Below are 55,454 nucleotides of genomic sequence, written 5' to 3'. Positions count from 1 at the left end.
ATTGCCGACCGCTGGGGGCCGGAACGCATGATGACGCTGCTCTGTGCCCTGACCATCCTCGGCGCCGTGTTGCTGCCGCTGGTGATCGCCGCACCGCTGCCCCTGTGGGCCATGCTGTTCGTCTGGGGATCGGCGGCCTATGGGATCTACACCATCGCCCTGATGGAGCTTGGCCGCCGGTTTTCCGGCGCCATGCTGATCGCCGGCAACGCCGGTTTCGCGGTGATGTGGGGTGTGGGCGGCGCGCTCGGTCCGGCGCTTGCCGGCAGCGCCATGGATCTCTTCGGCCTGAACGGCCTGCCGCTTCTGCTCGGCGGCGTCTATACGCTGCTGCTGATCATTGCCCTTTACCGGCAACTCGTGCCAGAGCGGCAAGCAGCGCGATCAGCCACAAGCGACTGACCGCGCCTTGTTCGCCAGGGTCCTAGTTGTGACCGGCGGCCAGCGCGCCCTGTCGGCGCGGATCGGCGGCACCGGCCAGTCCACCCTCCACGCTCATCACCGATTGGGTCGAACCCATGGTCGGCTTCAGCGCGATGGTGTGCCCCTTGGCCCGCAGCAACGCCAGTGTATCGGGGGAAAACCCCTCCTCCACCCGCAGCTCATCGGGCAGCCACTGGTGATGCACCCGCGGTGCCGCGCTCGCCTCGGCGACATTCATGCCATGATCGACCACATTGAGGATCACCTGCAGCACGGTGGTGATGATCCGGCTGCCGCCCGGCGATCCGGTCGCCATCAACAATTCCCCATCCTTGAACACCAGGGTCGGGCTCATGGACGACAGCGGACGCTTGCGCGGCGCCACCGCATTGGCGTCGCCGCCGATCAACCCATAGGCATTCGGCACCCCCGGCTTGGCGGAAAAATCGTCCAGCTCATTGTTGAGGAGAACACCCGTGTCCCCGGCCATCAGGCCCGCGCCATAGGAAAAGTTCAGCGTGTAGGTGTTGGCGACCGCGTTGCCGTCGTCATCGACGATGGAATAATGGGTCGTCTGGTCGCTCTCATAGGGCACCGGGGCACCCGGCTTGATCTCCGTCGCCAGCGCCGCCCGGTCGGGCGAGAAATCGGCCATCCGCTCGCGGGCATAGGCCTTCGAGGTCAGGCCCTTGACCGGTACATCGACGAAATCCGGATCGCCGAGATACTCGGACCGATCCGCATAAGCCCGCTTCATCGCCTCGGCCATCACGTGCAGGGTCGCCGCCGAACCGGCGCCGGAGCCGGCAAGGTCATGATCCTCCAGCATGTTGAGGATCTCCACGATATGCACCCCACCGGAGGACGGCGGCGGCATCGAGGCGATGGTGTAGCCGCGATAGGTGCCGGTGACCGGCGCGCGCCAAACTGCCTTGTACTCGGCCAGATCGGCTAGGGTCATCGGACCGCCGGCCTCCTCAACCCGCGCGACGATCGCCTCGGCCACCGGCCCGCTGTAGAACCCCGAAGGCCCCTCGCTGGCGATCTTCTCCAGGGTCGCCGCCAGATGTGGCAGCTTCAACGTGTCCCCGGCTTCATAGAAGCTTCCGTCCGGCTTGTAATAGGCGGCAAGGCTCGCCGGATCCTTCGACAGGCGCGGATGCACCTGCTTGAGCGAGCCGGCCAGGTCGTCGGAAACGATGAACCCGTCGCGGGCCAGCGCGATCGCCGGGGCGATCAGCTCGGCGAAGGTGAAGGTACCGCTGCCGTATTTCTCATGGGCAGCGAACATGCCGGCGACGGTGCCCGGCACACCAACGGCAAAGCCGGAATAGCGCGACTTGTTGCTGTCCGCATTGCCATCGGCATCAAGGAACATGTCGCGGAACGCGCCTGCGGGTGCCAACTCGCGGTAGTCGAGCGCATGGGTTTCGCCGCTTTCGGCCAGATGCACCATCATGAAGCCACCGCCGCCGAGATTGCCTGCCCGGGGCAGCGTCACCGCCAGGGCGAAACCGACCGCAACCGCCGCATCGACCGCATTGCCGCCCCGGGCGAGAATGTCGCGACCGACCCCGCTGGCCAGCGCTTCCTGGCTCGACACCATGCCACCGCGCGCCACCACCGGATGGAACCGGTCGTCGCCGGACAGGATCGGCCCTGTCTGAACGCTCGCGCTCTGGGCCGCGACCGGCCCCATCGCCAGTCCGCAGACAAGCCCCGCCGCGAGCATGATGCGGGATATTCGCCGAAACGCCATCGAACAACCTCCTGAATGAAAACCTCTTCCCGAACGAGAAGGCCCTGTTGCCACGCGGGTTGAAACGCTACCATCTGACCCACGCGCAGACACGGAACGCTGGGAGCATAGCATCATGAAGCGCATGCGAAAGCAGGTTGCAACGATCACGGCACTTCTCGCTCTGGCAGGTCTTGCGGCGCAAACGGGCACGGCCCTGGCCGATGCCAAAGACGGCGCGCGCCTTGCCCGCCTCTGGTGCGCCGCCTGCCACGTGGTCGCCGATGACCAGGCTTCCGGCAGCGAGGCGGTGCCGCCCTTCGCCGAGATCGCCAACCGGCCGAATTTCGACCGCGACGGGCTGGCCGCCACCCTCTCCGGCCAGCATCCGATCATGCCCGACATGACCCTGTCGCGGCAGGAGATCGCTGATTTGTCCGCCTATATCGCCTCCCTCGCCCGCTAAGTGCCTTCCCTCCCGCAGCGAGAGGACGCGCACGAAAAAGGGGACCATGGCCGTGCCATGATCCCCTTCCACAACGTTACGGTTTGCGAACCGGTGATCGGCCCCGATCAGGCAGCCGCCTTCTTCGGCGCGATCAGCTGGCGATTGACCAGCACCTCGGCGATCTGCACCGTGTTCAGCGCCGCCCCCTTGCGCAGGTTGTCGGCCACGACCCAAAGGTTCAGGCCGTTTTCCACCGTGGCATCCTCACGGATACGGCTGACATAGGTCGCATCCTCACCAGCGCATTCATACGGGGTGACGTAACCGCCATCCTCGGTCTTGTCGACGACGAGAATGCCCGGCGCCTCGCGCAGGATGTCGCGGGCCTCATCGGCGGACAGCGGCTGGTCGAACTCGATGTTGACCGCTTCCGCATGACCGATGAACACCGGCACGCGCACGGCGGTGCAGGTGACCTTGATCGCCGGATCCAGCATCTTCTTGGTCTCGGCAAGCACCTTCCATTCTTCCTTGGTGTAGCCGTCTTCCATGAAGACATCGATATGCGGAATGACGTTGAAGGCGATCCGCTTGGTGAACTTCTCCGGCACAATCGGATCGTTGACGAACACCGAGCGCGTCTGGTTGAACAGCTCGTCCATCGCATCCTTGCCGCCGCCGGAGACCGACTGATAGGTCGAAACGACGATGCGCTTGATCTTCGCCGCATCATGCAGCGGCTTCAGCGCCACGACGAGCTGCGCGGTCGAGCAGTTCGGATTGGCGATGATGTTCTTCTTGGTGAAGCCGGCAATCGCATCCGCATTCACTTCCGGCACGATCAGCGGCACATCCGCGTCGTAGCGCCAGGCGGAGGAGTTGTCGATGACAACGCAGCCCTGCGCGGCGATCTTCGGCGACCACTCCTTCGACACTTCGCCGCCCGCCGACATCAGGCAGATATCGACATCGGAAAAGTCGTAGTGGTCGATCGCCTGACAGGCCAGCGTCTTGTCGCCGAAGGACACATCGACACCCTGGGATCGGCGCGAGGCAACCGCAACCACTTCCGAAGCGGGAAATCCGCGCTCGGCAAGAATATCGAGCATTTCGCGACCCACGTTGCCCGTGGCGCCGACAACAGCGACCTTGTAAGCCATAGAGTTCTTCCTCTCGTTCCGCTCCCCGCGAGCCGTGAGGAGCGCCTGTCGCGGTCCATCGGCTCTTCCGGACCCCCGTCGAACCGGGGGAGCGCGGTACGAGAGAGGCCGTCAGACGGTTTTGGTGGTCGTCGTGGTTTTGGTGGTCGTCGTGTCTTCGCCCGCGGTGGTCCCGGCCCAGGCGCATGCGAACAGGGCCGCGCGCGGCGCAGTCATGCAGGCACTGGAACCAAGGGTACGGCGATCAATCATCGCTCTTTCCGCGATTGAAGGGACACTAGGCGCCTTTCATGCGGGCAGCGACGATCAAAGTCAACAAATTCGATCACAAAAACAGCCGGCAGGCGCCCCGCGTCAATCGTCCTCCAAACGAAACCGCAACAAAAGGGTTCGCTGCAGGATCGACCGATTGTCATCCGAGACAAGTGTCACAACCGTATCGCCGGATGGCGAGCGGTGCACCGAAAGCCCTTCCATGTTGTCGATCTGCTCGTTGAACCCCGCCTCCAGCAGCACGGTTCCCACCACTTGCGCCCCGGGCACCAGCTCGGCGGCCGGCAACAGTCTGAACCGCATGCCGATGCCATGGCGCAGGGTGAACCGACGCTCCAGCAGCAAGAGATCGCCATCGGGCAGGAAGGCCGCGTCAGTGGCGTCGTAATCGTCCTGCCGCGTCAGGGTGAAGGTGCCGGGCCGGGGACCGCCGATAAGGAACCCGGGCATGTCGTCGGCGAAGGTCGGACCACGCTCGGCAATCACCACCAGCGTGCCCGTCAACGGGCCGGAATTGGCCGCGGCGACCGCTTCCATCCCCTTGTTGTGGCGCAGGGACTTGATGGCGGCCGGCAGCGGGATCTCCCGCCCGTGGTCCGCAAAATCGAGCGGATAGGGAAAGGCGAAGATCCCATGCCGACGCTCGGTCGACACCAGAAGCTCCGCCCCGGCATTGGTGCGGCGCAGGGTCAGCGCCTCGCTGTCGCCGCGCCCCAGCTCCATCAGGGTCTCGCCATCCGGCCCCAGCAGCGGGGCGACCCGCGCACCTTCCAGCGCCAGCAGCCGACCCGTGTCGTCCTGCTTCACGCGCGCCGACAGCCAAAGCCCGTTATCGGCCACCGCGATCAGGTCGCGCCCTTCGTCGGTGACGAGCAGACCGGACAGCCCGCCCATGTGCCGGTTCGGAGAAAGCAGTTCCAGCCCGCCGAGGAAGGTGAGTCGCCCGAACCGTGTCGCCTCCGGTCGGCCAATGCGGAAATGCTCGATGGGACGTGCGGTGACCGGCACCGCCTCGCCCTCCGGCCCGATGCCGGCCGCCGCCGCGCACCCCGCCGTCGCAAGCACCGCAAGGCAGGCAAGAACAGCGGCAAGCCGGCGCGCGAAGGGCATCTTCGCCACCGTCCGCTAGCCCCGGGACCGCATCCGGCCGCGACCGGTGGCCCGCGGCATCAGGGTCTGATCGTCGAACAGATTGGCAAGCTGATCGGTCATCGCGCCGGCCAGTTCCTCCGCGTCGATGATTGTCACCGCCCGCTGGTAGTAGCGTGTCACGTCATGGCCGATGCCGATGGCGATCAGTTCGACCGGCGACCGGGTCTCGATCTCCTCGATCACATAGCGCAGATGCCGCTCCAGATAATTGCCCGGATTGACCGACAGGGTGCAGTCATCCACCGGCGCGCCATCGGAGATCATCATCAGGATCTTGCGCTGTTCGGGCCGGCCGAGCAGACGCTTGTGCGCCCAGTCGAGCGCCTCGCCGTCGATGTTTTCCTTCAGCAGCCCCTCGCGCATCATCAAGCCGAGATTGCGCCGTGCCCGGCGCCAGGGCGCATCCGCCGACTTGTAGATAATATGGCGCAGATCGTTGAGCCGGCCCGGCTGGGCTGGTTTGCCGGCGGCAAGCCATGCCTCACGCGACTGACCGCCCTTCCACGCCCGGGTGGTGAAGCCGAGGATCTCCACCTTGACGCCGCACCGTTCCAGCGTGCGTGCCAGAATATCGGCACAGGTGGCGGCGACGGTGATCGGCCGGCCGCGCATCGAGCCGGAATTGTCGAGCAGCAAGGTAACCACGGTGTCGCGGAAATTGGTGTCGCTTTCCTGCTTGAAGGCCAGCGGCTGCATCGGGTCGGTCACCACCCGGGTCAGCCGGGCGGTGTCGAGCATCCCCTCTTCCAGATCAAAGCTCCAGGAGCGGTTCTGCTGAGCCAGAAGCTTGCGCTGCAGCCGGTTGGCGAGCCGCGCCACCGCCCCTTGCAGGTTCACCAACTGCTTGTCGAGATGTCCGCGCAACCGGTCCAGCTCCGCCGTGTCGCACAGCTCCTCGGCCGGAATCATCTCGTCGAACTGGGTGGTGAAGACCTTGTAGTCGGACACCGGCGGCTGATTGGAGAACGGCAACTCGCGGCGCTGGCTCTCGCCCGGCTCCTGCGCATCCGCCGCGTCATCTTCCTCGGCCATCTCCTGCAGATCGCCATCGAGCGCTTCGGTCTCGCCGGCCTCGGTTTCCTCGCCGGACAGCTCCACGTCCTGCGGCGCGCCTTCCTCCTCGCCGGTGTTTTCCTCACCTTCCGAAGCGGTTTCGCCGCGCTCGCCGTTGCCGTCCTGCTCGTTTTCCTCGCCCTCGGTATCCTCGCCTTCCTGGCCGAAATCCTCGTCCATTTCCAGCGAGGACAGCAGGTGACGGATCTGGCGCGCGAAACCGCCCTGGTTCTCCATCTGCCCGGACAGAAGATCGAGATCCTCGCCGGCCTTCTCCTCGATCCAGTCACGCCACTGGGCGATCATCGGCTCGGCGCTCTTGGGCGGCGCAAGGCCGGTCAGACGCTCGCGCACCATATGCGCGACCGCCTCTTCCAGCGGGGCATCCTCGCGGCTGGCCACATCCGCATAGGCCGCCTTGTGACACCGGTCCTCCAGCATCGCCGTGAGGTTGTCCGCCACACCGGGCATCCGGTTGGCGCCGACCGCCTCGCAGCGCGCCTGCTCCACCGCCTCGAAGATCGACCGCGCCATCTCGCCCTGGGGCGCCAGCTTGCGATGCACGGCCGGATCGTGACAGGCGAGCTTGAGCGCCATGGCGTCGCCAAGCCCGCGCGTCACCGCCACGTCTCCCTCGCTCAACCGCCGGGCCGGTTCCGGCATCCTGGCAGTGTGCCCGGACAGCGACGGCCGGTCGGAGGAGAACAGAACCTCAAGCTCCGGGTCGCCTGCAATGGCCCGCATGGTGTCGCCGACCGCCCGCTTCAGGGGTTCCACGGTCGGTTTGGTCTTTTCCGAAGGCGGATTGCGCATGGAAAGATGCCCCGTCAGCTCATCACCACGTTGGCGGCCGATTCAGGAAGATCCACCCCGAAGCAGCGCTGATAGAACTCGGCCACCAGGGTCCGCTCCATCTCGTCGCACTTGTTGAGGAAGGTCACGCGGAAGGCGAAGCCCAGATCGTCGAAGATCTCGGCATTCTCCGCCCAGGTGATCACCGTGCGCGGGCTCATCACCGTCGACAAATCGCCGTTGATGAAGGCATTGCGGGTCATGTCGGCAAGGCGCACCATGCGCGAGACCGTCTGCCGGCCTTCCTCGTTCTGGTAGTGCTTGGCCTTGGCCAGAACGATTTCCACCTCATTGTCATGGGGCAGATAGTTCAGCGTGGTGACGATCGACCAGCGGTCCATCTGGCCCTGGTTGATCTGCTGGGTGCCGTGATAGAGGCCGGAGGTATCGCCGAGACCGACGGTATTGGCCGTGGCGAACAGGCGGAAGGCGGGATGCGGACGGATCACCCGGTTCTGGTCGAGCAGCGTCAGCCGGCCGGACACTTCAAGCACGCGCTGGATCACGAACATCACGTCCGGACGGCCGGCATCATACTCGTCGAACACCAGCGCCACGTTGTTCTGCAGCGCCCAGGGCAGGATGCCATCGCGGAATTCGGTCACCTGATGGCCGTCGCGAATGACGATCGCGTCCTTGCCGACCAGATCGATCCGCGAGATGTGGCTGTCCAAGTTGATGCGCACGCACGGCCAGTTGAGGCGCGCGGCCACCTGCTCGATATGGGTCGACTTGCCGGTGCCGTGGTAGCCCGTCACCATCACGCGGCGGTTATGGGCGAAGCCAGCGAGGATCGCCAGGGTCGTCGGCCGGTCGAACAGATAGTCCGGGTCGAGATCCGGGGTCTGCTCGGTCGGCGCCGAATAGGCCGGAACGGTCAGGTCGGTATCGATGCCAAACACATCCCGGACGGAAACGCTGGTATCAGGCAGGGATTCGGCAGGCAGCATCATGTCAGTCATTTGTCCTCCGACGGCCCGTGCAGTCCGGGCTTCGGGCTTTGCGTTGACAGCAGGGCGCGCGGGCGCGCGGGGTGTGGATCGGCAAGAGACCCTAGAGCAAGATCCAGCCAAGTGAAAATGGTTTGTCGCCTTGGCGAAACAGCCAGCGCGCCCGATCCTTAGCGCCGCCACCCTCCCAGGCAGAAGCGGCAAGGCCACCACGCGCATGCGGTGTCATAGCGCATTCGCACAGCCGTGCAAATCGGCGTTTCGCCGCGCCCCCCGCGACCCTTTTCGACCGATCAGCAGAAATCGGCCTTCTTCAGCAGGGTGTAGGCCTGGATAATCTCCCGCAGCCGCTCCTCCGAAGACCGATCGCCGCCATTGGCATCCGGGTGATGCCGCTTGACCAGCAGCTTGTAGCGGGCCTTGATTTCCGCGCCGCGCACCTCATGCGCCAGCCCCAGCGTATCGAACGCCCGCGCCTCCAGCGCCTTCAGCTTGGGCCGGCGAGCGGCCGGCTTGCCGCGCCGGGCCTCGGCCCGGGCACGGGCTGCCGCGCGCGGGTCGATATCCGACCACGCCGCCTGCTGGCCGGCGGCCTTGGCGTTCACCCCCATCTTCCAGGTCGGCCGGTGGCCGGTCAGCGCATCGCGCTGGTAGGCGCGCGTCTCGTTGTCGTCCATCCCTGAGAAGTAATTATAGGACTTGTTGTAGGCGCGCACATGCTCAAGGCAGAAATAGTGGTAATCGCCATCGCGGTGCCGCCCCTTGGGTGCGCGATGGGTGCCGGCCTCCACGCACCCCTCCCACTCGCACACGCGATCGGTCACCGCCTCCTCCTCGGCGCGACCACGCTTCTTTTTGATGCGGATCCGGTCGAAAATGTCGGATGTCACGGTCATTCAGTCCATTGCAAAGGCACCAAACCGCCGGAGGCCAGGAGGGCCCTCCGTCGAGGCGGTCTGCATAAATAGGGGGTCCGCGCCCGTTTCGGCAAGGTCTTGACGCGCGCCAATTGCCTGGCGCATGAAGGACGCATGACCATGCGCGCACAGATCGAGACCCTGCTCGCCCAGAGCTTTTCGCCCGAACACCTTGAGGTGATCGACGAATCGGAAAAGCACCACGGCCACGCCGGCTGGCGCGAGGGTGGGGAAACCCATTTCCGGGTCCGCATCGTTGCCGATGCCTTCGCCGGAAAAAACCGCCTTGCCCGTCATCGCGCGGTCAACGCCTGCCTGAAAGGCCCGCTTGACGCGGGCGTGCACGCCCTGGCGATCGAGGCCCGCGCCCCGGGCGAAGCCGACCCGCGCGATGCCGCGCGCAGGGTCAACGGCCCCACCTGAGGCAAAACTCCTCCGAAGCCTGGCTCCTAGCCGGTCGCAGCGGCACTCGCCGCTACCGGACCTTTCGCCGCACCCGCGCCCTGCTGCGCTAGAGGCATGATGCGCAGCCGGGTGATGCGGTTCTTCTGCCGTCCGAGCACGGTGAAGCGGAAGCCATGGAAGGTGAAGGCCTGCCGCTCTTCCGGGATCATCCGCGCCTCGTGAATCACCAGGCCGGCGATGGTCGTTGCCTCGTCATCCGGCAGGCGCCAGTCGACCGCCCGGTTGAGATCGCGGATCGGCACCGACCCGTCGACGATGATCGAGCCATCGGGCTGCGGCTTGACGCCAGCCAGTTCCAGATCGTGCTCGTCGGAAATCTCGCCGACGATTTCCTCCAGAATATCCTCCAGCGTCACCAGCCCCATCACCTCGCCATACTCGTCGACGACCAGCGCGAAATGGGCCTTACGCTTGAGGAAGGCGTTGAGCTGGTCCTGCAGGCTGGTGGTGTCGGGCACGAACCAGGGCGGCGACACGATCTCGTCGATATCCAGACTGTCCGCATCGCCGCCGGCACTGGCCAGCGCCCGCAGCAGGTCCTTGGCATGCAGAACGCCGATGTAATTGTCGGTCTCCCGGCGCCACAGCGGCAACCGGGTATGCGGGCTCTGCAGCGCCTCGCTGACGATCTTCGCCGGCGGATCGTCCGCATTGAGCGCGTTCATGTCGGTGCGGTGCACCATCACATCCGAGACCTCAAGATCGGCCAGATCCAAGAGGCCGCCGATGCGGTCGCGTTCCGCCTTTACCAGCCCACCCTCCATGTGCTGGAGATCGACCGTGCCGCGCAACTCCTCATGCGCCGAGAGCGCATTAGCCCCGTCGCTGGCATTGACGCCGAACAGACGCAGCAGCGACCGCACGATCACCTCGACGCCCATCACCACCGGTCCGAACAGCACCACCACCGGCCGCACCAGCGGTGAGACGGCGATGGCGAAACGGTCGGGATCGGCGATCGCCCAGGTCTTCGGCAGCACTTCGGAAAAGATCAGGACCAGCATGGTCATCACCAGGGTGGCATAGACCACGCCGGCATCGCCAAACAGATTGAGCAGCACATTGGTCGCCAGGGCCGAGGCAAGAATATTGACCAGATTGTTGCCCAGCAGCAGCGCACCAATCAGCCGCTCACGCGCCTGGATCAGCGACGACACAACGCCGGCGCGCCTGTCGCCGTTCTTCTCGTAGTGCAGCATCCGCGCCCGCGACGCCGCCGTCAGCGCTGTCTCCGAGCCGGAAAAGAACCCGGACAAGGCCAAGAGCACGAGGATTGCCAGTATATAGAGCCAGAGGTTTGCATCACTCATCGGGCAGCACTCTCACGTTCCAGCTCCCGCGCCAGGAACTCCCGCACCCGCGCCGGATCGACACCGCGCTCCACGAAGGCCTCGCCGATGCCGCGCACGAGAACGAAGGTCAGCGCCCCACGGGACACTTTCTTGTCCTGGGCCATTATGTCGAGAAACGTCTCCGCCGGCGGCATCTGCCCGGGAATGTCGGCAAGGGTGGTCGGCAAGCCGACCGCCGTCAGATGGGTCTCCACCCGCGCCCCGTCCTCCGGCGAACACAACCCCAGCTCCACCGAGAAATCAAAGGCCATGCGCATGCCGATGGCCACGCCCTCGCCATGCACCAGCCGCGCGCCGTCATAGGCGACCACCGCCTCCATCGCATGGCCAAAGGTATGCCCGAGATTGAGCAGCGCCCGCCGTCCCGCCTCGCGCTCGTCATCGGCGACCACCGCCGCCTTTGCCCAGCAGGAGGCGGCCACCGCCTCTTCCCGCTCCGGACCGCCGGCGAACACCGCCGCGTGGTTGGCCTCCAGCCAGGAGAAGAACCCGGCATCGCCAAGCAGGCCGTATTTCGCCACCTCCGCATAGCCGGCACGGAATTCCCGCGGCGACAGGGTGTCGAGCACCGCGGTATCGGCAATGACCAGGCTGGGCTGATGAAACGCGCCGATCAGGTTCTTGCCGTGGCGCACGTTGATGCCGGTCTTGCCGCCGACGGAGGAATCCACCTGGGCCAGCAGGCTGGTGGGCAGTTGAACGAAGGGCATGCCCCGCCGCACGCTGGCGGCAACGAAACCGGCAAGGTCGCCGACGACACCGCCGCCGAGCGCGATCACCGCATCGCCGCGTTCCAGCTTGGCGTCGAGCACCCGCTCGCACACGGTCTGGAACATGGAAAAGCACTTGCTGGCCTCACCGGCGGGAATGGTGATCACCTCATGGCCGACCTCCGCCGCATCGAGGGACGCGCGCAGGGCCTCCAGATGCAGCCCCGCCACGGTCTCGTCGGTGACGATCGCCGCCCGGCTACCCGGCAGAACCTCGGCAATCCTGGCTCCCGCCTCGGCAAGCGCGCCCCGGCCAATGACGATCTCATAGCTGCGCGCGCCGAGATCGACCGGCACCCGCGTCAGGCCGCAGGCTTCAGCATCGGCGGCGTCGAGGGGAACATTGGCGACCATTGGAACTACCGATCCTTTCAAGAGTTTCAATCCTGTGCCGGCGGAAGGCCCAGATGCCCCTCCAGCGCGGCGACAATATCATTCATCACCGTCTCATGCGGCACATCGCGGGACCAGACCGCAAGATCGGCGAGCGCATAAACCGGTTCGCGCTCCTCCAAAAGCCGGCGCAGCACCCCTTCCGGGTCCGGATCCTGCAGCAAGGGACGGGTGCCCCTGCGGCGCACCCGCTGCATCACCACCTGCAACTCGGCACGCAGCCAGACGGAAATTCCCGCCTTGCGCACCTCCTCGCGGGTCTCCGCGTTCATGAAGGCGCCGCCCCCGGTGGCCAGCACCTGCGGCCCGCTCTTCAACAGCCGGGCGATCACCCGCTGCTCGCCCGCCCGGAAGTAAGCCTCGCCATGCTGGGCGAAAATCTCCGAGATGGTCTGGTTGGCGGCCGCCTCGATTTCGGTATCGGCATCGACGAACGGCAGGTCGATCGCCTGCGCCAGCCGGCGGCCGACACTCGACTTGCCACACCCCATGATACCGACCAGCACGATGGAGCGCGTGCCCAGCGCCGCCGTCAGACGCGCAACCCGATCCCGGTCCAGGACTTTCCTCACTGCGGACGTTTGCACCGCGCCTCTCCCTGAAACATCTGCCCCGCTTTGACCGTGTCGCGCCGGTGCTGTCAAGGTCAGCCCCCGGCCATCCCCCGTGGACATGGTGCTTGCCAGGGCGGATCGCCCTGTTTTTCTTGCATCGCCCGCCCGGTTTCGCCACATACTTGGGCAGCGACCGTGCGCCCCTCTGTCAGGCGGCGATACCGGACCACCATGGATCCTGAATGCCCACACTGTCCCGATTGCTGTTCGTTCTTGTGCTGCTTGGCGGCCTTGCCGTTGCCGCCGTCTATGGCCTGGCGACCTTTGTTGAGCCGTCCCAGCGCGATATCACCGTTCGCGTGCAGATGGATGGGTTCGGCCGCTAACATCGCTTGAGGGGAAAACCGGTGAGCGAACGGGAACAGGAGACCCGACGTGGCCGATAACAGCCGCCATCTGGAAACCTTTCTGGAAATGCTCTCCGCCGAACGGGGCGCGGCGGTGAACACGCTGGAAAGCTACCGGCGCGATCTTGAGGATTTCGCCGAGTTCGCCGGCGCCAATGGCACGACCCTCCTTGGCGCGAACACGGAGACGATCACCGCCTATCTCGGCGATCTGACCGCGCGCGGCTTTGCCGCCAGCTCGCAGGCCCGGCGCCTGTCGGCGCTGCGCCAGTTCTACAAGCACCTTTACGCCGATGGCCTGCGCGGGGACGATCCGACCCGCGCCGTGCTGGCGCCGAAAAAGCGCGCCACCCTGCCCAAGGTGCTCAGCGTTGAGGACGTGGACCTGTTGCTCAAGACCGCCGAGGCAGAGGCGCAAACTGGCGGAGAAACCCCGGCGGCGGCGCTGCGGACGCGACGCCTGCACACGCTGCTCGAAGTGCTTTATGCCACCGGCCTGCGCGTATCGGAACTCGTTTCCCTGCCCCTGTCGGCTGCCCTGCGCGACGAGCGCCTGATCACCGTCAGCGGCAAGGGCGGCAAGGAACGTGCGGTGCCGCTGAGCCCGGCCGCCCGCACGGCGATGCGCGCCTATGTGGCCGAACGCCAGGCTCTCGAGGGGGCGAAGTCGAAGGGCCAGATGGGCAGCCGCTGGCTGTTTCCCTCCCATGGCGAGAGCGGCCATTTCACCCGTCAGGCCTTCGCCCGCGACCTGAAGGCGCTGGCGGCGCGCGCCGGCCTCGACCCGAGCCTTCTCAGCCCGCATGTGCTGCGGCACGCCTTCGCCTCGCACCTCTTGCAGAACGGCGCCGATCTCAGGGTGGTGCAACAATTGCTGGGCCATGCGGATATTTCCACCACCCAGATCTACACCCATGTGCTCGATGAACGCCTGCGCGCGCTGGTCGAGGCGCATCACCCGCTGGCCGGCGGCACCTGACCGGCGCCGCCCGCCCTCAAGCTGATCATTTCGGCATCAGCGCCCAGTAATCGAAGTCGAGGATCACCGCCGGGTCATAGGCGCCATCCGCGCCGTTGCCGGGGAAATCGGCGCAGGGGCGATCCTTGGTGGCCAGAGTGCGCAGGCGCACTGCCCCCACATCGTCGCGCCCGGAAATATTGGAGGTTTCCAGCACCTCCGACCAGGCAAAGACCGTATCGCCGGCGAACAGCGGCGCCACATGGCGGCCTGCGTTGATGCCCGCGACATGGAAGGCATTGGCCAAACCGTTGAAGGATAGCGCCCGGGCCAGCGAAATCACATGGCCGCCATAGATCAGCCGGCGGCCGAACCGTCCCTGGCCTTCCGAATGCTGGTTGAAATGCACCTTCGCCGTGTTCTGGTAGAGCCGGGTGGCGATCTGGTGTTCCGCCTCCTCCACGGTCATGCCGTCCACATGGTCGATCCGCTCGCCGGCCACATAGTCGCCGAACCGGTGCGGCGCGCCCGACAGATCCGTGTCCCAGGCCGCATGGTCGATCAACGGGCAGGCATCGCCCAGGGCATCGGGTGAGATCGCATCCGGCAGGTCCGGCACCACCGGCATCGGCGCCGGCGCCGACGGGTCGCGCTTGCGCACCATCACCCAGCGCACATAGTCGAGCACCTCCGTGCCATCGTCCTTGTAGCCGGTGGAGCGCACATAGACGACACCGGTCTTGCCGTTGGAGTTTTCCTTCAGGCCAATGACCTCCGAAACAGCCGACAGGCTGTCGCCGGGATAGACAGGGGCCAGAAAGCGTCCGCCGGCATAGCCCAGATTGGCCACCGCGTTCAGCGAGATATCCGGCACCGTCTTGCCGAAAACGATGTGGAACACCAGAAGGTCGTCCACTGGCGCCGCCGGATAGTTCAGCGCGCGCGCGAACGCCGCGGAGGACTGAACGGCGAAACGCGATCCATAAAGCGCGGTGTAGAGCGCGCAGTCTCCCTCCGTGATCGTGCGCGGCGTCGCATGCCGGATCACCTGCCCAACGTAGAAATCCTCAAAGAAATTGCCCGGATTGGTCTTGCTCAACGCCTGTTCCTTCCCTCGCCAACGCCCGCCTGTTGGGGCCGGCCTTGCTTTCGCCGTGCCGCATTTGACCGTCTGTTTCACCGCAGCGCAATACGAACTTGGAACAATTCCGTGGCCCCCATCTGGACGTTGGCCTACCTTGACCTTACGTTCCGGCCATCAGCCACGGGGCCCAGGAGCCGGGCCCAGAATGGGGATTTCGCATGGCCAACGAACACTCCACCGACACCGAAACACCTTCGGACGGCGTCGATCCTTCCGGTTTTCCCGATCTCCTTCTGGACGGATACCGCAACTATCTGAACCAGGCGCACGCCCCGCACCGCCACAACTACGAAAAGCTCGCCCTTTACGGCCAGCAGCCTGAGGTGATGGTGGTGTCCTGCTGTGACAGCCGGGTCACCCCGGAGGGCATCTTCGGCGCCGGCCCCGGCGAATTGTTCGTGGTCCGCAATGTCGCCAATCTGGTACCGCCCTACGCGCCCGACGATGACTACCATTCCACCAGTGCGGCTCTCGAATTCGCCGTCCAAGCGCTGCGGGTCAAACATATCGTCGTGATGGGCCATGGCCAGTGCGGTGGCGTGAAAGCCTTCCTCAACCAGAACTCCGTTCCGCTTTCGCCGGGCGATTTCATCGGCAAGTGGATGACCCTGCTGGAGCCGGCAGCCAAGTTCCAATGCATTCCGCTGGAGCGGGAAGAGGATCCGCAGCTCGCCCTGGAATACGCAGGCGTGCGCCAGTCTTTGGAGAACCTGCGCTCCTTCCCGTGCGTCCGGATCCTTGAGGAAAAAGGCAAGCTTGCCCTGCATGGCTCCTGGTTCGACATCGGGTCGGGCGAATTGCGCCTGCTCGATCCGGCCACCGGTCGCTTCGAACCCGCCTTCGGCTCGCCGGTCGCCCCCTGACGCCTAGGGGCGGCATCTCCACCGTCCGGACCGAGGTAGCGCACGGAAAATTAAGGCTCTCGGCCTAGATTTTGTCGACGCCACCCTGGAATGGAGCCGCTGCTGTTGCGCCTGTCCCTGCTGACATGGTCCGAACGTGTCCTCCCCGCGGCCCTCTTACGACGCCTTCGGCCCCTGCTTGCGCATGCCGATGCGATCCTGACCGGCGAGCCGGACACCTTCCGCGCCCAGCGCATGGCACTGATCATCTTTGCCGTGCGCGTATTCGGCGCCATTGTCGCCTACGCCTCTCAAGTCATTCTGGCACGGCTGATGGGCGGTCACGAATACGGCATCTATGTCGTCGTCTGGACCCTTGTGGTGGTGCTCGGCATCTTCGCGCCGCTCGGCTTTTCCTCCTCCGTCCTGCGCCTCATCCCCGAATACCGGACCCACAGCACCCCGGCCCGGCTCAACGCCCTGCTGCTCGGCAGCCGCATGGTCGGCGGGCTTGCCGCGACAGCGATCGCCGCCACCGGCATGCTGGCCGTCTGGCTTCTCGGCGATCTGGTCACCTCCTACTACGTCCTGCCGCTGTTCCTGGGCGCGATCTGCCTGCCGCTGTTCACCATCGGCAGCATTCAGGATGGCATTGCTCGCGCCTATGACTGGCCGCTTCTGGCCATGTTGCCGACCTTCATCTGGCGGCCCCTTCTGCTCCTCGGCGGGCTTTCCCTGGCGATCTGGGCCGGGGCGCCGGCCAGCGCCGAAACCGCCTGCCTGCTCGCCATTCTCGTCACATGGTCGGTCGCCCTTCTGCAAATGCTTGTTCTCCAGCGGGCCTTGAAGCCGCAGCCGCCGCGCCTGCCCGCCCGCGACAACTGGACCATTCGCCTCTGGCTGAAGATTTCCCTGCCGATCCTGTTGGTCGAAGGCTTCTTCCAGTTGATCACCAGCGCCGATGTGGTGCTGGTCAGCCTGTGGCGCCCGCCTGACGAGGTGGCGATCTATTTTGCCGCCTCGAAAACCCCGGCCATTGCCCATTTCGTCTATTTCGCAGTCCGCTCCGCGACCGCGCACCGCTTTTCCGACCTGTTTCACAAGGGCGACCACGCAGCGCTCGCGGGCCTTGTCGGCAAGACCGCCCGCTGGACCTTCTGGCCGACCCTCGGGCTTTGCCTGCTGCTGGCGGCCGTCGGCCCGTTCCTGCTTGCCCTGTTCGGCCCGGGCTTTGAAAGCGGCTATCCGGTGATGCTGATCCTGCTGGGCGGCGTGCTCGCGCGTGCCTCCGTCGGGCCGGTCGACGCGCTGCTGACCATGGCCGATCAACAGAACCGCTGCGCCATCGTCTATGCGCTGACCTTCGCCCTCAACATTACCCTGAATATCCTGCTCATCCCCCGGTTCGGCATTCTGGGTGCGGCCATCGCCACCAGCATCGCCATGTGTTTCGAAGCGGCCGCACTGTGCCATCAGGCCCGTACCCGACTCGGTCTGCGCACCTTCGTCTGGACCGTTTCCCGCAGGACCACACCGTACGAGCCTCGCGAGCAGGATTAACCACCGCCAACCAAAAACCGCCAGAAACCGATGAAGAGTGTGGCATGATCGCCTCTGCAATCACCCCGCGTTGTTTGTCCCTTTCCCCGGGGCGGCCGGAAGGATCGGTCCAATGGCAGTTGCCGAGCACACGCAAGCCCCGTCGACATCGCGCCCCGGACCGGGGGCGGACGGCATGACCGGCCTGTGCTTCGCCCCGGAGGAGGCCGAAACGCATACCGCCGACTGGACCCGGCTGGCGGACCGGGCCATCGAGCCCAACCCGTTCTTCCGGCCGGAATTCCTGTTGCCGTATCTGGACCGGATGGCCCCCGGGCGCGGCGGGATCTGCGTCGTTCGCCGCCCCGGCGACGGCGCCTTTCTGGCCTTGATGCCCTTTTGCCGTCGCCGCCCGGGCCTTTTCCTGCCGGCCAGCAGCGCCCTTGTCGAGGAATACGGACCGCTCGGCACGCCGCTGGTCGCGCCCGAGGCAGATACGGCGACGCTGAAGACACTCTTCGCCGCCGTGAGCGAGACCTTCGGCTCCGGTCCGGTGGTCCTGCCCTATCAACGCACCGACGGTCCGGTGTTCGACCTGCTTCAGGACCTCGCCGCCCAGGATGGCGGACATCTGGAGATCGACAATGAGCAGGTGCGCGCAGGACATGCGACCGGCCCCACCGGCCAGGAACAGTACGACCTGGTCGGCACCAGCCGCCGGCGGGAAATCAGACGGCAGTTGCGGCGGCTGAAGGATCTGGGTGCCGTCCAACTGACCAGCGTCGATGCGCGGCAGGAGGTGCTGGTTGCCTTTGAGGACTTCCTTCAGCTTGAAGCGAGCGGCTGGAAGGGGAAGAACGGCACCGCCCTTGCCAGCCAGCCCGACAGCCTCGCCTTCGCCCGCGACTTCATCAACGCCCAGGCGAAGGCCGGCCGGGTGCGGATCGATCGTCTCACCCTCGACGGAACACCAATCGCCACCATGGTGATGCTGCGCGACGGCCACCGCATCTGGTCGTGGAAGATCGCCTATGACGAGCGCTATGCGCGCTACTCTCCCGGCGCGCAGATCACGCGCTATTCCATGCGGCAGGATCTGGCCGAACCGGGGCTGGCGGAAGCGGATTCCCTGGCGGTGCCGCATCATCCGATGATCACGCCGCTTTGGCGCGGCACCGTGCCCTACGCCACTGTGCTACTGGCACGCGGCGCCCTTGCCTCCACGCGCTGCCGCCTGCTTCGCTTCGATCTTGCGATGACCCGCTCCTTGCGCCACCTGGCGAAGGCCGGCCTTCGCCGTCTGCGCGCCCGGCGCGGAAAAGCGTGACGACAGAGCGACCTGAGCCCCGGCGTCCCGCCTCTACGCCTATTCTTGCGAGATCCCGCCAGCGGCAGAAATTTCGTCCCGCAACAGCCGGCGGATCACCTTGCCGGTCGTCGTCAGCGGCAACGCATCCACGAACGCCACCTCGCGCGGGTACTCATGGGCGGAAAGGCGCGTGCGCACATAGCCGCGAATGCTCTCTTCCAGAGTCTGACCTGCCGCCGCCCCATCCCTTGGCACGATGAACGCCTTGACGATCTCCGTGCGCAGCGCATCGGGCTTGCCGACGACGGCGGCGAGCGCCACGTCAGGATGGGAGAGCAGGCAATCCTCGATCTCGCCCGGGCCAATCCGGTACCCCGCCGAGGTGATGATGTCATCGTCCCGCCCGACGAAATGCACATAGCCATCGCCATCGACGACGCCCTGGTCGCCGGTGACCATCCAGTCGCCGATGAATTTCGCCCGAGTCCCTCCCGGATCGCCCCAGTATTCCAGGAACATCACCGGATCGGGCCGGCGTACCGCGATCTGTCCCTGCACCTCCGGCGCGCAGACCTCGCCCGACGGATCGATGATCGCCACCTCATGTCCCGGCACCGGCTTGCCGATCGCCCCGGCCCGGCTGACGCCAATGGCCGCGCAGGAGGCCAGCACCGCGTTGCATTCGGTCTGGCCGTAGAATTCATTGACGGCAAGGCCGAGCCCCTCGCGAACCCAGTCGTAGGTTTCCCGGCCCAGCGCCTCCCCGGCCGATCCGATGCTGCGCAAACGCAAATCGAACCTTTCCCGTGGTCGCGCCACCGTGCGCAGCATCTTCAGGGCGGTGGGCGGGATAAAGGCGTTGCGCACCCCGGCCCCGGCCATCAACGCAAACGCCTGCTCCGGATCGAACTTCTCGAACCGATGAGCGACCACCGGGACACCGAGCGAGAGCGCCGGCAAGAGCGCATTCAACAGCCCGCCGGCCCAGGCCCAGTCCGCCGGCGTCCAGAACAAATCCCCTGCACAGGGCATGAACTCATGGGCCATCTGGATGCCCGGCAGATGCCCCGGCAGCACCTTGTGACCATGCAGCGCCCCCTTCGGCGGCCCGGTGGTCCCGGAGGTGTAGATCATCATCGCCGGGTCATCCGGCGTGGTCGAAACCGGATCGAAGGCATCGCGTCCGGCGGCCACCAGCGTCTCGAAACAGGCCGCACCGTCGGCGGCACCATCGACCGAGACCAGCAAGGACAGGTTCGGCAGATCGGCACGGATCTCATCGATCTTCGCCACCCCCGCCGCATCGGTGATCACCGCCCGAGTGCCGGAATTGGCCAGCCGATAGCGCAGCGCCTCGACGCCAAACAGATTGGCCAGCGGCACCGCGATCGCCCCGAGCTTGTAGACCGCCAGATGAGACAAGAGCGTCTGAGGCGATTGCGGCAGAAGCAGCGCCACCCGCATGCCCCGACCGATCCCTTGCGCGCGCAAGGCGTTGGCCAGACGGTTGGACTGACGCGCCAACGCGCCGTAGCTCCACGGCTCGACCGCGCCGCCAAGCTCCCGATGATAGAGCAGCGCCACCCGGTCTGGCTCCCGCGCCGCCCAGCGATCGCAGGCGGCAACGGCAATGTTGTAGCGCGCCGGGATCTGCCAGCGGAAGCGACCGCGCAAGTCCCGGTAGGTCTCGGTCCGTTGCAGCATCGTCAGGCCCTCACGGCGCCGGCGCCGCCAGCACCAGCGACCAGAACACCTTGTGCTTCGAACCGGAGGAATAGGCAGTGGCGATCCCCATGCGGGTCGCCTTGGCATCGCGCATCACCGCGTCATGCGCCGGGGAGTCGCGCCAGCCGGAGAACGCCTCGGCCAGAGTGCGGTAGCCGGCGCTGACATTTTCCACCGCATAGGTCTGCGGTTCGCCAGCGGCGGCCATGCGCGCGGCCAGCCGGTTGTCGCCCTCCAGCGAAGCGCGAACGGTGCCGGCAGCGGCCATCGCCTGGGCCTGCTGGCGCGCGGCCCGCATCAGGGCCGGATCGATCGTCAGCGGCGCCAGCCCCCGGGTTTGCCGATAGCTGCCGATCATTTGCGCCGCCGACGCGGCGTCGACCGTCGCATCGACCCGGGCCATGCTCTTGTAATAGGGAGGGACCGTGTCCCGATCGGGCAGACAGCCGGCGGTCAGTGTCCCTGCGAGAAGGGCCAGAACCGGCATCAAGCGTGTGAAGGTCATTCCGCCCTCATACAGCGCCGGCGCGGCCGGTGCGAGAATTTTCTGCCGCCGGGGCAGGCCATATGGCGCTCCGGCGGCAGGGGGGAGTGGCTCGGCCCGTTGCGGCTCAGCCGCGACCGACCGCCAGCGCGTCTTCCAGGGTACGCAGCCCCGTGGTCGGCGCGTTGACCAGCACCGCCATGTTGCCCGGCGCATGCTGGTTCTTCCACATCTTGGTGTGCGCCTGCGGGATTTCCTCCCAGGGGAACACCTCGCTCATGCACGGGTCGATGCGCCGGTCGATGACGAACTGGTTCGCCTCGGACGCCTGCTTCAGATGGGCGAAATGGGAGCCCTGCACCCGCTTCTGCCGCATCCAGACATAGCGCGCGTCGAAGGTCAGGTTGAAACCGGACGTGCCGGCGCAGAACACCACCATGCCGCCACGCTTGGCCACCAGGCAGGACACCGGGAAGGTCGCCTCGCCCGGGTGCTCGAACACCATGTCGACGTCATTGCCCTTGCCGGTGATGTCCCAGATCGCCTTGCCGAACCGCCGCGCTTCCTTGAGCCAGGTGTTGTATTCGGGCGAGTTGACCTTCGGCATCTGCCCCCAGCAGTCGAAGTCCTTGCGGTTGATCACGCCGCGCGCACCCAGTGACAGGACGTAATCCCGCTTGTCCTCGTCCGAGATGACACCGATGGCATTGGCGCCGGCCGCGGCCGCAAGCTGCACCCCGAACACGCCAAGACCGCCCGAGGCCCCCCAGATCAGGACGTTCTGCCCCGGACGAAGCTGGTGCGGCGCATGACCGAACAGCATCCGGTAGGCGGTGGCGAGGGTCAGCGTGTAACAGGCGCTTTCCTCCCAGGTCAGATGCTTCGGCCGCGGCATCAACTGCTGCGACTGCACCCGGCAGAACTGGGAGAACGACCCATCCGGCGTCTCATAGCCCCAGATCCGTTGGGAAGCGGAGAACATCGGATCGCCGCCGTTGCACTCCTCGTCATCACCATCGTCCTGATTGCAATGGATGATGACCTCGTCGCCGACCTTCCAGCGCTTCACCTTGGAGCCGACCGCCCAGACGATGCCCGAGGCATCGGAGCCGGCAATGTGATACGGCAGGTCATGCACCTTGAACACCGAGATCGGTTCGCCAAGCCCCGCCCAGATGCCGTTGTAGTTGACACCCGCGGCCATCACCAGAACCAGCACCTCGTTGCTGTCCAGCTCCCAGGTCGGGACCACTTCCAGCTTCATCGAGGTTTCCGGCGGACCATGCCGGTCCGGGCGGATCGCCCAGGCGTACATGTTCTTCGGCACGTGGCCGAGCGGCGGGATCTCGCCAATTTCGTACAGATCCTTCAACGGCTTCTCCTCCGCTGCCCGGTTGTCATTCGCTAGTGCCCCGGAACTCATGCCAATCACATCCTCCCTGTTCCCGGTTTCCCGTCAACCCGTTTCCGGCGCCGTCCGCATGACAGCACCACACATCCGTCCGTTCCCAGCGCGTCAACTGTCGAAAATCGACCGGCGGACGGCGCTCAACACATCGGATCCGCTTCGCCGAAACCCAATGTTGCGCCGCCACATCAGCCTTTCGACAAAGCCGTCCTGACGCGGTTTCCCGCTTTCACCACGAAACTATCGTGCTAAAAACAGGGGGTACGCTATTGGACTATTGCTTAATTTACGCATTTGCCCAAGACTGTTTTTGCATCGCACATAGAAATTGTGCACATGCACCAGCCTGGGCCCCGGCCTTGGCACCATCAATCGGACCGTCCGGATGCCCGCCAAACCTTGGCGGATCGGGCGAAAATCAGCAAAATGCCCGTTCGGCTGGAGCGCGGGCGCGGGAGTGAGGAGACCCCATGAGCAAGACCCCTTCGGACACGCCGCATCGGGACCGCCCGTGGATTTTCCGCACCTATGCCGGACACTCGACCGCGCGGGATTCCAACCGGCTTTACCGGACGAACCTTGCCAAGGGCCAGACCGGCCTGTCCGTCGCCTTCGATCTGCCGACCCAGACCGGCTACGATCCCGATCATGCGCTGTCGCGCGGCGAGGTGGGCAAGGTCGGCGTGCCGATTGCCCATCTTGGCGACATGCGCGCGCTCTTCTCCGAGATTCCGCTGGAGAAGATGAACACCTCCATGACGATCAACGCCACCGCGCCGTGGCTGCTGGCGCTTTACGTGGCCGCAGCCGACGAGCAGGGCGCGGATCGCAAGCTTCTCGCCGGCACCACCCAAAACGATCTCATCAAGGAATATCTGTCGCGCGGCACCTATGTGTTCCCGCCGGCCCCGTCGCTGCGCCTGACCCGCGACGTGATCGCATGGACCTACACCGAGATGCCCAAGTGGAACCCGATGAACGTGTGTTCCTATCACCTTCAGGAGGCGGGTGCGACGCCGGTGCAGGAGCTGTCCTTCGCCCTGGCCACCGCGATCGCCATCCTCGATGAGGTGCGCGGCAGCGGCGCCATCCCGCCGGCGGATTTCTCCAAGGCGGTCGGCCGCATCTCCTTCTTCGTCAACGCCGGCATGCGCTTCATCACCGAGGTGTGCAAGATGCGCGCCTTCGCCGAGCTGTGGGACGAGATCTGCCGCGAGCGCTATGACGTCGCCGACGAGCGGCACCGGCGCTTCCGCTATGGCGTGCAGGTCAACTCGCTCGGCCTGACCGAGCAGCAGCCGGAAAACAACGTCTACCGCATCCTGATCGAGGCGCTGGCCGTCGTACTGTCGAAGAACGCCCGCGCCCGCGCGGTGCAGCTTCCCGCCTGGAACGAGGCCCTCGGCCTGCCCCGGCCGTTCGACCAGCAATGGTCGCTGCGGGTGCAACAGATCCTCGCCTACGAGACCGACCTCCTCGAATACGCCGACATCTTCGACGGGTCGACGGTGATTACCGCCAAGGTCGATGCGCTGAAAGAGGAAGCGCGCGCCGAACTCGCCCGCATCGAGGAGATGGGCGGGGCCATTGCCGCCGTGGAATCGAGCTACATGAAACAGGCGCTGGTTGCCTCCAACGCCCAGCGCCTCGCTGCCATCGAGGCGGGCGAGCAGATCGTCGTCGGTGTGAACAAGTTCACCGAAAGCGAGCCCTCGCCGCTGGCCACCGGCGAGGATGGCGGCATCCTCACCGTGCCCGAACATGTGGAGGCGGAAGCCATCGAGACCCTGCAGGCCTGGCGGGCGGAACGGAACGACGATGGCGCAGCAAGAGCCCTGGCCGCGCTGAAGGAAGCGGCCCAGGAGGGGCGCAATATCATGGAGCCGTCGATTGCCGCGGCCAAGGCCGGCGTCACCACCGGCGAATGGGGCGCGGCGCTGCGCGAGGTGTTCGGCGAATACCGGGCCCCCACCGGGGTCGGCAAGGCGGCGCGCAGCGACGGCGGCGATCTGGACGAGGTGCGCAGTGCCGTCGACACGGTCTCGGCCAAGCTCGGCCGCCGGCTCAAGTTCCTGGTTGGCAAGCCTGGCCTTGACGGCCATTCCAACGGTGCGGAACAGATTGCCGTGCGCGCCCGCGACTGCGGCATGGAGGTGGTCTATGAGGGCATCCGCCTGACCCCGGCGCAGATCGTCAACGCCGCGCTGGAAGAAGATGTCCACATCATCGGCCTGTCGATCCTCTCCGGCTCCCACCTGGCGCTGGTGCGCGACGTGATGGAACGGCTGCGGGCCAGCGGCATTGATGACATTCCGCTTATCGTCGGCGGCATCATCCCCGATGAGGACGCGGAAGCGCTGCGGGCCATGGGGGTTGCGGCGGTCTACACGCCCAAGAACTTCCAGCTCACCGATATCATGCGGGAAGTGGTGGAGATCGTCGGCGCCCGCGCCGAGCTGGCCGCCTGAGGCCAGGCATTCAGAACGCCCCCGCCAGCGCCCGAACAGGCGCCGGCGGCGGGCAGGCATCAGGTACGAACCGGCAGCCGCCGCTATCGCTCCAACTCGCCCTTCAGCCAGTCGCGCCACTGCGAACGGGTGCCGAAGAAGACGTTGCGGTCGACATTGCCGTCGACGCCATCGACCCGGCCTTCGGCGGTATATTGCCAGAACACCCAGTTGCCGCGCTTCTCGTACTTGCGGTTGGGATGGCTCGCCACCGAGCGCAGCCAGAAATCATATTCATGCTTGGCGCCGACCAGCCGGTCGCGATGGAAATCGACGGAGGAATAGATCACCGGGCTCTTGCCGTAGTGGTCTTCCATCGCCTCCAGGAAGACCCGCATGTCGCGCAAGAGCTGCGCCCGCGGCGGCCGCTTGCGGCAGGTCTTGGAATGGGCATTCCACTCCATGTCCAGCACCGGCGGCAGTGCATCCGGGTCGACCGGCACATTGGCGATAAACCAGGAAATCTGCTCCTCGACCGGACGGCAGAAGTAGTAGAAATGATAGGCGCCACGCGGCACCCCGGCGGCCTTGGCCTTGACCCAGTTCTCCATGAATTTCGGGTCGACATAGTCCCCACCCTCGGTCGCCTTGATCCAGGCGAACTCGGTGCCCGCGCGCTTGACCCGGTGCCAATCGATATCGCCCTGATAGCGCGACACGTCGATGCCATGGATGGCGAAATCCTCCGGTGTCGGGTCCGGAAAATCAAAGGCCGCACAGGCGGCCAGCGAGACTGCACAGATCAAGGACAACACGCGCGCCAGCATCACTCTCTCTCGGTCCTCTCAGGCCTAAAAGCCTCACCCCTCCAACCGGAGAGGACCGTATTGGCAAAACCGTTAAGGATTGGCTTACCAAGCGAACGGCGCGGAAATGCGATGCGCTGGAACGCAAATGAGATCTCACAAAAATGTGATCGGATGCGCTTCGGGCGCATTCGGCTTTCTCCCACCAGCGCTTAGCCGAGCGTGGGAATTCGCAGCACCTGACCGGGGTAAATCTTGTCCGGATTGGACAGCATCGGTGTGTTGGCCTCGAAGATCACCATATATTTGGAGCCGTCCCCATAGACCGCCGCAGCCACCGCCCACAGGGTATCGCCCTTGGCAACCGTATGGAACCGCGCCTCCGGCGCCACCTCGGCCACGGCAATCTCCTCCTCCACCTTGGCGATGCCGAGCACATTGCCTGCGGCCAGGATCAGCTTCTCCCGCGCCTCCTGCGTCGGCGCTGCCCCGGCGATCTTCACCGTATCGCCGGCGACCTCGACCTTGACGACACCATCAAGTCCCAGATCGGCGACCTCCTTCTCGATGGCCGCCGCCGCCTCCGCGTCCGGCTTGTCGCCACCGAACAAGGATTTGCCGGCATCCTTCACGAAATCGAAAAAGCCCATGTCAGCCTCCCGTTTCCGCCGGTGCACCGACCGGCAATTCTCGAAGCACCAGACCCTTTGGGTCCCGACCTGGTAATTTAACCCGGAGAAGAACAGAGGGTGCAAGCCCGGAAGCCGGACGCCGGCAGGCGCCGCCCCTTGAAACCGCCGCACGGGACTGGCATGTCATCGGGAGCGATCCGGCTCGCCCCGAGCGGTTCCGGAGCGCCCTCGCCCTTGATCCCCGCGCGAAAGTGACGACACCGCATGACCGACAGCCTGACGATCGCCACCTGGAACATCAATTCGGTGCGCCTGCGCCTGCCGATCGTCGAAAAGTTCCTGCTGGAGTACGCCCCGGACGTTCTCTGCCTGCAGGAAACCAAATGCCCGGATGGCAACTTCCCGCTCGCCGCCCTGCGCAAGCTTGGTTTTGAACACATCGCCATCAATGGCCAGAAGGGCTACAACGGCGTCGCCACCCTCTCGCGCCGGCCATTCCTCGCCGAAGAACGCCGCGGCTTCTGCGACAAGGGCGACAGCCGCCACGTGGCCACCGACATTCCCTTTGCCGGTGACAAACTTAGCCTGCACAATTTTTATGTTCCGGCCGGCGGCGACGAGCCGAACCCGGAGGTCAACGACAAGTTCGCCCACAAGCTGGCGTTCCTCGATGAGATGGGCGACTGGTTTGCCAGCTTTTCATCCCCGTCCGTGGTGGTCGGCGATCTCAACATCGCGCCTTACGAACAGGACGTCTGGTCGCACAAGGCGCTTTTGAAGGTGGTCAGCCATACCCCGGGCGAATGCGACAAGCTGGAGGCGGTGCGCGAGGCCGGCAACTTCCAGGACATCATGCGCCGTTTCGTGCCCGTGGAGGAAAAACTCTACACCTGGTGGAGCTACCGGGCGCGCGACTGGTCGGCAGCCGACAAGGGACGCCGCCTCGACCACATCTGGGCCACACCCGATCTTGCCGCCACCGCAACCGGGATGGAGGTGCTGCGCGAGGCCCGGGGCTGGGAAAAGCCCTCCGACCACGCGCCCGTGCTGATGCACCTCAAAGCCTGAGCCCCCCACGCCTGGGCAGGTTGCGCCTGCGCTACATGCGGATGATCACCTTGCCCTGCGCCTTGCGGTCGGCCAGTTCGCGCAAGGCACGGGGCGTTTCCTCCAGCGGGAAAACCCCGTGCACATGCGGGGTGATCTGGCCATCGAGAACCCAGCCGAGAAGTTGTTCCATGTTCTGCCGATGCGCCTGTGGCTCGCGCACCAGCGCCTCGCCCCAGAACACCCCGAGCACGTCGCAGCCCTTCAGCATCACCAGATTGAGCGGCAGCTTCGGAATCTCGCCAGCGGCGAAGCCGATCACCAGATAGCGGCCGCGCCAGCCGGTCGCCCTGAGCGCCGGTTCCGCGTAAGTCCCGCCAACCGGGTCATAGACCACATCGACACCGCAGCCGTCGGTCAGCTCCTTCAGACGGATCTTCAGATCCTCCTCGCCATAATTGACGAGATCATCCGCCCCATGCGCCCGGGCCAGCGCCAGCTTTTCCGCGCTTGAGGCACAGGCGATCACCCGGGCGCCCATGGTCTTTGCAAGCTCCACCGCCGCAAGGCCAACCCCGCCGGAGGCACCCAGCACGGCGACCGTCTCGCCCGACCGGAGCCCGGCGCGGTCCTTGAAGGCGTGCAACGTGGTGCCGTAGGTGACGGTCAACCCGGCCGCCTGTTCAAAGCCCACCCCGTCGGGCAGGGCCACCAACTCTTCCTCGGTCGCGACGACCTCCTCGCGCACCGCGCCCCAGCGGACATAGCCCATCACCCGGTCGCCCGGCTCGAACAGCTCCACCCCCTCGCCGACGGCGCTCACCGTGCCGGCGAACTCCGCCCCGGGAGAAAACGGCGGCTCGGGGCGAAACTGGTATTTGCCCCGGATCAACAGCGTGTCGAAGAAATTCAGCGCCGCCGCCCGCACCCGGACGACCACCTCGCCCGGACCGGGCGCGGCGGTTGCCAGATCGCGAACAACAAGATCCTCAGGCGCGCCAAGGCGCTCGCACAACACCGCTTTCACGGAACACCCCCTCCGTTAACCTTTTGCCCTTCCCGCCTAGCATGGACACGGGCAGGGGAAAAGCCGGCGCAAGGCATGGCTTGCCTTGCGCGCGCCCGGCCGCTATGTCCGGACACCCCAAAACAACGATCCAGGCAGGTCCCATGCGCGGTTATTTCGCCGTTGGCGCGGAAGGCATTTCCAAACCAATGAATCTCGGCAACCTGATGCGCTCGGCCCATGCCTTCGGCGCCAGCTTCTTCTTCACCGTCGATGCCGACACGCGGATCCGCAAGGCGCCGCCCTCCGACACCTCCAAGAGTACCGGCCATCTGCCGCTGTTTCACTGGCCGGCGATCGACGACATGGACCTGCCGAGCGGCTGCCAGCTCGTCGGGGTGGAACTGACCGACGACGCGGTCGACCTGCCCAGCTTCATGCATCCGCTGCAGGCGGCCTATGTGCTTGGGCCGGAACGGGGATCGCTGTCGCCAGAGATGCAGGCGCGCTGCGCCCACATCATCAAGATCCCGACCAAGTTCTGCATCAACATCGCCGTGGCCGGCGCGATCGTCCTTTACGACCGGCACCGGGTGCATGGCCAGTATGCCGACCGGCCGCTGACCGCTGGCGGTCCGAAGACACCGCGCGCCGCGCACAAGCACGGCGGCCCGATCATGCGCACAGGGCGCAAGATCCCCGGCTGACGCCGTATCGCCATATCGCTCAATTTGGAAGAGCGGTCCCTAGCGCCGGGCGCGCTGACGCGCCACCCGGGCGAGGATCAGCAGCACATCGCTGACCAGCGCCGCGCCAAGGGTCGGCACCTTTCGCGCCTCGGCCACCACCGCCGCCAGGCGTTCGCCGGCGCGGGACAGATCGCTCGCGCGCCACAGCATCACCTGCCGCGACACAGCCGGCTGCCGCTTGAAGAACACCGGCGGACGCGATTGGGAAATCACCTGGTTGGCGGGAACGCCCCGATCGACCTCGGCGCGGGCGCGGGCCAGGAACTGGAAATGGCGCAAGGCCATGTTGGCCAAGACGTCCGGTCGCATGCCCGCCGCCTCCAGCCGTTCCAGCCCGTGATCGAGGGTCTTCAGATCGCCCAGCGCCGCCGCGTCGATCAGCTCATCGACGGCAAAGGCCGAGGCATCGCCGATGATCGCCTCCACATCCGCCACCTCGATGCGCTCGCGGCCATGGGCATAAAGGCAGAGCTTCTGCACCTCGCCCCGGCTGGCCAGCCGGTCCGCGCCCAGAAGACTCATCAGCGCCATGCGCGCCTCGCGGGAGATCGACAGTTCGGCGGCGCGCAATTCACCATCGATCAGCTTTTCCAGATCGCGCTCGGCATCCACATAGCAAGGGATCGCCACCGCGCCGCGATCCGCCTCGACCTTCTTGCGCAGGCCGACGCCCTTTTTCAGATCGCCTGCCTCGATCACCACCAGCGCATTGGCCGGGTCGAGCTGGCCGAGCAGTGGCTCCACCGCCGGCACCAGGTTCTTGCCCGCGCCGTCGCGCACCCAGACCACCCGGCGCCCGCCGAACAGCGGAATGGTCAGCGCCTCGTCGATCAGGCGCGAGGGGTCGGACACCACCTCGCCCGCATCGAGCTTCACCAGGGAAAACGGATCGTCGGTTCCGCCCGAGGCGGCCTGTACCAGGGCGGAGGCCCGCTCCGACACCAGCCCCACATCCGGCCCATAGACCAGGATGAGCGGAACATCCGCCGGCGGACGGGCCAGAAACCGGTCGACATCGCCGGCCTTGAGCGCGACCATTTCCCGCCTCCTCAGCCGCGCGTGGCGAAGAAGCCCGCGATCCGCGTCTGGATATCGGCCGCCACGGCCTTGGCCGCCCGGTTCTCCGCGTCCCGCTCGGCCCGAAGGTTGGCGAAACGCTGGCTGGAGAAGTCGAAGGACGCCGAGCCGAAGGCGCGCCCGGTGGTCAGAGTGCGGTCCCCTTCGATCTCGCTCAGCACATAGCTGGCGTTGACGGTGACCGTGTAGGCGGAGGGCACGTCCGCCAGCCGCTCCACACCGACCTCGCTCAAGGGGCGGTTAATGATGATCTTCAACCGGTACTGCGCCGGGGCGGCCTCCCGCCCCCGGCGGAAGCCGAAGACCAGTTCATTGCGCAGCACCTGCCCGACCCGGGCAAGGTCCAGCGTGGAACCGCTGGTGACCTCGGCGATGTCGATCGCCGCCAGATCGTCGGCAACGCCCGGCACGCCGGGGGCGCTGTCGAGGCTGCCATAAAGCGGGCGCACCTGACAGCCGCCGAGCGCCAGGGCGCCGACGGCGCCAAGCCCGAGACCGAGAAAGACGCGGCGGCCCGGCGCCGCCGGGCGGTTGCGATCAGACGACGACATTGACGATCCTTTGCGGCACCACGATGATCTTGCGCGCCGTTTTGCCCGCAAGGGCGCGCACGACCGCGTCCAGCTCCAGAGTAGCCGCTTCGACCTCCTCCTTGGAAGCCTCGCGCGCAATCGTCAGGTCCGCACGCTTCTTGCCATTGACCTGAACCGGCAGGGTGATGGTGTTTTCCACCAGGAGGTCCTGCTCCACCTCGGGCCAGCTTGCCATGGCCAGGATGCCGTCATGGCCAAGCGCGCGCCAGCACTCCTCGGCAAGATGCGGCGCCATCGGCGCCATCAGCTGCACCAGGAAGTCCGCCGCCTCCCGCAAGGCGAAGGCCATGTCCGCACCGGATACCCCACCCTGATGGGCCTTGGACAGCGTGTTGACCAGCTCATAGACCCGGGCGACGGCCCGGTTGAACGCCAACCCCTCGAAATCGCCGGAGACGGCGACGCAGATCTTGTGCGTTGCCCGGCGCAAGGTTGTGGCCGCCTCGCCGAACGCCTCGGGACGCGGCCCCGCCGGCACCGTCTCGGCGATATCGCCGATCAGCCGCCAGACCCGCTGCATGAACCGCCAGGCGCCCTGGACGCCATCCTCGGTCCACTGCACGTCCCGCTCCGGAGGGCTGTCGGACAGCATGAACCAGCGCGCGGTGTCCGCCCCGTAGGTCTCGATGATGTCCGAAGGGTCGACGGTGTTCTTCTTCGACTTGGACATCTTCTCGATCGAGCCGATGGTCACATCCGCGCCGCCGTCGATCAGCACCGCCTTGCGCGCCTCGCCGTCGCCGTCGATCCGCACCTCGGCCGGCGACGCCCAGGCGCCATCGGGCTTGCGGTAGGTCTCGTGGGTGACCATGCCTTGCGTGAACAGGCCCTTGAAGGGCTCCTTTACGCCGAGATGGCCGGTCGCGCACATGGCCCGGGCGAAGAACCGCGAATAGAGGAGATGCAGGATCGCGTGCTCGATGCCGCCGATATACTGGTCCACCGGCAGCCAGGCGTCAGCCACCGCCTTGTCCGTCGGCGTCGCCGCCTTGGAATCGGTGAAGCGGGCGAAATACCAGGAAGAATCGACGAAGGTGTCCATCGTGTCGGTTTCGCGCCGCGCATCCTTGCCGCAGCACGGGCAGGCGACGTTCCGCCAGGTCGGATGCCGGTCGAGCGGGTTGCCCGGCTTGTCGAAATCGATGTCGTCCGGCAGCTTGACCGGCAGATCCTCGACCGGAACCGGCACCACGCCACAAGCCTCGCAATGGATCACCGGGATCGGGCAGCCCCAGTAGCGCTGACGCGAAATACCCCAGTCGCGCAGGCGATAGTTGACCTGACGCGCGCCCTGCGGCGCCCCGTCGATCTCGCGCGCTTCGAGCGTGCGGGCGGCCGCTTCCTTCGCCTCGGCGATCGTCATCCCGTCCATGAAGCCGGAATTGAAGATCTTCCCCTCATCGGTGAAGGCCTCGGTGCCAATCTCGAAAGTGGCCGGATCGGCCCCCTCCGGCAGCACCACCGGCTTCACCGGCAGGCCGTACTTGCGCGCGAAATCAAGGTCACGCTGGTCATGGGCCGGACAGGCGAAGATCGCCCCGGTGCCGTAATCCATCAGGATGAAATTGGCGATGTAGACCGGCAGCGTCAGCGACGGATCGAGCGGGTGCTCCACCGTCAGACCCGTGTCGATGCCGACCTTCTCCGCCGTCTCGATCGCCTCGGCCGAGGTGCCGGTCTTGCGGCATTCGGCGATGAAGTCGGCGATCTTCGGATCGTTCTCCGCCAGCTTGGCCGAAATCGGATGGTCGGGCGACAGCCCCATGAAGGAGGCGCCGAACAGGGTATCGGGACGGGTGGTGAAGATCTCCAGCGCGGTATCGCCGGTCGGCGCCGGCGTGGTGAAGGCGAAGCGCACGCGCAGGCCCTCGGACCGGCCGATCCAGTTCTTCTGCATCAGCCGGACCTTTTCCGGCCAGCGGTCGAGCGTATCGAGCGCCGACAGCAGCTCCTCCGACCAGTCGGAGATCTTGAAGAACCACTGAGTCAGCTCGCGCTGCTCCACCAGCGCGCCGGAGCGCCAGCCGCGCCCGTCGATCACCTGTTCGTTGGCCAGCACGGTCATGTCGACCGGGTCCCAGTTGACCTTCGAATTCTTACGATAGGCGAGCCCCGCCTTCAGGAAATCGAGGAACAGGCGCTGCTGCTGCGCGTAATAGTCCACATCGCAGGTCGCGAATTCCCGCGCCCAGTCGAGCGACAGACCCATGATCTTGAGCTGACTACGCATCGCCGCGATGTTTTCGTAGGTCCAGTCGCGCGGATGCACCTTGTTCTGCATCGCCGCGTTTTCCGCCGGCATGCCGAAGGCGTCCCAGCCCATCGGATGCAGCACGTTGAACCCGCGCGCCCGCTTGTAGCGCGCCACCACATCGCCCATGGCGTAGTTGCGCACATGCCCCATGTGGATGCGTCCCGAGGGGTAGGGGAACATCTCCAGCACGTAGTATTTCGGCCGGGGATCGTCATTCACCGTGGTGAACACGTTGTTTTCGTCCCAGACCCGTTGCCAGCGGCTTTCCGCTTCGCGGGCGTTGTAGCGCTCCGTCGCCATGATATTGATTGCTTCGCTCGTTTTCCGTGAATGGGGTCGCGTGGCGCGACTGTCACCAGATATCGCGCCCGTGGTCAACCGGCAACAGCTTCCGCGCCCGCGATCGTTCGAAACCGCCGGGGTTGCAATCCGCCGCCAATCGCCGCATCACCGCCAGACAGTCAATCGTTTACCCGAAGGCCAGCCGCGCGCCACCATCGGCCAGGCCATCAATCGGATCAAGCACCGCCGCAAAGCACAGGGACCCTTCCATGTCAGAAAGCGCCGCCACCCGCCTCCTTGCCGTCCGCGAGGACATCGCCAGCGCCGAACGTGAAACCGGCCGTGCGGAGGGATCGGTTCAGTTGATCGCCGTCTCCAAGACCTTCGGCGCCGAGGAGATCCGCCCGGTGATCGAGGCCGGCCAGCGGGTGTTCGGCGAAAACCGGGTGCAGGAGAGCCAGCAGAAATGGCCCGGCCTGCGCGAGGAGTATTCCGATCTCGAGCTGCACCTGATCGGGCCGCTGCAGTCCAACAAGGCGCGCGAGGCGGTCGCCCTGTTCGATGTCATCCATACGGTCGACCGGGAAAAGATCGCCCGCGCGCTGAAGACGGAAATGGATCGGCAGGACCGCCCCCTACCCTGCTTCATCCAGGTCAACACCGGGGAGGAAGCGCAAAAGGCCGGCGTCGCTCCCGGGAAGGCCGATGCCTTCATCGCCCTGTGCCGCGACGAAATCGGGCTCAATGTCGTCGGCCTGATGTGCATCCCGCCGGCCGACGAGGCGCCCGGGCCACATTTCGCATTGCTGCAGAAGATCGCCGCGCGCAACGGCCTTGAGCGGCTGTCCATGGGCATGTCCGGCGACTATCCGATTGCCGTCGGCTTCGGCGCGACCCATGTGCGGGTCGGCTCGGCGATCTTCGGCGCCCGCTGAGCGGACGACGCGGCAGATCAGCGTTCGGTCCAGAAATCCGGCGTCAGGATGACGATGCCGGAGATGATTTCCAGCCGGCCGAGGATCATCTGCAACGTCAGCATCCATTTGACCGGATCGGGCAGGCTCTGAAACGTGCCCGACGGTCCGATGATCGCCCCCACCCCCGGGCCGACATTGGCCAGCGCCGTGATCGAGGCACTGAGCGCGGTTTCCAGATCGAGCCCGAAGCCGGCGTAGATCAGCGCGAAGATGGCGAAGGTGCCCGCATAAAGCAGGCCGAAGATCAGCACACCCTCGCGCACGCCGACGCTCAGCGGCTTGCCGGCGAACTGCGGCTCGGCGATCCGGTGCGGACGCAGCATGCCCTTGACCATGGCGCGGATCAGATGAATCAGCACCAGGATGCGGAAGGACTTGAACCCGCCCGAGGTCGAGCCCGAACAGCCGCCGACGAATGTCAGCAGGAAGAACAGCGCCGTGGCGAAACTGCCCCATTGCAGGTAGTCCGCCGCCGCATAGCCGGTGGTGGTCATCACCGAGACCACATGAAAGACCGACAAGGTCAACTCGCGGAACGGGGTTGCCGTTGCGCCCAGGTGCAGCACGGTAAAGGCAGCGACGCTGGCCACCGCGGCCAGCCCCAGAAAGAACAGCACCTGCTGGTTCTCGCGAAAATCGCGATGCTCCACCGCCCGGATCACGAACAGGAACGGCAGACCGGAAAACACCATGAAGACAATGGCGATCCACTGGATCGCGACGCTGTCGAACTGTCCCATCGACTGGTCGGAGGTGGAAAAGCCGCCTGAGGACACGGTGGTGAGCGCGTGATTGACCGCCTGGAACCAGGTCATCCCGGCAAAATGGTAGAGCAACAGGCAGGAGAGGGTCAGGCCGAAGTAGAGCAGCAACAGACGAACCATGAAAGGCTCGAACCGGCCATAGGGCTTGGCGGACATCTCCGAGGATTCGATGGCGAAGAGCTGGGAGCCACCGACCCGCAGCCCCGGCAACAGCCAGATGCCGAGAACGACAATGCCGATGCCACCGATCCATTGCATCAGCGAGCGCCACAGCAAAATGCCCGGGGGCAGGTGGTCGAGCCCGGTCAGCACCGTCGCCCCGGTGGTCGTCAGGCCGGAGGCCGCCTCGAACAGCGCATCGGTGGCGGAAATATCGAGACCGCTGAGATAGAGCGGCATGGCCCCGGCAAGACTGAAGGTCAGCCAGGCGGCGTTGACGAAAATCAGCGTCTCGCGAATGTTGAAGCCGCCGCCCCGGCGCAGGAAGGCCGCGGTGGCCACGCCGCCGGTACAGCCGACCACCAGCGCGGACACGGTGAAGACAACCCAGTCCGGATTGCCGACCATCAGATCTGCCCCTGCCGGAATGAGCATGAAGGCAGCGATCAGGATCATCAGGCGGCCGATTGGCAGCGCGACGGCTCTGTAGTCCATAACTCCGGCACCCAGATATCCGGCGGAGCGGCCGCGCGGGAGGGAGGGCGGACCTGCCGGAAACAATGTGGATCCGGGTCGCTGGCGGCGGCCCGACGACCACCGGCGATACTCCTGCCGGGAGCAGGCAACCGGTGACGGGTCGCACATCTGCGCCTTTTTTCGGTCGGGTTCAACCGTCAAGCGTCGAACGCGCGGCCACGTCCTCGGCCACCGGGAGGAAGAGGCGCGGTTTTCCTTGACTCCGATGGCGGTTTTCGCCTATCTCCGCGACACTCATACGAGTGACGACAGTTCGATCCGCCGACCGGGACCCGAAAAGGTCTAAAGAGATCCCGGAGGTTCCCACCCGACAGCGCGATGCGCCCTCGGGTGTCGTTCCGCTTTGCGAATTGCACCGTCCGATCCCGCAAACGCTGAAGGGCGGTCCGCTTGGGCACCCGGCGGCCAACCCGAAAGGACACGCAGGCATGTTCGAAAGTCTGTCCGATCGCCTCGGCGGCATTCTCGACAAGCTGACCCGACGCGGCGCGCTGACCGACGCCGACGTGTCGGAAGCCTTGCGGGAAGTGCGGCGGGCCCTGATCGAGGCCGACGTCGCCCTGCCGGTGGTCAAGTCCTTCACCGACAAGGTGCGCCAGCGCGCCATCGGCCATGAGGTGGTCAAGTCGGTCACGCCGGGTCAGCAGGTCGTCAAGATCGTCCATGACCAACTCGTGGAGATGCTCGGCTCGGACGCCGAGCCGATCGACCTCAACGCCCCGGCACCGCTCGCCATCATGATGGTCGGCCTGCAAGGCTCGGGCAAGACCACCTCCACCGCCAAGATCGCGCTGCGGCTGACCAGCCAGGAAAAGCGCAAGGTGCTGATGGCTTCGCTCGACACCCGCCGCCCGGCGGCGCAGGAGCAGCTCAAGGTTCTTGGCGAACAGACCGGCATCGACACCCTGCCGATCGTCGCCGGCCAGACCCCGGTGCAGATCGCAGGACGGGCGATGACCGCCGCCCGGCTCGGCGGCTACGACGTGGTGATGCTCGACACCGCCGGCCGCACCCATATCGACGAAGCGCTGATGGCCGAGATGGCGGAGATCAAATCCTCCGCCGAGCCGCATGAAATCCTGCTGGTGGCCGATTCGCTCACCGGTCAGGATGCGGTCAATCTCGCCACCTCCTTCGATGAGCGCGTGGGCATCACCGGCATCGTGCTGACCCGGATGGATGGCGACGGGCGCGGCGGCGCCGCCCTGTCCATGCGCGCGGTCACCGGCAAGCCGGTCAAGCTGATCGGCACCGGCGAGAAGTCCGACGCACTGGAGGATTTCCACCCCTCGCGGATCGCCGACCGCATCCTTGGCATGGGCGATATCGTCTCGCTGGTGGAAAAGGCCGCGCGCGAGATCGACCAGGAAAAGTCGGCCAAGATGGCCGCCCGGATGCAAAAGGGCGTCTTCGACCTGGAAGACCTCGCCGAGCAACTCAAGCAGATGGAAAAGCTGGGCGGCATGTCGGGCATCATGGGAATGATGCCCGGAGTCGGCAAGATCAAGAAGCAGATGGAAGGCGCCAACATCGATGACCGGATGATCAAGCGCCAGGTGGCGATCATCCAGTCGATGACCCCGCAGGAGCGGCGCAAGCCCGACCTTCTCAAGGCAAGCCGCAAGAAGCGGATCGCCGCCGGCTCCGGCGTCGCTGTCGCCGACGTCAACAAGCTTCTGAAGATGCATCGGCAGATGGCCGACATGATGAAGAAGATGGGCAAGGGCAAGGGTCTGCTCGGCAAGATGATGGGCGGCATGGGCATGCCGGCCGGCGACATGCCGGAGATGGACCCGAAGGAGCTGGAGAAGCTGGCCAAGTCCGGCAAGCTCCCCGGCGGCGGCTTGCCTGGCGGTCTTCCGGGCGGATTGCCCGGAGGCATGGGCGGGCCTGGCGGCCTTCCCGGACTTGGCGGGGCGAAGATGCCCGGCCTTGGCGGCCTTCCGGGCCTGGGACGGGGGAAGAAGAAATGAGCGACAGCGCGGAACACCTGCTCGGCGCCGAAGCCGCGCCGCTGGAAGAGCTGCAGCGCCTGCGCGGATCGATCGACAACATCGACGCAGCGCTCGTGCATCTTCTCGCCGAACGTTTCAAATGCACGCAGAAAGTCGGCGTGCTGAAAGCCACACATGATCTTCCGCCCGCCGATCCGGCGCGCGAGGAACGGCAGATCGCGCGCCTGCGCGCCCTCGCCAGGGATGCGAATCTCGATCCCGATTTCGCCGAGAAATTCCTGAACTTCATCGTTCGGGAAGTGATCCGGCACCACGAAGCCATTCGCCGCTGAGCGGCGACAACGACCCCTACAGGAGAAACCTCAATGGCTCTGAAAATCCGTCTCGCCCGTGGTGGCGCCAAGAAGCGTCCCTACTACCGTATCGTCATCGCCGATGTGCGCTCGCCGCGCGACGGTCGCTTCATCGAGAAGGTCGGCAGCTACAACCCGATGCTGCCGAAGGACCACGCCGAGCGCATCGTCCTCAACCAGGAGCGGATCCAGTACTGGATCGGCCATGGCGCCAAGCCGACCGACCGCGTCCTGCGCTTCCTCGATGCCGCCGGCATGCTGAAGCGCGAAGCGCGCAACAACCCGAAGAAGGCCGAGCCGGGCCAGAAGGCCAAGGAGCGCGCCGAGGCAAAGCAGCAGGCCGCTGAAGACGCAGCCGCTGCCGCCGCCGAGGAAACGGCGGCCGAGTGAGCCAGAAAAACATGCGAAACGCCGCGCATGACGCTGCGATCGTGAACGGTCTGGCGGGAGCCTTGCAATGAGCGCCCCCGCCGACCGCATCATGATCGCCCGTATCGGCGCGCCGCATGGCGTTCGCGGGGAGGTGCGGGTCAAGCCCTATGGCGACGACCCGCTTTCCTTTGCCGACTACGGCCTGCTGGAGACGCGGGACGGGTCACGCCGACTTGAGGTGATAAGTGCCCGGGTGCAGAAATCCGTGGTGGTCACCCGCTTCAAGGGGGTCGACGACCGCAACGCGGCCGAAGCGCTCAATGGCGAGGATCTGTTCGTTGCCCGTGACGCGCTGCCGGATCTGGACGAGGACGACACCTTCTACCACGCCGACCTGCTCGGGCTGACTGCGGTCGATGTGGACGGCACCGTGCTGGGCACGGTAATCGCCCTGCCCGATTTCGGTGCCGGCACGCTGGTGGAAATCAAGCCGGAGACGGCGGCGTCCTACTTCGTCCCCTTCACCCAGGCTTGCGTTCCCGACATCGATCTCGGCGCCGGGCGGATCACCATCGTTCCGCCGCCGGCCTACGAGGACGAGGATGGCGAGACGGACGAGGATGAGACAAGCACCCCGGCGGCGGACTGACCCGGCGCCGGGCCACCTTCCGAAGCGACAGCTTCCTCTTCGGCGATCCGCGTCTCGGCGCGGACCAGCATGATCGCCGCGACCACGATCGCGACGCCAACCGAATTGGCGGCGACATCGAGCAAGGAGGCCTGGTGATGCGGCGTCAGCGCCTGCACCCCTTCGCCGGCGAGACCGGCGAGCATCGCCTCCCCTGCCGAGATCCGCAACCGACAACAGAAGAGCGCGTGGATCGCCAGCGTCAGCAGACCGAAGAACACCAGATGCTGGAGCTTGTCATAAGGGTGGTCGATACCAGTGTTGAACACCAGCCCCACCGCCACCCCATAGACAAGCAGGACCGCCATCGGCAAAACCCGGCTCGGCGACAGATCGAGATAGTCCCGATCGACATACCGCCGGATCCAGCGGGGATAGGCTATGCTGATATGGGGCAAGGACATGGGCAGGGCTCCAGCGGCGGGCTCCCATCTTGCGCCGACACCTGTTAATCAAACGTGTCACCGGCCAGTGGCCGGCAGCATCGCCGGGGGACCGCTCCCCGGCAGGGTTTCGCGAAAGACAGACATGACCTTCAAGGCTTCGATCCTCACCCTTTACCCGGACATGTTTCCCGGTCCGCTCGGCGCCAGCCTCGCCGGCCGGGCGCTGGAACGGGGCGACTGGGAACTGGAGGCCCGACAGATCCGCGACCACGCCACCGACCGCCACCGCTCGGTCGATGACACCCCGGCCGGCGGCGGCGCCGGCATGGTGCTGCGCGCGGACGTGCTGGCCCGGGCGATCGACGCGACAAGCCCACCGGAGGATCCCCGCCCGCGCCTCTTGATGAGCCCGCGCGGCCGCCCCTTGACCCAGTCGCTGGTGCGCGACATCGGCGCCGGCCCGGGTGTGGTCATCGTCTGCGGCCGCTTCGAGGGCGTCGATGAGCGCGTCATCACCGGCCGAGGCCTTACCGAGGTCTCGATTGGCGACTACATTCTCTCCGGCGGCGAAATCGCCGCCATGGTGCTGCTGGATGCGGTGGTGCGGCTGATCCCCGGGGTCATGGGCAATGCCGAGAGCGGCGCGCTGGAGAGCTTCGAGACCGGCCTGCTGGAGCATCCCCACTACACCCGCCCGCGCAGCTTCGAGGGGCAGGACATTCCCCCGATCCTCGCCTCTGGCGATCACGCCCGGATCGACGCCTGGCGGCGCGAAGAGGCCGAACGGCTGACCCGGGAACGGCGCCCGGACCTGTGGCAGGCCCATACCCGCACGCAGCCGCCGGCCGACGGCCCCGGAAAGGCAGAAAACAGATGACAAACGCTGCGGGCTGCGGTATCACCCGCGCCACACGGGTTCCGCAATGCGGTGCCGCGTGCGATCCATGGTGGTCGCAACGCCGCGCGGAAGCCTGATCTCAATTCCCGGGCGCACCGCCCGGTCTGGCCAAAACTACGGTGAATTCGTCCCGGCGGCTCGATCGTTTGCGGACGCTCTGACCGAGCGAACATCCAAAGGTAGTGCCATGAACATCATCGAGCAGCTCAACGCCGAGGAAATGGCGAAGATCGAAGCCGCCCGCAAGCTCCCGGAGTTTTCCGCAGGCGACACGATCCGCGTCAACGTCAAGGTCACGGAAGGCAACCGCACCCGTGTCCAGGCCTATGAAGGCGTTTGCATCGCCCGGTCCGGCGGCGGCATCAACGAGAGCTTCACCGTCCGCAAGATCTCCTACGGCGAAGGTGTGGAGCGTGTGTTCCCGATCTTCTCGCCGATGATCGAGGGCGTCGAGGTGGTTCGTCGCGGTAAGGTGCGTCGCGCCAAGCTCTACTACCTGCGCGGCCGTCGCGGTAAGTCCGCCCGTATCGTCGAGGCGACCAACACCCGCGCCCGCAAGCTCAACGACGCTGCCAAGGCCGAGCTGGCCAGCGCCAAGGCGGCCAAGGAAGCCGAGCGCAAGGCTGCTGCCGCGGAAGCTGCCGCCGAATAAATCGGCCTGCGCGCCCGCGCTGTTGCCGCGGCATAAAAACGGAAAAAGCGACCTTCGGGTCGCTTTTTTTGTGTCTTGCCTCCGGAAGAAGGGCTCGGGCCTCGGAAGGATCGTCCACGCGGACGGCCGGGGCGCCGCCCGCATCAACGCTGCAAGGGCAGGTTCACTCGATGCGGCGCAGATGCGCGTGCACCGCGACCCGTGAGGTCGCCGCCGTCAGCACGGTCACCAGGAAGATCACCGCCAGAACGCCGAGATAGCCGGCGAGCCCGACGGAGACCCCGCCGAACAGCACCACCGCCTGTTCCATGCCGGCAAGGCCGGTGCTGCCGTCGGCAAGGACGCCGAGCACAAGGAACACGGCGCAGGCGGCCAGACCGCCGGCGAGACCGCCCTTCAGCCCAAGCAGCAGGAAATGGCGCTGAAACTCCCGCGCCACGAAGCCATCCTCGGCGCCGACGAAATGCAGCACCTCGACCACATCCCGGTTGCCGGCCATTGCCGCCCGGGTCGCGAATACCACCGAGAGCACCATCGATCCGAGCACCAGCGCCAGGATTGCCACCCCGCCGAACACCACCGCATTGGCCATTGCCGCGAGCCGATCGGTCCACAGGGAATGATCATCCAGGCTGGCGCCATTGACCTGCTCGACCACGGCCTGGCGCAGGCCGGCAAGATCTAGGATTGACGCATCGGCGATATTCACCTGGATCAGGCGCGGCACCGGCAGGCTTTCCAGATCGAGACCGGCCCCAAGCCAGGGCTGCAACAGATCCTTGGTTTCCTCATCGGACAGGGCGCGCACCGCCCCCACCCCGGGAAACTCACGCGCGACGGCAATCGCCTTTTCGATCTCGCGCAGCATGTCGACCCCATCCGCCGGGCGGATCTGGATCGTCACCTCGCGCACCAGATCGTTCGACCAGGCATTGGCCGCCTCGTGGATGATGGTCACCGCGCCCACCGTCAGGCAGGCGAGAAAGCTCATGATCGCCACCACCAGCGTCAACGCCCGACCAGCGACCGCCTGGGAGGGAACGATCGGCGCGGAGGGGCGCAGCTCGCCCCGGGCACCGGGCCGGGCCATGCGTCGCTTCAGGCTGGAGCGCAGCTTCTCCACCCCGGACGGACCGGATCGCTTCGCCGGTCTTGCAGGCTTCCCCGGACGGGGCGGCATCCGATGCGGCGCGGCTCCCCCAGGGGCTTTCTTCGCGGGTGTATCAGTCATGGATCACAAGCCGTCCTTCGCCCAGTTCCATCCTGCGCGCATCGACCTGCTCCATCAACGCCAGATCGTGGGTGGCGATGACCACGGAGGTGCCAAGCCGGTTCAGTTCGATGAAGAGGCGCAAGAGCCGGCGGGCGAGCGGCGGATCGACGTTGCCGGTCGGCTCATCCGCCAGCAGCAGCTCCGGCCGGGTGATCAGCGCCCGGGCGATGGCCGCACGCTGCTTTTCTCCGCCTGACAGCACCGGCGGCAGCACGTGCATCCGCTCGCCCAACCCGACCCATTTGAGCAGCTCCACCACATCGGAACGGTACTGGCTCTCCTCCTGCCCCACCACCCGCAGCGGCAGGGCGACATTTTCATAGGTCGTCAGATGATCGAGCAGACGGAAATCCTGAAAGACGATGCCGATCCGCCGGCGAAGTGCCGGGATCTGGCTTGTCTTCAGGGCCGACGTGTCCTTGCCAAACGCCTTGATCAAGCCGCGGGTCGGCGTCAGCGACAGGAACAAGAGCCGCATCAGGCTCGTCTTGCCGGCGCCGGACGGACCGGTCAGGAACTGGAACGACTGCGGCTTGATCTCGAAGGACAGATCGCGCAACACCTCCGGCCCCATACCGTAGCGTAGCCCGACATTTTCGAAACGGATCACGGAATACCCTCTCCTGCACGCGTGCCCGCAGGCTACCCGCATGCCTTTAACGCTTCATTAACGATATGCGGGCGTCATGGGCAACCGGCAGCTTTCGACCATCGCGCGCCAGCGCAAGGTCGGAGGCCGGGCGTATGCGGCCAGCGGTTCAGGCTGGTTCGGGGGCGACGACTGGCCGAAACGCCTGTAAACAGGCAGATTAACCGCCTGTGGGATAGCCAGGGGAATGCGCGACCGGCGGCATGGGACCGCCCCGTGCGAGAACGTGACAGGTTTGTGGATATGACGAGGTTTCGTCCACAATGAAAATCACATGCCCGGACTGTGGCACCTCCTATGAGGTGACCGCCGAAGCATTGGGACCGGCCGGACGCAGCGTGAAATGCACCCGCTGCGGCTCCCGTTGGCATGCCGATCCGACGCCGGCGGCCGAAACCGATGCACATGAGGAAACCGACTGGCCGTCGGAGATGTCCGCGCAGGAAGCCATCGATCCGGACCAGACCGCCACCGCCGCACAGGACAACAGCCTCTCCGGGGAGAGTGACAGCTCTTTCGACCCTGCGCCCAACACCGCATCCGACCAGGCGCCTCCCGCCGACATGGAGGACGCGTTCAGCCGGCCGGCGGACAGCGCCGCCCTCGACACACTGGACACGTTCGACAGCGTCCCTCAAGACAGCGGCAAGGATGAAGAGACGCCGGCGGCGCCGGTGGATATCGAGACCCTGGCCCGCAAGCCCAAGATCAACGTGAAGCCCAAGAAGCGCCGGTCGCCCGTTGCCGCCCTTGCCGGAGCCCTGGGCCGGCGGCTGCGCCAGATCAAGCCCCGCCGGGTGCTCGGTGCCGGCCTCTTCGCCGGAGCGCTGGCGCTATGCGCTCTGTTTATCGCCTTCCGCACGCCGATTGTCGCACGCATGCCCGATCTTGCCGGGTTGTTCGCTCTTGCCGGTTTCGAGGTTAATCTGCGCGGATTGGAATTCCGCGACCTCCGGACCTTCCGCGAACTGGAAAAAGGGACCATTGTGCTGGTGGTGGAGGGCACCATCGAGAACATTACCCAGGAGCCCTCCCGGGTACCGGCGCTGCGGTTTGCCTTGCGCAGCGAGGACGCACAGGAGATCTATGCCTGGGTGGTCGAGCCCAGGCTTCAGCGCCTCGACCCCGGGGCCACCACACGTTTCCGCACCCGCTTGTCAGCCCCCCCGGAACTGGCTGCGGACATTCAGGTTCGTTTTGTCGAACGCAAACAGAAACAGGCGAAATCATAATGGGGCGCAAGCCTGACATTCACACCCTTTACGACGAGACCGAAATCGCCAGCCGGGTCGAGGACCTGGCGCGGCACATTGCCGCCGACGTCCCGTCCGGGCTGTTGGTCATCGCCGTTCTGAAGGGCAGTTTCATGTTCGCCGCCGATCTGGTGCGGGCGTTGCACAGGATCGGTCTTGAACCGGAGATGGAGTTCATCCATCTCTCAAGCTATGGCGCCGGCACGGAATCCTCGGGCGAGATCAAGGTCCTGCGCGATGTCGAAAGCGACGTGGCGGGACGGGACATCGTTCTGGTGGACGACATTCTGGAAAGTGGGCGGACACTTGCCTTCGCCAAGGAACGGCTCAGCGGGCGCGGCGCCGGATCGGTCCGCATCGCCGCGCTGCTCGACAAGCCGATGCGCCGCAAAACCGCCATTTCCGCGGATTACGTCGGCTTTACCTGTCCCGACAAATTCGTCGTCGGCTATGGAATGGACATGGGCCACAAATGGCGCCAGCTCCCCTTCATCGGCTACGTGGTTCAGGACACCGAAGGGCAGGCGGAAGAGCAAACGGGAGAGTGACATGAGCCACATCCTACTCGCCGAGGACGACGAAGCGGTCCGCAGCTTCGTCAAGCGCGCGCTTGAGCTGGACGGCCATACGGTGATCGCCGAGGAGGACGGCGCCGCCGCCGCCGCCAGCCTCGCCCGGGCGGACGGGGCGTTCGACCTCATCCTGTCGGACATCAAGATGCCGGTGATGGATGGCATCGCCTTCGCGCTGGTGGCTGGTCGCGACTATCCCGACGTGCCGATCCTGCTGATGACCGGCTTCGCCGATCAGCGCGAACGGGCCAGCGGCCTTGACGCCCTGGTCCACGACGTGGTGGTGAAGCCCTTCTCCCTCGCCGAGATCCGCCGCGCCGTTCATGATGCGGTGCATGGGATCGTCCGCGAGGAAGAGCGGCGCCTCTACGCCTGACGCTGCCGCTCTCGCGTCCCCGTCCCTCGGACAACCGGGGACGGCCTGCGCCGCCCCCTCAGTAGCGCCGCAGCAACCGCTCCAGATAGTCCAGCTCCAGCGTCGGGCGCCCCGGATCGGAGAACCGCCGGCGCAACTCCTCCAGGATCCGGCGCGCCCGCTGCACGTCGATCTCATCCGGCACCCGCACCTGACCACCGAAATCCGGCCCCTCGGACCGCCGAGGCCGGCCCAGCGGATCCTCATCGCGCGGGCCGCTCTGACGGGCCATGCCTGGTCCGCTCTGCCCCTGACCGAACATCTGCTCGGCGAGCCCTTGCGCCCCTCGCCGCAACGCATCAAGCGCATTGCCCTGCTGCCCGAGCGCACTGCCTGAATCCCCCTCGCCGAGGCTGTCGCGCGCCTTGCCCATCTCCTCGCCGGCCCGGCCCAACTCGCCGTTTTGCGGAATGCCGTTCTCACCCATCTGATCGAGAAGCTGCTGCAACCGGTCGCTCAAATCCCCCTGTCCCTGCTGCAACTGGCGCAGCGCCTCGGCCATTTGCTCCGGCGTCATCTGCCCCTGTTCGCCATCCTGGCCCCGTTGCCCCTGCTGCGGATCGCCATCCGGCTTGCCCTGGTCGAACCGGTGGGTCTGATCCATCAATTCCTGTTGCCGCTGGATCATCTGGCCGAGCTCGTTGAGCGCTTCCATCATCTCCTGGCTCATGCCGCCAGGCATCTGTTGCGGCCGTCCGGTCTGAAGGTTCTCCAGCATCCGCTGCATCTCGGCCAGCAACTCGCGGGCCGCATCGCGCGAGCCGGTGCGCGCCAGTTCCTCGATCCGGGCAAGCATGTCCTCAAGATCCTGCGGCCGCATCGAGCGCATGTTCGGATCCATCGGCTGCATCGCCTGCGGGTTCTGGCGCATATGCTCCGCCAGTGCTTGTAGATAGGTGTCCAGCGCCTCGCGCAGCTCATCGGTGAGCCGGGCGATCTCCTCATCGGACGCCCCCTCCTCCAGCGCCTTGCGCAGCGCCTCCTGCGCATCGCGCAGGGCCTGTTCGGCCAGCGACAGATTGCCGTCCTCAATCGACAGCGCCAGCTCCCACATCAGCTCGACCGTTTCGCGCAAGGCGTCGTCAGTCTGCGCCTCGGCGATGCGCTGCCGCACGAAACGCATGCCCAGATAGGTGCGCGGCCTCTCGATGAACCGGTCCGGCGCGAGCAACAAACCATCAAAGGCATCGAGCACCCGCACCTGCGCGTTGGCATCGAGCGCCAACTCCCGGCGCTGTTCGACTATCGCCCGGGCGAGCGGCTTGGCGAAGCGGCGCTGCGGCAGCGTGAAGTCATGCGGCAGAGAGCGCCCCTCCTGCCCGGCATGATCGCGCGCGCCCAGCACCAGACTGACGGGCGACCCGGCCCAGGGATGGCTCGTCAGATCGCGGATCGTCTCCCCCGCGCCGCGGCCGCTTTCACCGCCGGGCAGCGACAGCGGGAAATGCGGCGCCTCCACCAAAGGCCGCGCCGGCCTGCTTCCCTCACGCCGGTTCGAGCGCACCGGGTCGATATCGGCCCAAGCCTCGACGATCCCGTAGTCATCGCCCAAAAGATAGGAGAAACGCACACTGCCACTGAACTGTTCTTCCGGGTCATCCAGCAGCCGCACGGTCGGCGCCGCATCCGGCTCGACAGAAATCGGCCAGGCATCGATCAGCCGGTCGCCATCGCGGATCTGCAAGTCACCGGACCGATCCAGCACGCCGCGATAGTTGCCCGGCCCTGTGCCGCCGCCCGGAGCGCCATCCGATGCCGCCAACACCTGCGGTTCGGCCCTGCCGGTCAGGAGCACGGACAGCCCCTCGATCCCTTGCGCCCGGACCGTGACCTCGCTGCCCTCCGGCACGGAAACCGGCTGACCCGGATCGCGCAGCCGCGCGCTTGCTCCGGTCAGGAACACCGGCGCCCGCCGCGTGTGCACCGGCGGGGTGATCCAGGCATCAATCCTGAGGGCCGGCGCGGCTTGGGCCGCCTCATCGGCCACGAAGGGCGACAGCCGCCGCCAGCGCTCATCGCCAGCCACATGAAAGCCGACGATCAAAAGCAGCACTGCGAGAACCCGCAAGGCGAGCGGATCGGCCCGAAACGCCTCCGGATGTGGGGCCGCCGCCCGCACGCTTTTCAGGGCTTCGGCCATCCGGGCCTGATGCGCAGCCCATAAAACGCCTGTTTCGGCCCCCTCGCCTTGCCCGAACAGACGATCATCAAGCGCCGACAACGGCCGGTGCCGCAGCCCGGTGTCCAGTTCGACCCGGTGCACCGCGTCCGCACGTGAAGGCCAGCGGAGGACGCGCAGGCGATAGACGCTGCCCAGCAGCAGTGCGCCAAACACAAGGAGACAAAGGATCGCCAGCCAGCGCGGGACCAGCGCCCAAAGCCCCAGCCAGGACAGACCAACGTAAAAGACGAGCAGGATCAGGACGCCCTGCAGGCGGGGCCAGGCGGCCTCCCACCAGATCGCCGCCCGTGCGATCCAGATGGCGCGCCCCAGTCGCCCGGTATCCTTGGCCGGACCCGCACCAGGGCGGGCGCTCTTCGGTGCGCCGTGTTCACTCACCGTCATGCCTCCGTGCCCGCCAGCCCGGCCGGACGAACGGATACCGCGATCCGGCTATGTGAGTAGGGTGGGGCGTTTCCCCCGCTTTGGCAAGCGCCGCCTTGGAACGTGCCGACCTGGCAGGCGCGGATGTCCGTCGCGCGGCTCAGTCCTCTGTCAGCCAGTCCGGCAACCGGTCGAGGCCGATGAGGTCCTCGTAGCTCGGCCGGGGCCGCACCACGCTGTAGCTGTCACCCTTGACCAGAACTTCCGGCACCAGGAGACGGCTGTTGTAGCTGCTGGCAAGCACCGCGCCATAGGCACCGGCGGAATGAACAGCCAGCAATTCCCCGGCTTCCACGGCCGGCAGATCCCGGTCATGCGCCAGGTAATCGCCGGTCTCGCAGACCGGGCCGACCACATCGGCGCGAATGCGCGGATGATCCGGCCCCTTGGTCACAACCGGCCGGACCTCGTGATAGGCATCGTAAAGCGTCGGCCGGATCAGGTCGTTCATCGCCGCATCGACGATGACGAAGGCCTTGTCCGCCCCTTCCTTCACATAGACCACCTCGGTGACGAGGATGCCGGCGTTGCCGGCGATCATCCGCCCCGGCTCGAAGATCACCTTGCAGTCGAGATCTTCCACATGCCGGCGCACGATCCGCGCATAGGCCTCCGGATTGGGCGGCGGCTCGTTGTTGTCCCGATAGGGAATGCCAAGACCGCCGCCAAGATCCACATGATCGATGGTGTGGCCATCGGCGCGCAGCTCGCCGATCAGGGTGCCAAGGCGGGAGAAGGCGGCATCGAACGGCTCAAGCTCGACGATCTGCGAGCCGATATGCATGTCGATACCGGTCACCTCGATCCCCGGCAGCTTGCCGGCGGCCGCATAGGCCTCCCGCGCCCTGCGCCAGGGGATGCCGAACTTGTTTTCCGACTTGCCGGTGGAAATCTTGGCGTGGGTGCGCGCATCCACATCCGGATTGATGCGCAGCGACACCCGCGCGGTCTTTCCCTTTTCCGTGGCCACCCGGGAAAGCTGCTGCAGCTCCGGCTCGCTTTCCACGTTGAAGCACAGGATGCCCTCGTCAAGGCCTAGGGCCTGTTCCTCCGCCGTCTTTGCGACACCGGAGAACAGGATCTTCTCGCCGGGCACGCCCGCAGCCCGAGCACGCCGCAATTCGCCGCCCGAGACCACATCCATGCCCGCGCCCATGCGGGCCAGCGTGGTCAGAACCGCCTGGTTCGAATTCGCCTTCACCGCGTAGCAGACCAGCGCATCGATATTGGCAAAGGCTTCGCTGAACACCTGGTAGTGCCGCTCCAGCGTTGCCGTCGAGTAGCAGTAAAATGGCGTTCCCACCGCCGCCGCGATCTCCGCAACCGGCACGTCCTCGGCATGAAGCCGGTCATTCACGTAGGAAAAGTGATGCATGAGGGAGACCCTGGATATGAGACCCTGGCGAAGAACCGCTTGCCACCGCACGGGAAGGCGGCGACCACCGGATCGCAAACGTCAGATGATGGCGTCGAGGATGAAGGGCGTGTCGTTGACCGGCTCATTGGCCGGCTGCTGAACCACCGGGGCGCCCATCGGGTCACTGACGGCGGACGACCCGGCGGCGGAAGGCGTGTCGAGCGCCCCGCGCCGGCCGCAACCGGCAAGGGTGCCGGCGGCCAGCAGCGCGACGAGCAACAAGACGGCGCGCGCTGGCACCGAGGCAAGACCGGACGTCATCTGTGGCAGAACTCCGCTGTGGTTCCCGCTGAACTCATTCTCGTTCCTCGCACAGGACCCGATCCCTCGCAAGCCCTCCACATGGGTGGGTCAGCCCTTCTTGGCTTCGCGTTCCAACCGTTGCAACCAGCGCCGGGCCTGCTTGCGCACATTGGCCGGGGCGGTGCCGCCATAGCTGGTACGGCTGCGCACGGACTTGTCCACCGTCAGCACGGTGAAGATGTCGGCGGTGATGCGCGGTTCCACCGCCTGCATGTCCTCCAGCGGGATCCGGTGCAGGGCAACGCCGCGCTCCACCGCCAGGGCGACGATGCGTCCGGTCACGTGGTGAGCCTCGCGGAACGGAATGCCCAGCACCCGCACCAGCCAGTCGGCCAGGTCCGTGGCGGTGGAATAGCCGGAACCGGCCGCCTTCTTCATCTCGCGGGTATTGGGCACCAGATCGCGTACCATGCCTGTCATCGCGGCCAGCGCCAGCGACAGGCTGGGCAGCGCGTCGAACGCCTGTTCCTTGTCTTCCTGCATGTCCTTGGAATAGGCCAGCGGCAGCCCCTTCATCATCACCAGCAGCGCGGTCAGGCCACCGTAGATGCGGCCGGTCTTGGCGCGCACCAGTTCCGCCGCATCCGGGTTTTTCTTCTGCGGCATGATCGACGAGCCGGTGGAGAACCGGTCGGACAGGGTGACGAAGCCGAACTGGGCGGAGCACCAGATGACGATTTCCTCGGCGAGCCGCGACAGATGCATCGACGAGATCGCCGCCGCCGACAGGGCTTCCAGCACGAAATCGCGGTCCGACACCGCATCGAGCGAATTGGCCGTCGGCCTGTCGAAGCCGAGGCTTTCCGCCGTCATCTCCCGGTCGATCGGGAAGGAGGTGCCGGCCAGCGCCGCCGCGCCCAAGGGGCATTCGTTCATCCGCGCGCGCGCATCGCGCATCCGTCCGCGATCGCGGGCAAACATCTCCACATAGGCCATCAGGTGATGCCCGAAGGTCACCGGCTGCGCCGACTGCAGATGGGTGAAGCCCGGCATCACGTCGCCGGCATGTTCCAGCGCCCGCTCGGCCAGTGCCTGGATCAGCGCCGTCACCTGCTCATCGAGCGTGTCCAGCGTGTCGCGCACCCAGATGCGGAAATCCGTCGCCACCTGGTCGTTGCGCGAACGCGCCGTATGCAGCCGCCCAGCGGTCGGGCCGATCAGCTCCGCCAACCGCGCCTCAATGTTCATGTGGATGTCTTCCAGCGCCCGGGAGAACTCGAAGGCGCCGGCCTCGATTTCCGCCTGGATCGTGTCCAGACCCTTGGCAATCGTCTCCGCGTCCTCACCGGCGACAATATTTCGCGCCGCCAACATGCGGACATGAGCCTTGGAGCCCGCTATATCCTGCTGGTAAAGCTTGCGGTCGTAGTCGATGGAGGCATTAATCTCCTCCATGATGGCGTCGGGACCCTCGGCGAACCGGCCGCCCCACATACGATTGCTCATGAACGTGCCCTTCTGGTGCCCTTCGGACGGAAAACGGATAGATGACAAACGGACCACAGCCCCGACGCAACCGCCTTCCCGTCTTTGCCGCACTCGGCGCCGCAGTGGTGGTGGCCGGAATGACCGGGGTATACGTGATGGGCGGGGCCGATGGCAACCGGGAGGCGGCAGCAAGTTGCCCCGCCGCGCTCGATCTGGCCAGCGCCATCGCGCCGCTGGCAAGCGGCGAGGTCGCCGCCTTCCTGCCCGCCAGCAAGCCCCTGTCGGTGGCCGACCTCAGCTTCACCGACGACAGCGGCGCCACGCGGACCCTCGGCGATTTCGCCGGCCGGACGGTGCTGCTCAACCTCTGGGCCACCTGGTGTGCCCCTTGCCGCAAGGAAATGCCGGCGCTCGGCACCCTTCAGGCGGAAATGGGCAGCGATGAATTCGAAGTGGTTGCGGTTAATGTGGATCTGGGCAGCGCCGACAAGCCCAAGGCGTTCCTTGCCGATATCGGCGTCACCGACTTGGCCTTCTACGCCGACTCCTCAATGAAGATCTTCAAGGATATGCGTTCGCGCGGACGCGCCCCCGGCCTGCCGGCCACCATGCTGATCGGCCATGATGGCTGTGAGATCGGCACCTTGATGGGGCCGGCGGAATGGGCGTCGGACGATGCCAAGGCGCTGATTCGCAAGGCGCTGGAGGCGCCCGGAACGTAGCGGTCAGCGAACAGGAGCGCGGCGCAGGATCAGACGCTGATATCGACCTTGCCGCCGACACCATTGGCGACCGGGGCCTTGGCCGCGGCAGCCGTCGCCTCGACGTTCTGCTCCAAAAGGGCGACAATCCCGGCCTCGGCGCTGGCGTTCATCTTCATGAACTTGGCCGCGAGCACCGTCTGCATCTGCGCCTGCTGTGCGCCGGCCATTGCGGCTGCGACATTCGACATCGAAAAAGCTCCTTGAACCGAGCCCGAGCATCCGCCCTCGGCCTTAACCGGCCGTTAAGATCGGGGAAACTCGCGCTACGCGGATTTCAACGCCTTGCGCCGCACCTTGCCCGAAGGCGTGCGTGGCAGAGCGGCAATGCTCTTGTAGAGCTTCGGCCGCTTGTATTCGGCCAGATGCGCCGCCACATGTTCGGCCAGCGCCGTCTCATCGACGCCGCCGGCCTCGCGCGGCACGATGAACGCGGTGATCAGCGACACCCCCTCGCGCAAGGAAAGATCGGTGACCGCGACTTCCAGCACATCCGGATGGGTCTGCAGCACCTTTTCCACCTCCTGCGGCGCCACGCGGTAGCCGAAGGCATTCATCACATCGTCGTCGCGCCCACCGTACCAGACATAGCCGTCCGCATCGATCGACGCTTGGTCCCCGGTCAGGAACCAGTCGCCGCGAAACGCCGCGGCGGTGTCCTCCGGCCTGCCCCAGTAGCCGAGCATCAGCCCCGGATCCTCGCGGTGCACCGCGAGAAGGCCGGTCTGGCCCGCCGGCAGCGGATCGGTCGATGCGCTCTCCGGTGGCAGAATGGCGATGCGCCGACCGGCCTGTGCCCGGCCCGGACTGCCCGGACGGGTCGGCGTCTGCGGCCCGGAGGAAATGTAAGTGGAAATCTCGCTCATCCCGAGCGCTTCAAAAAGCGGCCGCCCGGTGGCTTCCATCCACTCCGCATGCAGCACCGGGGCCAGAGCCTCGCCGGCGGTCAGCCCGTGCCGCAGCTTCGGGAACGACGCCCGCGTCGGCTTGCCGTATTTCAGAATGCGCCGGTAGAGGCTCGGAACGGCGGCAAACAGCGTCGCACCGGACCGCTCGATCAGCTCCGGCCAGAGCTGCGGGTCGTGCGGACCGTCATAGACGAGGCTGGTGGCGCCGCTCGCCCACGGGTCCATCAAGCCAACGCCAAGCGTATAGGTCCAGTTGAAGGCACCGGCGTGCAGCAGCCGGTCGCCGGGGCCTAGCCCGGACCAGCCCGCCACCATCGGCGCCCGTCCCCGGGCAGACCGCTGCGCGTGCAGCACCCCTTTCGGCGTGCCACTGGTACCCGAGGTATAAACGAGGAAGGCCGGCGCATCGTCATCCAGCTCAGCGAAGGTGGCTGCCGGCGCGCGCTTCAGCGCCGCCAGATCCTGCGGCCCCAGCACCCGCGCCGTACCGGCATCCGGCGGCAGCACCGTGTCCCCGTCATGCAGGATCAGCGCCGCGCCGCTGTCGGCCAGGATCACCGCGCATTCATCGCCGGTGAGCATCGCCGAGGTCGGAACCGGCACCAGCCCGGCGGCAATCGCCCCGAAGAACATCAGCGGAAAGTCGCTGGAATGCCCGAGCCGCAACAGCACCCGCGCGCCCGGCGCAAGACCAAGCGCATTCAGCCCGCCGGCGACGGCAAGCACCGCGTCCGTCAGCGCACCATAGGTCCAGCGTTCCAGCACCTGGCCACCCGGGCCAAGCACCAAAAGCGCTTCACGCTCCCGCTCCGGCGCCGCATTGGTCAGGCAGTAACGGGCAAGATTGCTCATCGGCTGGTCATCTCGATGGGCGTCATGGCCGGAGGCAAGGCCCGCCGGCCATGACGCTGGCACGTCGCTCAGCGGGTCGGAACCGGCGTTTCGCCGCGATAGTCGTAGAACCCGCGCTGGGTCTTGCGACCGAGCCAGCCGGCCTCAACGTATTTGACCAGGAGCGGACAAGGCCGGTACTTGCTGTCGGCCAGCCCTTCATACAGCACCTGCATGATCGACAGGCAGGTGTCGAGACCGATGAAATCGGCCAGTTGCAGCGGCCCCATCGGATGATTGGCGCCAAGCTTCATCGCCGTATCGATCGCCTCGACCGAACCGACACCCTCGTAAAGGGTGTAGATCGCCTCGTTGATCATCGGCAGCAGAATGCGGTTGACCATGAAGGCCGGGAAATCCTCGGCCACCGCAATGGTCTTGCCGAGCTTGCGCGTGAACACCTTGGATGCCTCGAAGGTCTCGTCCTCGGTGGCGATGCCGCGCACCAGCTCCACCAGCTCCATCAGCGGAACCGGGTTCATGAAGTGAATGCCGATGAACCGCTCTGGGCGGTCGGTGGTTGCCGCCAGCCGGGTGATCGAGATCGACGAGGTGTTGGTCGCCAGGATCGCTTCGGGCTTCAGCAGCGGGCAAAGCTGGGTGAAGATCTTGCGCTTGATCTGCTCGTTCTCGACGGCGGATTCGATCACCAGATCGACATCGGCGAGCTGGTCCATGCTATCGGCCGGCGTGATGCGGTCGAGCGCTGCGGTCCGGCTCTCCTCGTCAAGCTGCCCCTTGCTGACCTGACGCGCCATGTTGCCGTTGATCGAGGCGAGACCGGACTGGATCCGATCCTTGGAGATGTCGTTGAGCGCGACGTCAAACCCGGCGACCGCGCACACATGCGCGATGCCACTGCCCATCTGGCCAGCGCCGATCACGCCGACTTTCTTGATTTCGACCACCATCACTCGTTCCGATTTCGTTGTCGCGCCAAGGTGCGCCTGAAAAATAAGAGGCGCTATTCATCGCAACTTCCCGGCCCCTCCGCAAGAACCCGGCGGCGCTTTTTCGCAATGCGGCATGGATCCGTGCCGGCTTTGCAACGCGAAAGACAAAAAGGGCCCGCGTGGTGCGGGCCCTTTGGTGTCTTGCTGGCTGCCTTGCGGCGTCTTGCCGCTAAGGGAGCGGCTCAGGACGTCAGCCCTTGGCCGCCTCGACGGCTGCCTTGAACTCGGGCAGGACGTCGAACAGATCGGCCACAAGCCCGTAGTCGGCCACCTGGAAAATCGGTGCCTCCTCGTCCTTGTTGATCGCCACGATCACCTTCGAATCCTTCATCCCCGCAAGATGCTGGATCGCCCCGGAGATCCCGCAGGCAATGTAAAGATCCGGCGCGACCACCTTGCCCGTCTGGCCAACCTGCCAGTCGTTCGGCGCATAGCCCGCATCCACCGCCGCCCGCGAGGCGCCAACAGCCGCCCCCAGAGCATCGGCCACCGGAAGCATCACCTCCTCGAACTTCTCCTTCGAGCCGAGCGCACGCCCGCCGGAGATGATCACCTTCGCCGAGGCAAGCTCCGGACGGTCCGACTTCGACAGCTCCTGGCCGACGAAGCTCGACAGCTCCGAAGCGACCGCGCCGATCTCCTCGATCGCCGCCGAGCCGGTCTCCCCGGCCGCCGAAAAGCTCGCCGTGCGCACCGTGATCACCTTCTTCGCATCCGACGACTTCACCGTCTGGATCGCGTTGCCCGCGTAGATCGGACGCTCGAACGTGTCCGCATCGACCACCGCGGTGATGTCGGAAAGCTGCATTACGTCGAGCAGCGCCGCGACCCGCGGCAGGATGTTCTTGCCGTTCGCCGTCGCCGGCGCCACGATCGCGTCATAGCCCTCGGCAAGCGACAGCACCAGATCGGCCATCGGCTCGGCCAACTGCTCGGCAAGCCCGTCGCCATCGGCGAGCAGAACCTTGGCCGCCCCGGAAAGCTTCGCAGCCTGTTCGGCCGCCGGCCGGCAGTCCTTGCCCGCCACCAGCACATGCACATCCCCGCCCAGCGCGGCGGCCGCCGTCATCGCCTTG

At 66.1% G+C, this 55,454-nt stretch carries 54 protein-coding genes (1 of these 54 running past the window's edge); 22 read left to right on the top strand and 32 right to left on the bottom strand.

Annotation, left to right across the window (positions count from 1 at the left end):
- Nucleotides 1-402, top strand: the 3' portion of a protein-coding gene (locus tag IEV83_RS14380) for an MFS transporter (RefSeq protein WP_181759726.1). It extends 792 nt beyond the left edge of the window; the window shows 402 of its 1,194 coding nt (coding positions 793-1,194); its start codon lies off the left edge, out of view; its stop codon occupies nucleotides 400-402.
- 22 nt (nucleotides 403-424) lie between these two features.
- Here the strand turns inward: IEV83_RS14380 and ggt are convergent, their stop codons facing one another.
- Entirely contained in the window at nucleotides 425-2,182 is a 1,758-nt protein-coding gene (ggt, locus tag IEV83_RS14375; protein WP_209003181.1) for a gamma-glutamyltransferase, read from the bottom strand.
- 115 nt (nucleotides 2,183-2,297) lie between these two features.
- On the opposite strand from ggt, the gene IEV83_RS14370 reads away from it, so the two are divergent.
- Nucleotides 2,298-2,627, top strand: a complete 330-nt coding sequence (locus IEV83_RS14370; protein ID WP_244628196.1) for a c-type cytochrome — start codon at nucleotides 2,298-2,300, stop codon at nucleotides 2,625-2,627.
- Nucleotides 2,628-2,734: 107 nt separating this feature from the next.
- Here IEV83_RS14370 and IEV83_RS14365 read toward each other — a convergent pair whose 3' ends face one another.
- From IEV83_RS14365 to IEV83_RS14340, 6 genes are all read right to left on the bottom strand, one after another.
- Nucleotides 2,735-3,769 (bottom strand): aspartate-semialdehyde dehydrogenase, encoded by a 1,035-nt coding sequence (locus IEV83_RS14365; RefSeq protein ID WP_181759727.1) that lies wholly within the window; start codon nucleotides 3,767-3,769, stop codon nucleotides 2,735-2,737.
- 111 nt (nucleotides 3,770-3,880) lie between these two features.
- Nucleotides 3,881-4,021, bottom strand: a complete 141-nt coding sequence (locus tag IEV83_RS14360; RefSeq protein ID WP_181759728.1) for a hypothetical protein — start codon at nucleotides 4,019-4,021, stop codon at nucleotides 3,881-3,883.
- A gap of 102 nt (nucleotides 4,022-4,123) precedes the next feature.
- Entirely contained in the window at nucleotides 4,124-5,152 is a 1,029-nt protein-coding gene (locus IEV83_RS14355) for an esterase-like activity of phytase family protein (protein ID WP_181759729.1), read from the bottom strand.
- A 15-nt stretch (nucleotides 5,153-5,167) separates the two neighbouring features.
- Nucleotides 5,168-7,060 (bottom strand): cobaltochelatase subunit CobT, encoded by a 1,893-nt coding sequence (gene cobT, locus IEV83_RS14350; protein WP_181759730.1) that lies wholly within the window; start codon nucleotides 7,058-7,060, stop codon nucleotides 5,168-5,170.
- Nucleotides 7,061-7,074: 14 nt separating this feature from the next.
- Nucleotides 7,075-8,052, bottom strand: coding sequence for a cobaltochelatase subunit CobS (gene cobS / locus IEV83_RS14345; protein ID WP_371873472.1), 978 nt, complete (start codon nucleotides 8,050-8,052; stop codon nucleotides 7,075-7,077).
- A 290-nt stretch (nucleotides 8,053-8,342) separates the two neighbouring features.
- Nucleotides 8,343-8,945, bottom strand: coding sequence for a J domain-containing protein (locus IEV83_RS14340; protein WP_181759731.1), 603 nt, complete (start codon nucleotides 8,943-8,945; stop codon nucleotides 8,343-8,345).
- A 135-nt stretch (nucleotides 8,946-9,080) separates the two neighbouring features.
- Here IEV83_RS14340 and IEV83_RS14335 point away from each other — a divergent pair, with 135 nt between their 5' ends.
- Nucleotides 9,081-9,389 (top strand): BolA family protein, encoded by a 309-nt coding sequence (locus IEV83_RS14335; RefSeq protein WP_181759732.1) that lies wholly within the window; start codon nucleotides 9,081-9,083, stop codon nucleotides 9,387-9,389.
- Nucleotides 9,390-9,415: 26 nt separating this feature from the next.
- Here IEV83_RS14335 and IEV83_RS14330 read toward each other — a convergent pair whose 3' ends face one another.
- From IEV83_RS14330 to IEV83_RS14320, 3 genes are read right to left on the bottom strand one after another with little or no spacing between them, the layout of a single operon-like run.
- Nucleotides 9,416-10,741, bottom strand: a complete 1,326-nt coding sequence (locus IEV83_RS14330) for an HlyC/CorC family transporter (protein WP_181759733.1) — start codon at nucleotides 10,739-10,741, stop codon at nucleotides 9,416-9,418.
- A complete protein-coding gene (gene aroB / locus IEV83_RS14325; protein WP_181759734.1) occupies nucleotides 10,738-11,907 on the bottom strand; it encodes a 3-dehydroquinate synthase in 1,170 nt (389 codons plus the stop codon). Before aroB ends, IEV83_RS14330 begins: the two co-directional genes overlap by 4 nt.
- A 26-nt stretch (nucleotides 11,908-11,933) precedes the next feature.
- Nucleotides 11,934-12,533 carry a shikimate kinase gene (locus tag IEV83_RS14320; RefSeq protein ID WP_244628195.1) on the bottom strand — a complete coding sequence of 200 codons (600 nt, stop codon included), beginning with the start codon at nucleotides 12,531-12,533 and terminating at the stop codon, nucleotides 11,934-11,936.
- A 209-nt stretch (nucleotides 12,534-12,742) separates the two neighbouring features.
- Here IEV83_RS14320 and IEV83_RS14315 point away from each other — a divergent pair, with 209 nt between their 5' ends.
- Together IEV83_RS14315 and xerD are read left to right on the top strand one after the other, a co-directional pair.
- Nucleotides 12,743-12,886: a hypothetical protein gene (locus IEV83_RS14315; RefSeq protein WP_181759736.1), complete on the top strand. Its 144-nt coding sequence runs from the start codon at nucleotides 12,743-12,745 to the stop codon at nucleotides 12,884-12,886.
- Between the two features lie 49 nt (nucleotides 12,887-12,935).
- Nucleotides 12,936-13,886, top strand: coding sequence for a site-specific tyrosine recombinase XerD (gene xerD, locus IEV83_RS14310; RefSeq protein ID WP_209003180.1), 951 nt, complete (start codon nucleotides 12,936-12,938; stop codon nucleotides 13,884-13,886).
- Between the two features lie 25 nt (nucleotides 13,887-13,911).
- Here the strand turns inward: xerD and IEV83_RS14305 are convergent, their stop codons facing one another.
- Nucleotides 13,912-14,964, bottom strand: a complete 1,053-nt coding sequence (locus IEV83_RS14305; protein WP_181759737.1) for a MaoC family dehydratase — start codon at nucleotides 14,962-14,964, stop codon at nucleotides 13,912-13,914.
- Between the two features lie 203 nt (nucleotides 14,965-15,167).
- Here IEV83_RS14305 and IEV83_RS14300 point away from each other — a divergent pair, with 203 nt between their 5' ends.
- The 3 genes from IEV83_RS14300 to IEV83_RS14290 all read left to right on the top strand — a co-directional run bounded on the left by IEV83_RS14300 (nucleotide 15,168) and on the right by IEV83_RS14290 (nucleotide 18,717).
- On the top strand, nucleotides 15,168-15,872 hold the full coding sequence (locus tag IEV83_RS14300; protein ID WP_181759738.1) for a carbonic anhydrase: 705 nt from the start codon (nucleotides 15,168-15,170) through the stop codon (nucleotides 15,870-15,872).
- A gap of 90 nt (nucleotides 15,873-15,962) precedes the next feature.
- Nucleotides 15,963-17,411 (top strand): lipopolysaccharide biosynthesis protein, encoded by a 1,449-nt coding sequence (locus IEV83_RS14295; RefSeq protein ID WP_209003179.1) that lies wholly within the window; start codon nucleotides 15,963-15,965, stop codon nucleotides 17,409-17,411.
- Nucleotides 17,412-17,523: 112 nt separating this feature from the next.
- Nucleotides 17,524-18,717, top strand: a complete 1,194-nt coding sequence (locus IEV83_RS14290; protein ID WP_181759739.1) for a GNAT family N-acetyltransferase — start codon at nucleotides 17,524-17,526, stop codon at nucleotides 18,715-18,717.
- Nucleotides 18,718-18,756: 39 nt separating this feature from the next.
- Here the strand turns inward: IEV83_RS14290 and IEV83_RS14285 are convergent, their stop codons facing one another.
- The 3 genes from IEV83_RS14285 to ccrA form a co-directional block, all read right to left on the bottom strand.
- Nucleotides 18,757-20,403, bottom strand: a complete 1,647-nt coding sequence (locus IEV83_RS14285; RefSeq protein WP_181759740.1) for an AMP-binding protein — start codon at nucleotides 20,401-20,403, stop codon at nucleotides 18,757-18,759.
- A 10-nt stretch (nucleotides 20,404-20,413) separates the two neighbouring features.
- Nucleotides 20,414-20,929: a CAP domain-containing protein gene (locus IEV83_RS14280; RefSeq protein WP_181759741.1), complete on the bottom strand. Its 516-nt coding sequence runs from the start codon at nucleotides 20,927-20,929 to the stop codon at nucleotides 20,414-20,416.
- A gap of 106 nt (nucleotides 20,930-21,035) precedes the next feature.
- Entirely contained in the window at nucleotides 21,036-22,331 is a 1,296-nt protein-coding gene (gene ccrA, locus IEV83_RS14275) for a crotonyl-CoA carboxylase/reductase (protein WP_181759742.1), read from the bottom strand.
- Nucleotides 22,332-22,786: 455 nt separating this feature from the next.
- Between ccrA and IEV83_RS14270 the strand changes: the two genes are divergently transcribed.
- Nucleotides 22,787-24,784: an ethylmalonyl-CoA mutase gene (locus IEV83_RS14270; protein ID WP_181759743.1), complete on the top strand. Its 1,998-nt coding sequence runs from the start codon at nucleotides 22,787-22,789 to the stop codon at nucleotides 24,782-24,784.
- An 83-nt stretch (nucleotides 24,785-24,867) separates the two neighbouring features.
- Here IEV83_RS14270 and IEV83_RS14265 read toward each other — a convergent pair whose 3' ends face one another.
- Complete coding sequence (locus IEV83_RS14265; protein WP_181759744.1) at nucleotides 24,868-25,590, bottom strand: glycoside hydrolase family 25 protein; 723 nt, start codon at nucleotides 25,588-25,590, stop codon at nucleotides 24,868-24,870.
- A 191-nt stretch (nucleotides 25,591-25,781) separates the two neighbouring features.
- Nucleotides 25,782-26,219, bottom strand: a complete 438-nt coding sequence (gene lysM / locus IEV83_RS14260; protein ID WP_181759745.1) for a peptidoglycan-binding protein LysM — start codon at nucleotides 26,217-26,219, stop codon at nucleotides 25,782-25,784.
- A 246-nt stretch (nucleotides 26,220-26,465) separates the two neighbouring features.
- On the opposite strand from lysM, the gene IEV83_RS14255 reads away from it, so the two are divergent.
- Entirely contained in the window at nucleotides 26,466-27,269 is an 804-nt protein-coding gene (locus IEV83_RS14255) for an exodeoxyribonuclease III (RefSeq protein WP_181759746.1), read from the top strand.
- A 31-nt stretch (nucleotides 27,270-27,300) separates the two neighbouring features.
- Here IEV83_RS14255 and IEV83_RS14250 read toward each other — a convergent pair whose 3' ends face one another.
- Nucleotides 27,301-28,275 carry an NADPH:quinone oxidoreductase family protein gene (locus IEV83_RS14250; RefSeq protein ID WP_181759747.1) on the bottom strand — a complete coding sequence of 325 codons (975 nt, stop codon included), beginning with the start codon at nucleotides 28,273-28,275 and terminating at the stop codon, nucleotides 27,301-27,303.
- Nucleotides 28,276-28,418: 143 nt separating this feature from the next.
- Between IEV83_RS14250 and IEV83_RS14245 the strand changes: the two genes are divergently transcribed.
- A complete protein-coding gene (locus tag IEV83_RS14245; RefSeq protein WP_181759748.1) occupies nucleotides 28,419-28,961 on the top strand; it encodes an RNA methyltransferase in 543 nt (180 codons plus the stop codon).
- Between the two features lie 39 nt (nucleotides 28,962-29,000).
- Here the strand turns inward: IEV83_RS14245 and holA are convergent, their stop codons facing one another.
- From holA to leuS, 3 genes are read right to left on the bottom strand one after another with little or no spacing between them, the layout of a single operon-like run.
- Nucleotides 29,001-30,041 carry a DNA polymerase III subunit delta gene (holA, locus tag IEV83_RS14240; protein ID WP_181759749.1) on the bottom strand — a complete coding sequence of 347 codons (1,041 nt, stop codon included), beginning with the start codon at nucleotides 30,039-30,041 and terminating at the stop codon, nucleotides 29,001-29,003.
- Between the two features lie 11 nt (nucleotides 30,042-30,052).
- Nucleotides 30,053-30,631, bottom strand: a complete 579-nt coding sequence (gene lptE, locus IEV83_RS14235; RefSeq protein WP_181759750.1) for an LPS assembly lipoprotein LptE — start codon at nucleotides 30,629-30,631, stop codon at nucleotides 30,053-30,055.
- Entirely contained in the window at nucleotides 30,618-33,227 is a 2,610-nt protein-coding gene (gene leuS / locus IEV83_RS14230; RefSeq protein WP_181759751.1) for a leucine--tRNA ligase, read from the bottom strand. Before leuS ends, lptE begins: the two co-directional genes overlap by 14 nt.
- Nucleotides 33,228-33,478: 251 nt before the next feature.
- Here leuS and IEV83_RS14225 point away from each other — a divergent pair, with 251 nt between their 5' ends.
- Nucleotides 33,479-34,144, top strand: coding sequence for a YggS family pyridoxal phosphate-dependent enzyme (locus IEV83_RS14225; protein WP_181759752.1), 666 nt, complete (start codon nucleotides 33,479-33,481; stop codon nucleotides 34,142-34,144).
- 17 nt (nucleotides 34,145-34,161) lie between these two features.
- Here IEV83_RS14225 and IEV83_RS14220 read toward each other — a convergent pair whose 3' ends face one another.
- Nucleotides 34,162-35,604 (bottom strand): TrkH family potassium uptake protein, encoded by a 1,443-nt coding sequence (locus IEV83_RS14220; protein WP_181759753.1) that lies wholly within the window; start codon nucleotides 35,602-35,604, stop codon nucleotides 34,162-34,164.
- Nucleotides 35,605-36,074: 470 nt separating this feature from the next.
- Here IEV83_RS14220 and ffh point away from each other — a divergent pair, with 470 nt between their 5' ends.
- The 4 genes from ffh to rimM all read left to right on the top strand — a co-directional run bounded on the left by ffh (nucleotide 36,075) and on the right by rimM (nucleotide 38,975).
- Nucleotides 36,075-37,619, top strand: coding sequence for a signal recognition particle protein (gene ffh, locus IEV83_RS14215; RefSeq protein ID WP_181759754.1), 1,545 nt, complete (start codon nucleotides 36,075-36,077; stop codon nucleotides 37,617-37,619).
- Nucleotides 37,616-37,933, top strand: coding sequence for a chorismate mutase (locus tag IEV83_RS14210; protein WP_181759755.1), 318 nt, complete (start codon nucleotides 37,616-37,618; stop codon nucleotides 37,931-37,933). Before ffh ends, IEV83_RS14210 begins: the two co-directional genes overlap by 4 nt.
- Before the next feature lie 33 nt (nucleotides 37,934-37,966).
- A complete protein-coding gene (gene rpsP, locus IEV83_RS14205; protein ID WP_181759756.1) occupies nucleotides 37,967-38,344 on the top strand; it encodes a 30S ribosomal protein S16 in 378 nt (125 codons plus the stop codon).
- 67 nt (nucleotides 38,345-38,411) lie between these two features.
- Nucleotides 38,412-38,975 carry a ribosome maturation factor RimM gene (gene rimM / locus IEV83_RS14200; protein ID WP_181759757.1) on the top strand — a complete coding sequence of 188 codons (564 nt, stop codon included), beginning with the start codon at nucleotides 38,412-38,414 and terminating at the stop codon, nucleotides 38,973-38,975.
- Here rimM and IEV83_RS14195 read toward each other — a convergent pair.
- Nucleotides 38,915-39,418 carry a VanZ family protein gene (locus IEV83_RS14195; RefSeq protein ID WP_181759758.1) on the bottom strand — a complete coding sequence of 168 codons (504 nt, stop codon included), beginning with the start codon at nucleotides 39,416-39,418 and terminating at the stop codon, nucleotides 38,915-38,917. The genes rimM and IEV83_RS14195 overlap by 61 nt on opposite strands.
- Before the next feature lie 124 nt (nucleotides 39,419-39,542).
- Here IEV83_RS14195 and trmD point away from each other — a divergent pair, with 124 nt between their 5' ends.
- Together trmD and rplS are read left to right on the top strand one after the other, a co-directional pair.
- Nucleotides 39,543-40,277, top strand: coding sequence for a tRNA (guanosine(37)-N1)-methyltransferase TrmD (trmD, locus tag IEV83_RS14190; RefSeq protein WP_181759759.1), 735 nt, complete (start codon nucleotides 39,543-39,545; stop codon nucleotides 40,275-40,277).
- Nucleotides 40,278-40,485: 208 nt separating this feature from the next.
- Nucleotides 40,486-40,950, top strand: coding sequence for a 50S ribosomal protein L19 (gene rplS / locus IEV83_RS14185; RefSeq protein WP_209003325.1), 465 nt, complete (start codon nucleotides 40,486-40,488; stop codon nucleotides 40,948-40,950).
- A 163-nt stretch (nucleotides 40,951-41,113) separates the two neighbouring features.
- Here rplS and IEV83_RS14180 read toward each other — a convergent pair whose 3' ends face one another.
- Nucleotides 41,114-42,040, bottom strand: a complete 927-nt coding sequence (locus IEV83_RS14180; RefSeq protein ID WP_209003177.1) for a cell division protein FtsX — start codon at nucleotides 42,038-42,040, stop codon at nucleotides 41,114-41,116.
- A 133-nt stretch (nucleotides 42,041-42,173) separates the two neighbouring features.
- A complete protein-coding gene (gene ftsE, locus IEV83_RS14175) occupies nucleotides 42,174-42,833 on the bottom strand; it encodes a cell division ATP-binding protein FtsE (protein ID WP_181759761.1) in 660 nt (219 codons plus the stop codon).
- 302 nt (nucleotides 42,834-43,135) lie between these two features.
- On the opposite strand from ftsE, the gene IEV83_RS14170 reads away from it, so the two are divergent.
- The 3 genes from IEV83_RS14170 to IEV83_RS14160 are packed head-to-tail and all read left to right on the top strand — an operon-like array spanning nucleotide 43,136 to nucleotide 45,073.
- Nucleotides 43,136-44,104, top strand: coding sequence for an MJ0042-type zinc finger domain-containing protein (locus tag IEV83_RS14170; protein ID WP_181759762.1), 969 nt, complete (start codon nucleotides 43,136-43,138; stop codon nucleotides 44,102-44,104).
- Complete coding sequence (hpt, locus tag IEV83_RS14165; protein ID WP_181759763.1) at nucleotides 44,104-44,673, top strand: hypoxanthine phosphoribosyltransferase; 570 nt, start codon at nucleotides 44,104-44,106, stop codon at nucleotides 44,671-44,673. The genes IEV83_RS14170 and hpt overlap by 1 nt, the downstream gene beginning before the upstream one ends.
- Nucleotide 44,674: 1 nt before the next feature.
- Nucleotides 44,675-45,073, top strand: a complete 399-nt coding sequence (locus IEV83_RS14160; protein WP_181759764.1) for a response regulator — start codon at nucleotides 44,675-44,677, stop codon at nucleotides 45,071-45,073.
- A 58-nt stretch (nucleotides 45,074-45,131) separates the two neighbouring features.
- Here the strand turns inward: IEV83_RS14160 and IEV83_RS14155 are convergent, their stop codons facing one another.
- The 4 genes from IEV83_RS14155 to argH all read right to left on the bottom strand — a co-directional run bounded on the left by IEV83_RS14155 (nucleotide 45,132) and on the right by argH (nucleotide 50,883).
- Nucleotides 45,132-47,672, bottom strand: a complete 2,541-nt coding sequence (locus IEV83_RS14155; RefSeq protein ID WP_209003176.1) for a TIGR02302 family protein — start codon at nucleotides 47,670-47,672, stop codon at nucleotides 45,132-45,134.
- Nucleotides 47,673-47,817: 145 nt separating this feature from the next.
- A complete protein-coding gene (gene lysA, locus IEV83_RS14150) occupies nucleotides 47,818-49,092 on the bottom strand; it encodes a diaminopimelate decarboxylase (protein WP_181759766.1) in 1,275 nt (424 codons plus the stop codon).
- Nucleotides 49,093-49,173: 81 nt separating this feature from the next.
- Nucleotides 49,174-49,395: an LPS translocon maturation chaperone LptM gene (gene lptM, locus IEV83_RS14145; RefSeq protein ID WP_181759767.1), complete on the bottom strand. Its 222-nt coding sequence runs from the start codon at nucleotides 49,393-49,395 to the stop codon at nucleotides 49,174-49,176.
- A 90-nt stretch (nucleotides 49,396-49,485) separates the two neighbouring features.
- On the bottom strand, nucleotides 49,486-50,883 hold the full coding sequence (gene argH, locus IEV83_RS14140) for an argininosuccinate lyase (protein ID WP_181759768.1): 1,398 nt from the start codon (nucleotides 50,881-50,883) through the stop codon (nucleotides 49,486-49,488).
- 41 nt (nucleotides 50,884-50,924) lie between these two features.
- Here argH and tlpA point away from each other — a divergent pair, with 41 nt between their 5' ends.
- Nucleotides 50,925-51,587, top strand: a complete 663-nt coding sequence (gene tlpA / locus IEV83_RS14135; RefSeq protein ID WP_181759769.1) for a thiol:disulfide interchange protein TlpA — start codon at nucleotides 50,925-50,927, stop codon at nucleotides 51,585-51,587.
- Between the two features lie 29 nt (nucleotides 51,588-51,616).
- Here the strand turns inward: tlpA and IEV83_RS14130 are convergent, their stop codons facing one another.
- From IEV83_RS14130 to IEV83_RS14115, 4 genes are all read right to left on the bottom strand, one after another.
- Nucleotides 51,617-51,817, bottom strand: coding sequence for a hypothetical protein (locus tag IEV83_RS14130; RefSeq protein ID WP_181759770.1), 201 nt, complete (start codon nucleotides 51,815-51,817; stop codon nucleotides 51,617-51,619).
- A 75-nt stretch (nucleotides 51,818-51,892) separates the two neighbouring features.
- Nucleotides 51,893-53,386 carry a class I adenylate-forming enzyme family protein gene (locus IEV83_RS14125; protein WP_181759771.1) on the bottom strand — a complete coding sequence of 498 codons (1,494 nt, stop codon included), beginning with the start codon at nucleotides 53,384-53,386 and terminating at the stop codon, nucleotides 51,893-51,895.
- 68 nt (nucleotides 53,387-53,454) lie between these two features.
- Nucleotides 53,455-54,336: a 3-hydroxybutyryl-CoA dehydrogenase gene (locus IEV83_RS14120; RefSeq protein ID WP_181759772.1), complete on the bottom strand. Its 882-nt coding sequence runs from the start codon at nucleotides 54,334-54,336 to the stop codon at nucleotides 53,455-53,457.
- Nucleotides 54,337-54,568: 232 nt separating this feature from the next.
- On the bottom strand, nucleotides 54,569-55,454 hold an 886-nt coding region (locus IEV83_RS14115), incomplete at its 5' end, for an electron transfer flavoprotein subunit alpha/FixB family protein (protein WP_188478609.1).

The organism is Stappia taiwanensis, from assembly GCF_014635285.1.
Taxonomy (GTDB): Bacteria; Pseudomonadota; Alphaproteobacteria; order Rhizobiales; family Stappiaceae; genus Stappia; species Stappia taiwanensis.
Note: the sequence above shows the minus strand (reverse complement) of the source record. Positions and strands in the feature narration are given on the sequence as shown.

Excerpts from the sequence above, each read along its gene's own strand:
- ggt (WP_209003181.1), bottom strand. The coding sequence starts at position 2,182 with ATGGCGTTTCGGCGAATATCCCGCATCATGCTCGCGGCGGGGCTTGTC.
- IEV83_RS14370 (WP_244628196.1), top strand. The coding sequence starts at position 2,298 with ATGAAGCGCATGCGAAAGCAGGTTGCAACGATCACGGCACTTCTCGCT.
- IEV83_RS14365 (WP_181759727.1), bottom strand. The coding sequence starts at position 3,769 with ATGGCTTACAAGGTCGCTGTTGTCGGCGCCACGGGCAACGTGGGTCGC.
- IEV83_RS14360 (WP_181759728.1), bottom strand. The coding sequence starts at position 4,021 with ATGATTGATCGCCGTACCCTTGGTTCCAGTGCCTGCATGACTGCGCCG.
- IEV83_RS14355 (WP_181759729.1), bottom strand. The coding sequence starts at position 5,152 with ATGCCCTTCGCGCGCCGGCTTGCCGCTGTTCTTGCCTGCCTTGCGGTG.
- cobT (WP_181759730.1), bottom strand. The coding sequence starts at position 7,060 with ATGCGCAATCCGCCTTCGGAAAAGACCAAACCGACCGTGGAACCCCTG.
- cobS (WP_371873472.1), bottom strand. The coding sequence starts at position 8,052 with ATGATGCTGCCTGCCGAATCCCTGCCTGATACCAGCGTTTCCGTCCGG.
- IEV83_RS14340 (WP_181759731.1), bottom strand. The coding sequence starts at position 8,945 with ATGACCGTGACATCCGACATTTTCGACCGGATCCGCATCAAAAAGAAG.
- IEV83_RS14335 (WP_181759732.1), top strand. The coding sequence starts at position 9,081 with ATGACCATGCGCGCACAGATCGAGACCCTGCTCGCCCAGAGCTTTTCG.
- IEV83_RS14330 (WP_181759733.1), bottom strand. The coding sequence starts at position 10,741 with ATGAGTGATGCAAACCTCTGGCTCTATATACTGGCAATCCTCGTGCTC.
- aroB (WP_181759734.1), bottom strand. The coding sequence starts at position 11,907 with ATGGTCGCCAATGTTCCCCTCGACGCCGCCGATGCTGAAGCCTGCGGC.
- IEV83_RS14315 (WP_181759736.1), top strand. The coding sequence starts at position 12,743 with ATGCCCACACTGTCCCGATTGCTGTTCGTTCTTGTGCTGCTTGGCGGC.
- IEV83_RS14300 (WP_181759738.1), top strand. The coding sequence starts at position 15,168 with ATGGCCAACGAACACTCCACCGACACCGAAACACCTTCGGACGGCGTC.
- IEV83_RS14295 (WP_209003179.1), top strand. The coding sequence starts at position 15,963 with ATGGAGCCGCTGCTGTTGCGCCTGTCCCTGCTGACATGGTCCGAACGT.
- IEV83_RS14290 (WP_181759739.1), top strand. The coding sequence starts at position 17,524 with ATGGCAGTTGCCGAGCACACGCAAGCCCCGTCGACATCGCGCCCCGGA.
- IEV83_RS14285 (WP_181759740.1), bottom strand. The coding sequence starts at position 20,403 with ATGCTGCAACGGACCGAGACCTACCGGGACTTGCGCGGTCGCTTCCGC.
- IEV83_RS14280 (WP_181759741.1), bottom strand. The coding sequence starts at position 20,929 with ATGACCTTCACACGCTTGATGCCGGTTCTGGCCCTTCTCGCAGGGACA.
- ccrA (WP_181759742.1), bottom strand. The coding sequence starts at position 22,331 with ATGAGTTCCGGGGCACTAGCGAATGACAACCGGGCAGCGGAGGAGAAG.
- IEV83_RS14270 (WP_181759743.1), top strand. The coding sequence starts at position 22,787 with ATGAGCAAGACCCCTTCGGACACGCCGCATCGGGACCGCCCGTGGATT.
- IEV83_RS14265 (WP_181759744.1), bottom strand. The coding sequence starts at position 25,590 with ATGCTGGCGCGCGTGTTGTCCTTGATCTGTGCAGTCTCGCTGGCCGCC.
- lysM (WP_181759745.1), bottom strand. The coding sequence starts at position 26,219 with ATGGGCTTTTTCGATTTCGTGAAGGATGCCGGCAAATCCTTGTTCGGT.
- IEV83_RS14255 (WP_181759746.1), top strand. The coding sequence starts at position 26,466 with ATGACCGACAGCCTGACGATCGCCACCTGGAACATCAATTCGGTGCGC.
- IEV83_RS14245 (WP_181759748.1), top strand. The coding sequence starts at position 28,419 with ATGCGCGGTTATTTCGCCGTTGGCGCGGAAGGCATTTCCAAACCAATG.
- holA (WP_181759749.1), bottom strand. The coding sequence starts at position 30,041 with ATGGTCGCGCTCAAGGCCGGCGATGTCGACCGGTTTCTGGCCCGTCCG.
- lptE (WP_181759750.1), bottom strand. The coding sequence starts at position 30,631 with ATGTCGTCGTCTGATCGCAACCGCCCGGCGGCGCCGGGCCGCCGCGTC.
- leuS (WP_181759751.1), bottom strand. The coding sequence starts at position 33,227 with ATGGCGACGGAGCGCTACAACGCCCGCGAAGCGGAAAGCCGCTGGCAA.
- IEV83_RS14225 (WP_181759752.1), top strand. The coding sequence starts at position 33,479 with ATGTCAGAAAGCGCCGCCACCCGCCTCCTTGCCGTCCGCGAGGACATC.
- IEV83_RS14220 (WP_181759753.1), bottom strand. The coding sequence starts at position 35,604 with ATGGACTACAGAGCCGTCGCGCTGCCAATCGGCCGCCTGATGATCCTG.
- ffh (WP_181759754.1), top strand. The coding sequence starts at position 36,075 with ATGTTCGAAAGTCTGTCCGATCGCCTCGGCGGCATTCTCGACAAGCTG.
- IEV83_RS14210 (WP_181759755.1), top strand. The coding sequence starts at position 37,616 with ATGAGCGACAGCGCGGAACACCTGCTCGGCGCCGAAGCCGCGCCGCTG.
- rpsP (WP_181759756.1), top strand. The coding sequence starts at position 37,967 with ATGGCTCTGAAAATCCGTCTCGCCCGTGGTGGCGCCAAGAAGCGTCCC.
- rimM (WP_181759757.1), top strand. The coding sequence starts at position 38,412 with ATGAGCGCCCCCGCCGACCGCATCATGATCGCCCGTATCGGCGCGCCG.
- IEV83_RS14195 (WP_181759758.1), bottom strand. The coding sequence starts at position 39,418 with ATGTCCTTGCCCCATATCAGCATAGCCTATCCCCGCTGGATCCGGCGG.
- trmD (WP_181759759.1), top strand. The coding sequence starts at position 39,543 with ATGACCTTCAAGGCTTCGATCCTCACCCTTTACCCGGACATGTTTCCC.
- rplS (WP_209003325.1), top strand. The coding sequence starts at position 40,486 with ATGAACATCATCGAGCAGCTCAACGCCGAGGAAATGGCGAAGATCGAA.
- IEV83_RS14180 (WP_209003177.1), bottom strand. The coding sequence starts at position 42,040 with ATGGCCCGGCCCGGTGCCCGGGGCGAGCTGCGCCCCTCCGCGCCGATC.
- IEV83_RS14170 (WP_181759762.1), top strand. The coding sequence starts at position 43,136 with ATGAAAATCACATGCCCGGACTGTGGCACCTCCTATGAGGTGACCGCC.
- hpt (WP_181759763.1), top strand. The coding sequence starts at position 44,104 with ATGGGGCGCAAGCCTGACATTCACACCCTTTACGACGAGACCGAAATC.
- IEV83_RS14160 (WP_181759764.1), top strand. The coding sequence starts at position 44,675 with ATGAGCCACATCCTACTCGCCGAGGACGACGAAGCGGTCCGCAGCTTC.
- lysA (WP_181759766.1), bottom strand. The coding sequence starts at position 49,092 with ATGCATCACTTTTCCTACGTGAATGACCGGCTTCATGCCGAGGACGTG.
- lptM (WP_181759767.1), bottom strand. The coding sequence starts at position 49,395 with ATGACGTCCGGTCTTGCCTCGGTGCCAGCGCGCGCCGTCTTGTTGCTC.
- argH (WP_181759768.1), bottom strand. The coding sequence starts at position 50,883 with ATGAGCAATCGTATGTGGGGCGGCCGGTTCGCCGAGGGTCCCGACGCC.
- tlpA (WP_181759769.1), top strand. The coding sequence starts at position 50,925 with ATGACAAACGGACCACAGCCCCGACGCAACCGCCTTCCCGTCTTTGCC.
- IEV83_RS14130 (WP_181759770.1), bottom strand. The coding sequence starts at position 51,817 with ATGTCGAATGTCGCAGCCGCAATGGCCGGCGCACAGCAGGCGCAGATG.
- IEV83_RS14125 (WP_181759771.1), bottom strand. The coding sequence starts at position 53,386 with ATGAGCAATCTTGCCCGTTACTGCCTGACCAATGCGGCGCCGGAGCGG.
- IEV83_RS14120 (WP_181759772.1), bottom strand. The coding sequence starts at position 54,336 with ATGGTGGTCGAAATCAAGAAAGTCGGCGTGATCGGCGCTGGCCAGATG.